Raw genomic sequence first — 57,671 nt, 5'->3', positions numbered from 1 at the left:
AAACAATATCTTTTCACAAAGTTATTTATTTGTTTTTTAAATAACCTGTCTTATGGATTCAACAGAATTTAAAAAGACTATGCCTAGCTTCTTAATAACGCATTTTATGGCCACTCAACCACTGCGCTTTTTATTACCGAGCACTAACTTGACTAAATTTTTCGAGATGATGCTCATCCTCTCTATTGCTTATTTTATATAAAAAATAAGGGAGTGGGCAAGAAGTAGAAAATTAAATAATTTTCGCTTCGTCTGTCCACCCCCGCACAGTTGAGTAGGCCTCGAACAAGTCGAAAGACGAAGTTCGAAGCCACTCAACCACTGCGCTTTTAATAAATAAGCACTAACTTGACTGAATTTTTCAAATTTATGTTCAATCTCGTTTAGACGCCATTTGAGACCACTCAACCACTGCGCTATTAATTAACGAACAATAATCTTAACTAAATTTTTCGAGTTTATGTCCAGCCTCTTTGATCCTTTAATCTCTTTCATTTTGACATTCCGGACAAATGCCAAACATCTCCATACTAACACTACTTACTTGATAACCTGTTGCTTCTTCAGCATCACCAATAAATGGTGTTAAATCACGGTATGGAAAATCTTCCACCCTGCCACATCTTTCACAAATGATATGAAAATGTTGATTACCAATAAAATCATAACGGCTAGTAATTCCTGCAAACTTCATTTCTTTAACATAGCCATGCTCAACTAAGGTACTTAAATTATTATAAACCGTAGCTAGAGACATGCCTGGATAGTTCGGTAATAAATCATCATAAATCTCTTCAACTGTTGGATGAGAATGACTTTCAACCATATAAGTTAATATCGCGCGTCGAGGCTCCGTAATCCGAACATGTTTTTCTTTTAATTCTGCTAAAATTCGTTCAACGGTCTTACGCGCATCATCACTATGTGTTCTTGATAAATAGCTATGATGATCATTTGCATGATGAGTCATCTTTATGCGCCTCCTATTTTGTCTATTTATTTTATTATAGCATTCTAACCCCTATCTATAAAGCTTTTTTACCTACTTGTAATAATTTCGTTAATTTTACACTTTAGTCATTGGAAGCGATACATTCATTATTGCTTTTGATTAGATAATCGTTCCAGTGCATCGTGAGTTAAACGATAATGTCGATGACATACCTCTTGATTAAAAAGACGATCATGCGAAACAACAATCAAACACCCTTCAAAATTCTGAAAGATTTGGCGAACCTCTCTTTGTGACAAAGGTGAAAAATTACGCGTCGGCTCATCCACAATCAATACATTCACTTGATCCAAATCCATCTTCAATAATAATAACTTAGCTTTTTGACCACCTGATAATTCACCTATCGCATGATGCATTTCATCATAAGTAAAACGAATACTACCTAAAAATGTGGTCACTAAGGTGATTTCATCTTTCTCGTCACTCCGTTTTAAAAATTCAATCGGCGTCTGATCATAAGGTAATACTTGACTATAATCTTGTGGCATATAACCGACTCTTAAATCCGTTCGTTTTTTTAAATCTTGATAGATTTTTTTCAACAAAGTTGTCTTCCCAATACCATTGGCACCGATAATACCAATTTTATCTTGTCCATGAATCACTAATCCTAATTGCGAAATGTTACACTGCTGATTATTAAAAGATTGATCCTGATAATTAAGGACTATTTTTGAAGCTGATAATGGTTGATAGCAACGGAGTTTAACTAAAATAGCCTCTTCTTTTACAGGGATTTCTTTAAAGAATTCGGTCGACTTGTGTAATCGATCTTGTGTGGCTAAAACATTTTTCATCTTTTTAGCAATTAATCTGCCTGCTGTTGCATCATGGGTATTGCGAACTTGATGCTCCACCGCTTGATGAATTTGATGTTGTCGTTGCATTTGCTTCTTATGCTCTTCTCTTTGCTTAGTAGCGATTTGCAAATCCTTATCAAATTGTCTTTCTCTATTTTGAATAAAGGTATCATAGTCAAGATTAACCAAGGTCGTTTTGGTCACTTTCTTATGATGTTGCGTCTCAAATAATATCAAACGATTAGCGGTTTGCGTTAATAAAGTTTCATCATGTGAAATGAAAATGATTGTTTTTTCTGTATTTTTAATAAAATAGGTCAACCATTCAAGCGTTTCAAAATCCAAATCATTAGACGGTTCATCGAGCAAAATAAGTTGTGGATCTTGTGCTAACATCTTAATTAATTGAAGTTTTATTTTTTCTCCACCGGATAAACTCCCTAATAACTGATGAGAATCAAAGCGCTCGCTATCAAAACCTAGTTGAGAAGCATATTGATAAAGTAAATTAAAATCCATTTGCTCTAATGTACTCATATCAAACAAATAATGATTAATACTGACATCATTTAAAGATTCAGGCATAGTTTGTGGTAAATATCCCATTAAAATCGTTGTATTTATCAATTGACCTGTCACTTCTGCATAATCTTCAATTAGTCTCATATCGTAAATAGCCTTTAACAATGTTGACTTGCCATTGCCTTCTTCACCAATCAATGCCAACTTATCTCCTGGATTGATTGTCACCGTTAAATTATCAATTAACACTCTAAAATCATAGCGATGCGTAACGGTAAATTTATTTAGTTGTAACATACAAATTCTCCTTTCAATTAACTGTCAATTACCAACTGAAAGACTAAGTAAGAAAAATTTGTACGCAAAAAGACACAATAATCCATCCAATAGTGCCTAAGTGCATACTAATCCCTGTCATTATTACAATCACAGTCTATTAGCTTACTTAGTTACTATTGAATCATCATTGTGTCGATCAACTCCTTAAATTATTACTTATAGTATAACATAAAGACTTATTAAAAAGCATTATTTTTTATATAAATCTTGCTTTTTCATCGTTGCTAACATATGCTTGACCACCGCATGATCATTAGCATCGCCTATTTGATTTTTAGCTACTTTTTTAGCTATCTCCTTCGCTGAAGATGGGGCATAAGAATGAATAAAATATTCTAGCATTTCCACGTCATTAGAATCATTACCATAAACAGCTACTCGATCAGGATGCACATTAATTTTTTTCAATAAAGCTAAAATCCCTTGACGTTTATTCACATTTTGAGCCGTAATCTCAAAGTGGACTTCATCATTATAGGCATAACTAAAATGATCTTGATTAGCTTCTAAATATTCTACCAATCGTTGATGTTCCTCAGCTGAATTCGTAATACATTCTAATTTTAAAATACTTTTTGTTTTTAAAAATTCATCATCCACACCATAGTGGAACTGTCCTACTAAAAGATTTAATAAAGCACGTCCAAAATTTTTAAAGGTTGGGGTGTTTTTAAACCCCTTTAAAAAATGCTTAAAACGATTGTGCTTTACATAAGCTTGTTGCGCGGTTAAAAATTCAAAACTAATTTCAGGAAACATATCTTGAATTTCAATGATTTTTTTCGGTTCGATAGCGATAGTATCAATTATTTTACCTTTATTATCGATTACGAGTGCTCCATTCATGGCAATAATATACTGCGTATGCTTTAAAAATCCTAAGCCAAAACGTTGGTGGTTACGCATATGACGACCAGTCGCAACCGCAAAGCGATAGCCACGTCGATCCGCTTCTTCAATCGCTTGATTAATGGTTTTATCAGCAATATGATATTTATTTAATAAAGTCCCATCTAAATCACTAATAAACATTCTAATCATTTGATAACCCCCTATTGATGCTTGCCTTTCCATTATACAAAATACCTCAGCACTTTACTATACGAAATCAACAAGTTATCTCAATTTCTTACCTAAGCCCTATATTTTTATACACATCGCCTTTCAGACAATCAAACTTAAAAACGAATTACCAAGAATGGGCAAGAAGTAGAAAATCGAACAAAATTTCACTTAGTTTATTCACCCCGAAAAGTTGAGAGTGGACCAGAAGTAGAAGATCGAGTGATGCTCGCTTCGTCTACCCACCCCGCTTGTAGCCTGATTAGATTCGTCCGAAGTTTCAAATCGACATAATCCTTAATCAGATACAGACAACAGCGATTGAACTTTCGTTATGACAGTGGCTCAATTTTAATTGCGAAGTGGCTCAATTTTTAATTTCGAAATGGCTCATTTTTCATTTGCGAAATGGCTCAATTTTTAATTTCGAAATGGCTCATTTTTCATTTGCGAAGTGGCTCATTTTTTAATTGCGTAATGGCTCGTTTTTCATTTGCGAAGTGGCTCACTTTTTAATTGCGAAATGGGTCACTTTTTAATTGCAAAGTGGCTCACTTTTTAATTGCGAAATACAACAAAAAGACGGTCTCATTGCTCTTTAATGGTAGTAAACTCACAAAAAGAAAATGGACCGTTACTTTTTAATGTTGTCTCATTGACATTAACCCTTTTGACATCACTCTTTTATAATCTTCGTCAATCTAATATTTTCTTTTACCAAGTCGAACGACTTCTTGACATAATTTTTAGAGCACGATTATAGGTTATCGCTTGTTTTTCATTGCGACTCGCTTGTGGTGCACCATCTAAGCGTGGTTCTTCAAGTTCTGGTATCACCTCAATGTTTCCATTCACATAATCCATCAAACGACTAGCGGTAGACTTAGCACGCATCATCATCCCACCAAAGCGATGTTCAATAATCTCGAAGCCTTGAGGATTCGCTTCTGCTAACCAAACTCTTCTACGAGCCTCACATAAAGCATCTAGCGCCCTCTCTAAAGCTGGAAGATCGTTTTGGGCAATGTTTGCCAAAGTCTCTTTATTATCTTGATGATAAGCTTGCCAAATTTTTAATGGTAAATCCCATTTAATCGCTAATGTTTCGGCTAATTGAGAATAGAAATGGTTAATTAAGACATCGCCTCTTAATAACGAACTAAATTGACTCGCTAATTCTGTCATTTTTGCTCCATAATCCACTTCCATCGTCTCAATTTGTTCCATAAACATTGGCATTAATAAATCTTGATAGAGGAAATATTTAGACGGTGTCACATCCAAGGCTTTCATTTCATCGAACTCAGGTAATAAATCAATTTCACCTTGCCATAACCATTGAGTTAAAGTTAAACCAGTATAATCAATTAACCATTGGTTGAATACTTCTTCGTCATACTCTTGACTATCTAATAAAGCATATAACACTAATCCAAATTCTACTACTTGGAATGGTGCCTCACTCCCATCATCGCCCCATGCAGTCGCCATCACTTTCGCTACTTGTTTTTCTTTACACGCAGATAAAGCAGCGATGGATGTATAAAGGGTCTTCTTATGATGTGGGACATAACCACACCAACGCCAACTTCCTCCTGCAAAGTGTAATTGCTCAGTGATTTGACTACGCGTTTCAATACGATCAATATAATGTTTTTTTGATTCATTATAATAATCCCAATACATTAACTCGATTCCTTCAGGAACCTTAAACTCAGTCACATCTTCTAATTGGTTATACCATGAAAAGAACATATCATCCCAAACCATCGGGTTCCAACCAATTTCTTGACATAATTCAATCATAAACTCTAAATGTTCTTGCATAATTTGTGTTTTTGATTTTAAGCCAAATTCCGTTAAATAACTACCTCGACCTAAGTTATAGGCTTCATCCATTCCCAAATGAATCGTTTGCGTCGTAAAGCAGGATCTTAATGACGTTAACATTTGACGAATTAAGGTTTTGGTGGATTCCCGTCCAACATTTAAAATATCGTCAATGTCAACATATTGACTGTTTTCATGCTCCCATTCAAAGAACTGATTCAAATGAGCCAGCGTTTGAATACATGGTACCAACTCAATCCCTAATGTGTCCGCATATTGATTTAATTCTTTTAAATCGGCTTGACTATAGCGACCACGAAAAGCACCAAAATAAGGTTGTTCAGGTATTTCATAAGTATCTTCCATATAAAGCATATACCAAGTATGGCCCATTAAAGCCATTTTACGTAACAAACGTTTAACCGTCGGCACATTCGCAACCGCATTACGCGAATTATCTAACATTAACCCGTTTCGCTCAAAATGGTACTCAATTGTTAAGGGTAATGCTTTACCATGACGCCATTGCCAAATCGCTTGTACTGCATGAGGAATATCTTTGGCTTCAATCACCAACGCTGCTTGTTCTTGATACATTTTTACGGATAACTCATTAATCCAATTAATTTTTAAAACTTGTCCTTGAGGATCCAGTTTTACCTTTAAATCATCTGCTAATAATTTGACGGCTGCTTGTAAGGCTGGATCTTGAATGTGTAATTCTATCATAATATCAACTCCCAGTTAATTAAATACGTTTGAATCTGATGATTTTTAATACGATAGCGCTTTGTTTCCTCGGTGGTTTCATAAGGTTGTTCTAATAAGTTTACGGGTTGTAGTTCGATATTATCTAGCGTCAACTGACGAATATCTACTAACTCCTCACCCAAATTAACTAAGCGTATCGCTAAGTGCTGCTGGTCACGGCTCATTTTCACTGCTGTGATGACCAAGTGTTTTGGTAATGGTTGGGTAAAAATACGATCTAAAAACGCAAATTTCTTTTCAAATGTCGTTTCATCTTGAACTCGACTGAAAGGGGCATTAGTTAACAATGGAACAAATTGATAGCGTCCCGCAATCAAACTGTCTGTTTCTGCTTCTTCTGAATCCCATAGCGTGATGCTTAAATCTGATTGATAATCGTGTAAACATTGTGCTTCTGGTGTTGGGAAATAGCCCCAATCGCCCATTTCACCGGTACAGCGTAAGATCGTAATGGCTAAAGTGGTTCCGGAATCATCCGCATTGACTTCATATTCATAGTTACCATTGGAAGCAACCGTCAAGCCAAAACGTTGATGATTCTCCTCATTATGAATACTAACCGCATGTCTTGAAACTTGAGGATTACTTGGATTACGCCATTCTGCACTTACTTGATTAGCACGAGTCACGATTTCATAGTGACTGTCTGCTAAATGATGAGTACTAGATTGAGGTAAATGCCAAACCATTCGAATCCGATGATCTTTGACATCATTTTGACCTACAATCTTAACTAGAATACTTTTATCTGTCGGCTTTAAGGTATAAATCACTTGAATAGTTTGTTGCTTCATTTCACTTGAACGTCCACTCGTACGATTCGTAATATCGATTACCCGTCTTTGCTCTTCAAATAACTTTTCATCAGCTGAGATTGGCAATGACCATTGATAAGTCACCATTAAACGTTCTTCGAATAGTGTGGATTCTTTTTCAATAGAAGTGAGATGATCCTTACTAAAGATCCGCTCTCCTAATGATTCTTTGAAAATATATTCATTTCCACTATCACCCGTGTCTTCTAAAATACATTGACCCGCATAGGTTCTTTGTTGACGTTTATCGCGTAATGTTAAGCTGCCATTCGGTTCAACCGTAACCGCTAAATACTCATTTTCAATCGTTCGGTCCTGATTTACTTGCTGAGATGGTGTTGGTTGCTTCATTTCCTTAGTCGGCACTAAAAATAATTGTTTAACTGACATTGGTGCTAAGTCTTCCATCAAAATTTTCACCTGTGCGTATCGCGCCATATAAGGCACTCTAAAGCGGTCTTTTGGTAAATCATAATGATACTCAACACCCAAATCAATGATTTCAGCCTCGTATTCATTCCCCTCGGCGTCGATCACTTGCCATTGGCCAAAGTCCCATTGTTCCATCTTTTCAAATGCATTACTTGGAGACGTTTCGCTAAATTGACATCGTGCCATTTCCACCTTAACCGTCGCTATATCTGATTTTTTAACGGTAGTCGTATTCCAAATTTGAATAGCATAGGCAGATGCTTCAGGTTGTGCTGAAAAATGATAGCCAGATAATTGACTTAAAAATTCTGCCTGTAAATAATCCAGTACTGCTTCACATTGATCAAAACGTGCTTCCATCCCATGGATGACTTCATCCACACTACAAGCACAGATACTATCATGAGGATAATTTTGTAATAAAAGTTTCCAAGCAAAATCAATCTTATCGTATGGATAAGCATAACCATATTTTTGACAAATGACCGCTAATGGTTCAATTACTTGTTCTAATCGTTGTGATAACTCATGACTCCGTTGTTTTAAGTGAATGCGATTAGAGGCTGTATTGGCTAAGGTATACCAACCATCCGTTTCTTGTGAACGCAATTCACCTTTTACCGTTGATAATGCGGGTAAGCCTTCCGCCTTAATTGCTTGATAATACTGAGTAAAATTAGAATGAATAAAATGATAATCTGGGAATAATTCATTAGCCAGTTCGATTGCTTGGCTAATATCCGTTTGCACCGGTTGATGATCACATCCATTCATCATCAATAAGTGGCCCGTAGCCGCATACAGCTCTGCATCCGCTAATTTTTGTGTCCAAAATTTTTGGGCTGCCTCGGGTGTTGTCGGGATTTCATTGCCATTACTATACCAATTAGCAAACAAGATACCTAAGATTTCGTCTTGATTTGGACTTTGCCAATACATTTCTGAAAAAGTCGATTGAAAATCTCCTTCATTAATGACCACATTATTAAAGCCCGTTGGTTTAACTCCACGACCAAAGGTGGCAAATTCCATTCCCGTTTCTTTCACAATCTGTGGTATTTGACCCGATAAGCCAAATGTATCAGGAAAATAACCTACTTTTTCGCCTTCCACGCCCCATTTTTCTAGTTCTTGACTTCCAATTAGCGCATTGCGAACATTGGCTTCTTCACTAATTAAAAAAGCATCTTGTAAAATGTAATACGGTCCGATTCTTAATTTACCGTCATCAATCGCCTGTTGCAAGCGTTGCTTTTGATTAGGACGCACCTCTAAATAGTCATCTAAAGGTAGCGTATGACCATCGACATGAAAATATTTAAACTGCGGATCTGTATCAAATAAATCCAAAACGGTATCCAATAATTCTACCACGCGCATTCGATGTGCTTCAAAAGGTAGATACCATTCACGGTCTAAATGACTATGTGAAATAATATGAACTGTTTTCTTCGACATGATACCCTCCTAAATTTTTACTTGATAATCGTAGTAATCTAATAATAATTCACAAAACATCATATTTGACCAAGAGAACCACTCACGAGTAAAGGCTTTAGGATTATCAACATCGAAGGATTCGTGCATACGATTGGTGCCTCCATCTGTGTTAACCAAAATATCTAAAATTTCTTTCTTTTCTGCCTTGGTTTGTGCGGTCAAACCTTGAATAGCTAAAGCCATTGGCCAAATGTAGTGTTCCCAAGTATGTGAACTTCCGATCCCTTCCGCATATTTTCCTTTATAAAAGTACGGATTTTCTGGACTTAAAATAGTTTTGCGTGTATTGAGATAAACAGCATCATCATTTTTTACATAACCTAAATAAGGAATCGACAATAAACTTGGAATATTCCCATCATCCATAATTTTATAATTGCCTAACCCATCTACTTCATAGGCATAAATTTCTTCGCCCACTTTATTTTTGACTTTGGCATATTTTTCAATACCCGCTTGAATTTCTTCTTTTAATGAAATAGCTTCAGCCACTAGCTCAACCGGTAGGTCAATGACAGAAGCTAATTTTTCGACATAACCTAATACCACGACCGCAAACATATTAGAGGGTACTAAATAATGATATTCACAACGGTCATCACTTGGTCTAAACCCACTCCAAGTCATCCCAGTGTAACCAACAGGTGTCCCCACACCATTGACTAAAGTATCTTCTTCACGATCCGTATCACGAATAAAATGGTACGGAGAGTTTTCATGGTTTTGCTCGGTACGCCATACATGTAAAATATCTTTTAATCCTGTGATAAATTCATCATCAAGATGTTCTGTACGACCGGTGTTTAAATAGAGTAAATAAGCTAACTGAATCGGATAACATAAGCTATCCACTTCATATTTGCGCTCCCAAATTAAATCTGTCATCTCTGTCTGATCATCCTGATGTCCTTTACCATTGGCCTCGCGGTTAAAGGCATTGGCATAGGGATCATGATGAATATTTCTAAATTGTAAAGTGACCAAACCTTTAATTAATTGATACACTTCTTCATCCATTTTGGCAAGTAACATATAAGGTCTTAATTGTGCACTTGAATCGCGTAACCACATCGCTGGGATATCACCTGTTAAAACAAATGAGGTACCATCTGGATTACGTTGAATCGTTGTTTCTAAAGTATTTAAAAAACATTCCTCAAACACTTTACCCCATTTTGGGTTTTCACTTTGTGTTTTCTTAATAATCTTCTCCATAAAAGATTGAATTGTTGGTGTTATTTGAAATGACATATTAAACCTCCTAAATATATTTAGTCAATTATATTATAAGGTAAAAACGCTATCATTATAATAGTTAAATAGAATATACATACTTTATTATAAAACACCACTAATTTATAGACTGAAAATTTACCAATCATCCCTCATATTCGGTTAAACATACCCATTAAAGGAGTTGGTAGAAAAATGAACAAAAAGGAATGGGCCAGAAGTCGCAAACTAGATGACTTTCGCTGCTTCTTCCCACTCCCAATTAAGTAGCTTTCAATTTTGTCTTTAAGACGCGGTTGGATATTATGCAACTGCGGCGGTTATAAAATAGCTGTTTGATACTATGTCACCGTTGCATTTATAAGATAGCGGTTGGATATTATGCAACTGCGGCGGTTATAAGATAGCGGTTTGATACTATGTTACTGCGGCGGTTATAAAATAACCATTTGATGTGAGGCCACCACTGCGTTCATAAAATAATCATTTGATGTGAGGCCACCACTGAATTTACAAAGTAACCAGGTTGAAACAAGATTTTTAAAATTTTGACCAATCCTATTTTATTCAATCAATCCCCATGTTAGCCTTTAAAGTCCGGTCTCAAATTCTGGTCCTAAATAAGCCGGTGCCCAGCACCATAGCTTTAGAACGCAGTCTCTACAGTAGTTCTTGCTCATCATCCCAGTAATGCTGACGGTATTCTTTAGGACTTAAGCCCTCGGCCTGTTTGAACATCCGATAAAAATAGCCTTGATTTTGATAACCAACTTCATTGCCAACTTCAGCAATCGTCAATTGCGTCTTAATTAACAATTGTTTAGATTTTTCAATCCGCAATTCATTCAAATATTTAGAAAAAGACTGATTCAACTCTTTTTTAATTAGTTGTCCCAAATACATGACATTCATATGCAAATGATCAGCTAAATGTTTCAAAGTCAGTTCTGACGCTAAATTTTCATTGATATAGATAATCGCCTCTTGAACGATTGGATGAAGGCGATCATATTCTACTTGCGCTTGATTCACTCTTAATAATTCAGCCGTTTGTTGAATCACTTGGTGAACCGTTTCAATTTCGGTCAATAATGGTTTTTCCACCGTTTGATAATTGATAAATGCTTGCATAATTTGTAATACTTCATCACGATTAACTGCTTGATAGGTCAATTCTCTTTCCAATTGGGTTAATAATTCGCCTACTTGTACCAATTGATTTTTATCTAAATGCTGATATATTGAAGCAATGAAAGAGGCAATAGTCTCGTCATTGGTCTTTGTTGGCACTTCAAATAAATAGTTGACGAATGATTGTTCTGAATCTTTTTGGATATAAAAGTCTAAATTGTCGATGCGGCGTCTAAACACCTGAAACCAATGATGTAAATCTGTTAAATTTAACGGTTCAAGTTGTTTTATCACTCTACCTTGTAATAACGCATTCTCTTGGATTTTAATGACAATGATATCGTGGTCAAACTTTTGAATGATTAACCAATTGGGTGAATGTTGATAGTGCTTTAGCCATTCGGCAAATGGTTGTTGAGCATTCGGTGTAATAAAGAAGACTTGGGTCGCTTCGTTAACGTCCTCTAATTCAACATTATTTTGAAGCGGATTTCTCAACCATTCAAATAATTTTTGTTTCTTCAAATTTACTTTTTGTGTTTGTAATTGATAATGAATATCCAAGCGATGCATTACTTTTTTCAATGCTTGATGCAATTCATCACGATCGATTGGTTTTAATAAATAATCAGAGGCACCTAATGATATTCCGCTTTTGACATATTCAAATTTTTCATAGCCTGAAATAAAAATGAATTCAATCCGATGTTCTTGATTTTTTACTTGTTCGATAAATTCAATGCCGGATAAACGTGGCATGTTAATATCCGTAATAATAATATCAATAGGCTGTTGATTGATCACCGCCATTGCTTCTTCACCATGACTAGCCGTTGCGGCTAATTGAAGGCCTAATCCTTCCCAATCAATCATCCGTTCCAAGCCCTTTAAAATCATAAACTCATCATCAACCATTAATACTCGATAGTTTCGGTGATGGGTAGTTTCAACCAAACTGTTACACCTCCTTTTGTATTAAGCAGATATTCCATTGTTATTCCCTTACCAAATGCTTGAGCCAGCCTTTGCGCCACCAACCCTATCCCAATGCTAGTCTGCGATGGTTGTATTTGATAGGGGTTTTTAATATATTGCTTAATTTGCGTATTCAGTAAATCCATTTGCTCACGGGTCATTCCCTTACCATTATCACTTAATTTTATCTCGATAGTATTCGCTACTCGTTGAATCTTTAAGCTTAAATAATTATCCTGTCGACTAAAATCCACACCATGGACCAAATAATTTTCGATTAAAGGTTGTAAAGTAAACTTCGGCAAAATAATTCGGTTCAAACTTTCATCCAGATCAATATCAAAAGATAATTTTTCCGGATAACGAGCCTGGTAGAGTCCGACGTATTTCTTGATGAAATAAACTTCTTGATAAATAGTCGCTTCTTTCTCATTATTGATATTATTACGGAGTAAAGATGAGAAATCATAGACAAATTCAGCTAAAGAATCTGCGCCTTCAACATAAGCACTCATCCGAATATATTCTAAAGTATTATATAAAAAGTGAGGGTTTATTTGTGCCTGCAAAGCCTTTAAGACAGCTTCATTATTTTGTAATTGCAAATGAAATACTTCGCGCATACTGGCTTGTTGACCATTTAACATCGCATTAATCGCCTTAGTTATCTGTTCAAGTTCTGCTACTTTATTATTTTCATTAATCCGATAATAAACTTGTCCTTGTTCAATTTTGCGGGTTGTGACTAGAATATCATTTACCTGATCGGCATAACGTCTAATTTGCTTGAAAATAAAAATTAAAATGATTCCGGCAGTAAACATCACAAATAGAAAGATTCCAAGAATAATCCCAATAATCCGTTGCCATAAAATTCTTTTTGGCATTAAATAAATGACACTATGACCCGTAGTCGTCATCTCTTCACTCACGAAATGATCTTGTCGCCACTGATCGATTTTAGCTGGGATCTCCGATAAAGTTAGTGTCTCTCCAGGTTTTGAAGCGAAGTTTCCCCGTCCTACTAATTGGTTGACAACGGGATCAAAAATTAACAATTCCCCTTCTTTTTCGGTAAAAATTTCCTTAGATAAATCATCATAAGAATAAGTAAAATATAATTGGCCCAAATCCTGCAGAGTAAATCGGCTTCTTAACGGCATCGATAAATGAACGCCAGCTTTAAAATTTAATTGGTCTACTTTACGCCCTTTAGGATTTTCCGCTAGTGACTCATAAAAATACTCACTATTAGCTAGACTCATTTGAATCGCCGTTAAATGTCGATTGTAATCATACTGACGCAATGTTTCATTCGGTAAAAACTCACCACGAGCGCCATTTAATAAATAATACGTATGGTGGTCAGAATAACTTTCATTAAAATAACGATTCAACTCTTTTTCCCAACGATTAGACGAGGTCAACACTTGAGCAAAACGATTCATCCCATTGGTAGCATTCGTTAATGTAAAAGCCATTGTTTTAGCAATACGATCCATCTCCATCAGCATGGCATCACGCCTTTGAATATAGATGACCCCCGTGACCAAGGTAGGTAAGGCTAACATTAAGATTAACGTTGTTAAAGTATAATATTTTAAAATCAGATTCAGTTGATTCTCTTTTACTTTCATATTATCTCCAACCTTGTCCATTCTTTATAATAAATTGACGTCATAAAACTAATCCAAATCGCCCATCCTGTTAAAAAGACAATTGCGGGAAATTGCATACTCACTAAGCCTAAAATAAATCCTAATAACAAGGTACCAATATTCGCTTTGGGAGACATAAACAACTGCATCCACGATAATTTAGTAATTTGCCAAGCAGCACCGTCGTAATATTGTCTAAGTTGCGCTTCTGCCAACATCGTTAAGACACATCCAATCAACAGAGCCACTTGCACAAACCATGACATTAAAAAGATAATCCCTTTCAATTGACTGGTCACAAATAATGCCCACAATAACAAAATGATACACAGATTATAGAGCCATGAAATAATAGCCGTCTGCTTATATTCGATTTTAACCTTGTGCCACCATTGTTTAAAAGTTAATAATGCAGCATTATTTTTTGCTTCTAAATGCAGACTAATGCCTACGGTTAAAGATGACAATAGACACCCTCCCAATAGAAACCCTAAGACTAGCATTAAATTTAATTTTAAAAAATAGTATATGCGATGAATCGCCTCATTAAAACGTGATTCCATTGTTCATGACTCCTGACTTTATATTTTGTTACGATTGATTGGATAGGGTTGCCTTTAAATAGACATTTAGATAAAAGTAATAAATGTTTAAGACACTCTTCTTTAGAGCACTCAAGTTTACTGATCAGCATGAGCAACATCCATTGAGAATGGCCGTAAAGCGGGTGCTACTTTTTCAATACTTGGGACGGCTCCTAGTGATTGTTCTAAATGAACCCCTTTCATTAAATCTTGATGACTTAAATATTGCGGTAAATAAGGTTTCCCATTTAGCCAACGCTTGGTAACCACTTGTAAATACGGTGTCTGATAATTTCGTGAAATTAACTCAATCTTTTGACCACTTTCTAAATGAATAGTGGCTTCATCCCAAATCATCATCCCTAAGGTCCATTGACTTGCACCAGGTGTCATTGGATATAGACCGAGACTACTCAACACATACCAACTGGATAAACTACCATTATCTTCATCACCAATATAGCCATCAAATGCGTCACTAAATAATTGAGTGATTAATTGTTTAATCAGTAAATGAGAAAATTGAGGATACCCCGCATAAATGAATAAATAAGGCATATGAAAGCTAGGTTGGTTCGACAAGGCTAATTGACCGAATTGCACACGAGCCATTTCTGTCATTTCATGAATTTCATATCCATAACCATTGACATCATAAATAGGTTCCTGATTAATTAAATGATTGAGATGATTAAAAAATTCTTCATCGCCACCGTGTAAGGCAATTAAATCGGCAATATTATGATAGACAGCCAAACTATTTTGCCAAGCACTTCCTTCAGTATAGTGTTCGCCCCAACGATGAGCGTCGATTGTCTCCAACCACTCGCCACTATCGGTACGTGGTACCATTTGCTTATCCTTCACATTGAATAAATGACGATAGGAACGGGCACGCACTCGATATTCCTCAGCTAATTCTTTTTTCCCTAAATAAGCTGCCACTTGACTAATACAAAAATCACTATAAGCAAAATCCAAAGTCTTATTGACCGATTCATGGAAATTTGTCGACAAATAGCCTAATGATAAATATTCTGCTACTCCTTCACGACCTTCTGTAGCATGCTCACCGGCATGATTAGCTGAATCAATCATCGCCTCTAATAATGAAGATGCCGTCTCCTTATCAATTAACCCCTTCGTTACCGCATCAGCAATTACCCCATCTGCTAAAGTACCCGGCATTAATCCGCGCTCATCAGGCGATAACCATTTAGGTAAATAACGATCTGCTCTCACAACTGATAAAATACCATCGATAAATTCCGGTATTTTAGACGGTATGATTAAGCTATACAATGGATAATTCGTTCTAAACGTATCCCAGTATCCATTATTAGTGAAGAAATGGCCCACTTCTACTTTACCGGTATAAGGCGAAAAATGAACCGTTTTATTAGTCGAATCCACTTCATGTCCCATTTGGGGAAAAGTGGCTGTACGCCATAAGCAATGATAAAATAATTTTACTTGGTCAAAATCACGATGTTTAACATCAATACGCTCTAAATAATTAAGCCATTTATTGGCTGAATGATGTATGCCATCTAAAAATGTCCCTTTAAAAAAATCATCTTGTAGTCGATTGAATTTTGCCTGCTCATAAGAAATGTAGGACGTGGTCAACGACATCTCAATTGTTTCTTGTTCAACCTCTACCTGAAATAGATACATTACATGATCATGTTGATTCAAATTCAATGGTATTTTGATTAGAGGCGTCAAGCGACACTGCGACTTTAGAATTGAATATTGTTGAAATTGATTATATTTTGAACCCGCCAATTGGGCAGTTTCTAGTTGAATGGAATGACCATCCGATTGTAAATTAACCGTACTATCCGCATCAAGAGTAATGGTTAATAAATGATACGGAAAAGTCCGCGTGGCTTGTACTTGCCATCTAGCACCACGCTCACCTACCGTCCAACTTTGTTTTAATCCATCTCTCAATCTTTTATAAGATAAATAATGAGGTTGAAAAATTGCCTCATCAGGACGATAACTACTCATTGAAATATTCAGTGCCATATTTTCAGTCGGGTTAGCCATTAATTGTCGATACTCTTCCTGTGTTAATCGTAATTGATTAAATAATACCTGGCAAAAATCCCCCATCCATGGACTCGGTTGATGAGTTAACCTTACACCATATTGAGTATAATCATCAGGATGGAAAAAACGACTTTCATTTAAACGCGTTTGCATTACAAAATGGTTCATCCCAAAAGGGACACCAGTATATGGCAATGTATTACCATGCCCGATAGAATGTTGATTACGAGTACCCATCCTCGTATCAATAAATTGTAAATGATTCATCCAATCACCTCGTAAACTATTATACGCTATTACTAAAGCGCACTCAAAAAATTTAAAAGAAGAGGCGGCACCATCGTACCTGCCTCTTAGGGGGTTCAATATTAGTTAAATTTAGCAATGGCTCTATAGAATTTATAAAGTTGATGCCCAGCCTCCAGTGCTGAACACCTTTCATCGCACTTTGGTAATTCGGCTCAAAGTTGCAGAAATGGCCTCCACTTCGAACATACCCCTTGAGTGTTCAGCACTCTGCAGGTTATGTTCTCCAGTGTTCCATTTCTGAACGCAACTTTTCGCACTTTGTTAATCCGGCTCCAAATAGCTGAAAAGACCTCCACTTCGTAATTCCCCCTTGAGTGTTTGCACTCTTCAGGGGAAATGCTCCAGTGATTCTTTTCAAAGCGCTATTTGTCGCACTTTTTCAATCCGGCTCAAAGTTGCAGAAATGGCCTCCACTTCGAACATTGCCTTTGAGTGTGTTCCACTCTGCAGGCTATGTTCTCCAGTGTTCCATTTCTGAACGCAACTTTTCGCACTTTATTTTACTCTTTTGTTTTTAGGTATTCGTCGAATTGTTTTTGCATTTCTTCTTGGATTTTATCTAATCCTGCTGCTTTTAATTCTTCATTAAATGTTGGTAAAACATCATCTGGGTTAACGGTACCTGTATGTAAGCTTGAAATGTATTGAGCGACTACTGTTTGAACGTTCGCAATTTCAGTTTTTACATTGTCTGTTACAAAGTTGAATCCTAATAATGGTGATTCTTCAGCATTTTGTAATCCTTCTTCTGATGCTGCGATTTGTTCATCAGTAATTTTTTCATCTTTATATAAGATATCCGCATTACCTGTATTCCATGCTGACATATGGCTTGCACCTTCATTATATGCTGGTAATAATTTAATCGTACCATCTTCATTCATTTCCCAGTTTTCGCCTTCTGGTCCATAAACTAAAGTATTTAAAATTTCAGGATTTGTATTGACTTCGTTTAATACTTTGACTGCTGCTTCTTTATTATCTGAATTTTGTGACACAACAAAGTTAGCCATACGCGCTTGAGCGACTGATTTCAATGGAACTTGTGTATAAGCTTGAATTTGTAATTCTTTGCCTGAAACTGTTTGTAATAAGTAGTTACCATAGTCACGTGGTCCCACAGTCTCACGACGGACTGCCCATGTGTCTGCTTCTAATGGATAACCTTGATCACTTGTTGCTGCATCTGCAGGTAAGTAACCTTTATTATAGAAATCATGCATTACTTTTAAATCAGGAATTAAAGAATCGCCTTCTTCATAAGGGTTAATAATTTTAGTCTTATCGCCTAACATATCAATTCCTAGAGGAACGGTATCGCCTAATACAAAGTCGAAGTCATGACCGACACGCCATCCTTGACCTGCTGCTAATCCCGCAACACCACTTTCGCCTTCTTTAACAGCTTTTAATAATGGTTCCAAATCGGTCATACTTTTTACAGAAGTATAGTCAAAGTCATATTTTTCTAAAAATGTTGGGTTAAATGCCCAATATTGCTCAGCATACACATTACCATTAACAGGGAATGCATATAATTTTCCATTTACTGTACTACCTTTAATATAGGCTTCATCTAACATTTCTAATGATTCTGGAGCATATTCTTCCATCAATTCTGTTAGATCTGCATAAGCACCTTTTTGAGCATTGTCTAAAAAGTTAACCGCAAAAGCAATATCATATTTTTCACCTGCATTGGTCATAACTGTCATTTTTTGATCGTACTCACCCCAACCGATGTATTCCATATCGATTTTAGCATTGACTTTTTCGACTAATTTCTCATTAACGATTTCCAATAGCTTATCCAAATTATCTGGAGCCGTTCCAATTTGATACCATTTAACCGTTGTAGGTTCTTCGGCAAATACATTGGTTACAGGTGATGTTGCTAAAACACTTGATAATGCCAAGGCACCGACAGCCGCTGATTTTACAATTTTTTTGAACATATTTTTCTCTCCTTTAAATCTCTCTTGATTCTCCAACGCCTACCAACTTCATTTTGCTACTCCTTCACCCCTCCAATCGTTAAACCACTAATAAAGTATTTTTGGAAGAATGGATAACTCACCGCAATTGGTAATGTCGCAATTACAACGAGGGCCATTCGAGTTGCTTCCTTCGGAATATTGAGTTGAGATATATTGATACCTAAACCCGCATTATCTAACATATAGTCAATATTACTTTGAATATTCATCAATACATATTGCAGTGGATACAAATTAGTTTTCGTAATATAAAGTAACGCATTGAACCAATCATTCCAATAACCAATCGCTGCGAACAATCCAATCGTCGCTAATCCTGGTACTGATAATGGCAAGACAATTTGTAAAAAGACTCTCAATTCACTCGCACCATCAATACGAGCTGATTCGATAATAGAATTCGGAACACTCTTCTTGAAAAAGGTACGCATAATAATAATATTAAACGGACTAAAAGCTGCCGGTAATATTAAGGCCCAAATCGTGTTCTTTAATTTTAATAAATTGGTTACCACAATATAACCCGGTACTAACCCAGCCCCAATCAACATCGGGATAATAATCAACACTAAGAAAAATTTCTTAAAAGGTAAATTTGGCCGAGATAGAGCATATGCATAGGTACTCGTAAAGGTGACATTAATGATAGTTCCTAAAACGGTCACCAAAATAGAAACCATTAAGGCATTAAAAATTTGACCTGACATTGTGGATAAATAACGATAACCTTCTATACTCCATTCAGACGGGAATAATTTATAACCATTTTGAATAATCGAAGTTTCACTCGTTAACGATACAATGATAATAAAGATGAATGGAAAAACGCCTAAAAATCCTACTATACTCATTAAAATACTAAAAATAAAATTGGTTTTTTTACCGAAGCGATCCACTTGGACTCTTTCGATTTTTTTCTTCACCATGTGTGTCACTCCTTCATTAAATAACTGCTGATTCTGGATCTATTTTTCTAACAATCAAATTCGATACTGACAGTAAAATAAATCCTACAAATGATTGATAGAGACCTGCTGCTGTTGCCATCGAAATATCACCGGACGCTGTTAATGCATTATAGATATGTGTATCTAATACAGCCGTTACATTGTATAACAGACCTGAATTTCGCGGTATTTGATAGAATAAACCGAAGTCTGCTCTAAAAATACCTCCTAAAGCTAAGATTGTTAAAACAATCATCATCGGAACAATCTGTGGAATCATTACATGACGAATTTGTTGCCACTTAGTGGCCCCATCCACTTCCGCAGCTTCATAATATGTCTTATCAATACCAACGATGGCTGCAAAATAAATAATCGAACTATAACCGATACCTTTCCAAATACCTAAAAAGATTAATAGCGGTGGCCAAATACCAGGCGTTACATACCAGTTTTTGGCGACGCCACCTGATTCTCGAATAAGATTAGGAATTAATCCTTTGTCCACACTGATAAAGGATGATACAAAGAAACTCACAATTACCCATGATAAGAAATAAGGTAACAGCATTGATGTCTGAATTGTTTTAACTAAAAAACGATTACGCATCTGACTTAAAATAATTGCAAAACTTACCGCAATAATCAGTCCTACAAAAATAAAGAACAAATTATATAAGACGGTGTTTCTAGTAATAATATAAGCATTACGTGAACTGAATAAGAACTCGAAGTTTTTGAATCCTACCCATTGACTATTAAAAATACTGGAAAAAAAGCCACCATCATCTGAGAATTGAAATTTTTTAAATGCTACCACATTTCCGAATACAGGAATGTAATAAAAAATAATTAACCAGATAAAACCAGGTAAAGCAAAAAACAATAATGGCCAACTACTCTTCAAGCGTTTCATTTTTTGTTTCCGCAATTTTTGTTTTTCCGTTAGTTCCATTTTTACCCCTCCGTTTTTAACCGCTTACAAGTATATTGTAACGAAAACGCTTAAATTCAGCCATTGACTAAATATAGTTAAATTAGGACAAAATATAGAAATGTTGGAATTTTTAAAACGAATTCACTTATCGTGGATAAAATCCATATAATTGTGTAAAAAGAAAGGTCATTAATCCCTCCTAACGAGTACAATATTTTAAGAACCTGTCAAGGTTCGCTACGCTTTCCCCTTTGGTAGAACCTTGCTAGCAATTAGTCAGTAACTAAGACAAAACTAATTAATGTGCTATTTAATTTTACACGATATTATGGACTTGACTGAAAAAGGATTTTATTAAATTTTAATGGTACTATTAATTTTAATAACTTTACTTGAATTTTATTATCACAGATAAAATTAGTAAATTTAATATTTGTTTCCTTTTCTAAAAGGTATAAATCGGAGTATTATAAATACAATATATGGGAATAAAATATTTCCAATAGTTAAATTTCTGAATTTAAAAAATAGAAAATCAAGGGTATCAATAATAGCAACAATTAAAAAAAAGTAAGCAATTTTATTTTTCATAGTCTAAGTATCCTCCTTTTTTAATAAAATAATTATACCAAAAAGTAAACGCTTGTAAAAATTATGGGAGTGGGCAAGAAGTAGAAAATTAAATAATTTTCGCTTCGTCGGCCCACCCCGCGCAGGTGAGTAGGTCTCAAACAAGTCCTTAAGACGCAGGTTGAGACCACTCAACCACTGCGCTATTAATTAAGGGACAATAATGTTAACTAAATGTATCAAGTTAATGCCCAGCCTCTAGAGATTTAGCTAACAGTTTCTACTGCAAAGCCTTGCTGAAACTGTTTGACTTTAGTCATTATAGTTTCACATGTGTTAGATGTAGCGGGTTTCAGCCGCCGAGTTAACGCCCATGCTGGGCGCACACAAAAAAGCCTGGCTAGAAATTCATTCTTTCTAACCAGACCTTTTCACTTTTATTTTTGTCCCATATCCTTAATCTTCATCATACGCGTTACTTGCGCACGCTCAGCCTCTTCTAATTTCATTTCAATGAAATAGATTGTCTCTTCTAATTGAGGAATGGTACGGAATTCTAATGCATTCACACGACGACGGGTCTTTTCAATCTCATCCGCCATCAACTGACAGCCTTTTTCAATCTCGGCCAATCTTAACATATCCGTTAAGCTTTCGTTAACTGACTCAATCGCTTGGTCCATATCAGAAGTTGTGGCCAAATAACTATATGGGAACTCACTATCTAACGATTGGTCTTTTATCTCGTAGTTAAATTTGGGTACCTTCACACTCATTACAGAGTCATAGCGCACCTGTAAACTCACTTCTTTGGCTGGTAGTGAAAAGATTTCTTGCACCATTTGATCACTCTTCATTGATTTCGCTAAAACAAAATCTTGCATCGCTGAAGTCAGTTGTCCTTCAACTTTTTTTCGTAATTCATTATTTTCTTTAATTTTCATAATGAACTGACGCATCAATTCGTCTTGCTTATCTTTCAATAATTTATGACCACGGGTGGCCGTCTTTAAACGCTCTTTTAGAATGCTTAACTCCATCCGAGTGGGATTGACATTCAATCTAGCCATGAATTATTCCCCCTTTTTAGGTAAGAATTCATCAATCATATCATCTTTAATACGTTTTAACTCTTCACGCGGCAAGATAGATAATAAGTCCCAACCTAAATCCAAGGTTTCTTGAATAGAACGGTTAGTCGTAAATCCTTGATTAATATATTCTTGCTCAAAGCGTGTCGTAAACTCAACATATAATTTATCTGTTTCCGATAACGCAGACTCACCTAGGATAGCTGCTAATTCTTTAGCTTGCTTACCTTCAGCATAAGCCGCAAATAATTGGTTCATGGTTGGGGCATGGTCTTTACGTGTTTTACCTTCACCTGAACCTTTATCTTTCAATCGGGATAATGATGGTAATACGTTAATCGGTGGTTTATAGCCCATGTTATCCAATTCACGCGATAGAATGATTTGTCCTTCGGTAATATAACCTGTTAAGTCAGGAATTGGATGGGTAATATCATCTTCTGGCATCGATAAAATTGGAATTTGAGTGACCGAACCAGGTTTACCAACTAAACGTCCTGCGCGTTCATATAATGTTGATAAATTCGTATATAAGTAACCTGGATAACCACGACGACCCGGAACTTCACGACGCGCTGCCGAAACTTCGCGTAATGCCTCACAATAGTTCGTCATGTCCGTCATAATGACTAATACATGCATCCCTTTTTCATAAGCTAAATACTCAGCTGTTGTTAAGGCGATTTTTGGCGTCGCAATACGTTCAATCGCAGGGTCATTCGCTAAGTTAACGAATAATACGGAACGATCAATCGCACCTGTTTCGCGTAAGTCATTCATAAAGAATTCAGCTTCTTCGAACGTAATCCCCATTGCGGCAAATACAACAGCAAACTTATCATCAGAATTCAAAACGGTTGCTTGACGAGCAATTTGGGCCGCTAATTCTTTATGTGGTAAACCAGAACCAGAGAATACTGGTAATTTTTGTCCACGAACTAAAGTATTTAAGTGGTCAATCGCTGAAATTCCTGTTTGAATAAACTCGTCCGGATAATCTCGAGCCACTGGATTAATGGCTTGTCCATCAATATCTAATGATTTTTCTGGAATAATTGCCGGTCCACCATCAATCGGTTCACCCATTCCATTGAAAATACGACCAATCATATCTTCAGAAACAGGTAAATGGAGTGGCTTACCACTAAAACGTACTTTAGTATTCTTTAAATTGATACCTGAAGAGCCTTCAAATAATTGCACAACGGCACGACATTCTTGGACTTCAAGTACTTGTCCACGGCGAACTTCACCGTTTTGCATTTCAACTTCTACTAATTCATTGTATTTAACGCCATCGACACCATCGACAATCATCAGTGGGCCAACGACTTCTTCAACCGAACGGTATTCTTTAATTACTGCCATTATGCCTCACCTCCATGTTCTAAAATATGACGCATTGTCTTATCAATTTCGTCATATAAAGCTTTAATTTTGTCAATATCTTCCTCAGAAATAAATTTACTTCTAGCGATACGGTCACGTAATTGGACAGTATTGGACATAATATCAGTGAAATAAGCGCCTAAACCTAAAGTCTCATGTGCTTTTTCATCGAAGTGTAAAATATTTGTTAACATGGTATCTTGCTTTTCAAATGAAGTATAAGTATCCACATCATCAAACGCGTTTTGTTGTAAGTAGTCTTCACGAATCATTCGTGCGGTATTCATGGTAATACGGTCACGTTCAGATAAGGACTCTAACCCAACTAAACGAACGATTTCTTCTAATTCACTTTCCTTTTGTAATAAATTCATTGCTTTAGTGACTTTCTTAGACCAGCCTTCTTGACCATGTTCTTCGAAATATTGTCCGATTTCAGATAAATATAATGAATAAGAACTTAACCAGTTAATAGATGGGAAGTGACGTTTACGCGCTAAGGTTGCATCTAATCCCCAGAAAACTTTCACGATACGTAAAGTGTTTTGGGTTACGGGCTCAGAAGTATCTCCACCTGGTGGTGATACTGCACCGATGGCTGTGATCGTTCCTTCAATGCCTTCGCTTCCTAATACACGAACACGTCCTGCACGCTCATAATATTCCGCAATACGTGAACCTAAATATGCTGGATATCCTTCGTCCCCTGGCATTTCTTCTAAACGACCTGACATTTCACGTAGAGCTTCCGCCCAACGAGAAGTAGAGTCCGCCATGATTGCCACTGAGTAACCCATATCACGGAAATATTCTGCAATCGTAATCCCAGTATAAATGGATGCTTCACGCGCTGCAACCGGCATATTAGAAGTATTTGCAATTAGGATGGTTCTTTCCATAATCGATTCGCCTGTATTAGGATCAATCAATTCTGGGAATTCGTTTAATACGTCCGTCATTTCGTTACCACGTTCACCACATCCAACGTAAACAACAATATCTACGTTCGCATATTTCGCGATTTGGTGTTGTACAACTGTCTTACCTGCTCCGAAAGGTCCTGGAACCGCTGCGGCTCCCCCTTTCGTTACCGGGAAGAATGTATCGACCACACGTTGTCCTGTAATCATGGGTTCTTCTGGAATTAATTTTTGGGCAAATGGACGTCCTTTACGCACTGGCCAGCGTTGAATCATCGTGCCTTCAAACTCGCCACCATTTGCTTTGTCAACTTTATAAATAACCTCTTCTACCGTAAACTCGCCTGATTCTACTGACGTTAATGTTCCTTCTACGCCGACTGGTACCATAATACGATGTTCTACTGCTTTGGTTTCTTGGACAACGCCAATCACATCACCAGCCGAAACAAAATCGCCTACGGATTTTTTAGGTTCAAAAGCCCATTTTTTATTACGATCTAAGATGGGTACTTGAACCCCACGAATTAAATAATCACTCTTAGTCTCTTCCATAAAAGTATCCAATGGACGTTGAATGCCATCAAACATTTGTGACATAATACCAGGGCCTAATTCGACGGATAAAGCTTCCCCGGTTGTCACTACAGGTTCACCTGGTGCAAGTCCACTTGTTTCTTCATATACTTGAATAGAGGCTTTATCTTGTCGCATTTCAATGATTTCACCAATTAATCCAAGATGTCCTACATGACAAATATCTTGGATATTGGCTTCAGACATTCCAGAAGCGACAACTAATGGTCCAGATACTTTAATAATTTTACCTTGACTCAATCTATTTCCTCCTTTATAAATTTTAAATTGTTAAGTAGCCGCTTATAGAATATTCATTCCGACTGCTTTTTCGACATTATCTTGAATTTTTTGTGCACCAATGCCAAAGTTACCACGATGGGTTGGAATTAAAATGACAGCGGGTGTCACGACTGTATCATAATATTGAATGACATCCGGGATTTCTTGAGCGAAATCTTCCGTTAAATAGACAATCCCGTATTGGTCATTTTCTAATTGGCGCAAAGTCTTTTTCGTTTCATCAGCAGTATTGACTGGAAAAGTTTCAAATCCAATCATTTTAAATGGTAGAATGGCATCACGATTTCCAACGACCGCTACTTTATATTGTTTCGCCATAAATCGCACCCATCCTTTCTTGAATCTTTTCTTTGGCTATGCCATTGGCATGACCAGTTAATACGAGTCTTAAATTATTAATTTCATTTTCTTTACCGAAAATATATTTCAGCACTAATAAAGGCCCTTGAGCATCTAGACGATTTTCAAAGAAATATTGATGAATATAGGCATCGCGTAAATGTTCCAATTGATTGGCGGTAATCGTCCCATTATTCATATCTTCAATATAAGGTTTAAAGACCCCACCAAAATAAATATGCGTTTGTTCTTCAAACCATTGGGCTAATTGACCTTGTTCGACGCGTTCAATTAACTCTTTCTTCTCAATTGATCCTTTACTGGTCATCATGGTATACATGAAACCATGACCGCGATCCAATTCAATTGCGCGTTTAATCGCAATGACATTATAAAAATCAATTAATGCATTAATAATCGGTGTAACTTTAGGATCATTGATTTTCTCATCAAGATGTCTTAAATGAGCAAAATAGGCACCATCAAACCCGACGTCAAACGCTTCTGGTACCTGATAAGCTTGATAATCTTGCCAAGTACGATTGACTTCTTCCACCACATTGGGATATAAAATACTCGATTCAAACGTTTGAGTAACATGTCTTAAAGCATCTAATGGAAATTTGCCAATATCGATCAATAGATTCTCGAAATCCTGACCAGTTACCTTCATTTTCATTAATACTTTTAAATTATGATATAAGTATTGTGCTGAAAAAATTTCGACTATTTCAGACTGAGGTGACTCCTCAAACACAAACCGATAAGCATTACGCAATTCTCTCATTAATACGTCTTCAATCTTATCTGGGTCAGACAACTGTTCAACTGACATCACATAAGGTGAATTTTGTAAAATGATGGATAATGTCTCGGTATCTTTGGCATCAAGTAATTGTTGCCATTCTTCTCGGCTAAGGAAATCTTGTTCCTTTACACTGATAGTCGTATTAACACCTGAAAAAACGTGGGTCGTCATAAAATCCCCCCTTATTTGGTATTAAAAACTTGTTGAGCTAAATCTGCACTTAAATCATTGCGAACAGAATCTACTAATTGATCAAACATGAAATTATAATCCACACGTTGATCTTTTACTACAAAACCACTTTGATCTGAAACAGACTCTTCAGCAATGGTTAATTTTGGAAATTGTTCCAATAATGATTGTAACTCTGGTGAAGATAATCGATTACGTGTCTTTTCACCAAAAACTACTTGTAATTCTCTATCTTTAAATTGATTTAAAATTGAAGTGGTAAATTCCAAGAAAGTTTGATTATCCCAAGCTTCCATTTTTTGCACGGCGCCGGCAAATAATTGGTCCATTAAGGCTTGGCGACTATTTAAACTACCTTGTCTTTCTTGATTTAACACTTGATGTTCCAAACGCGATAACCGTTGTTTTTCTCGATTCAATTGCACATTACGCATACTTTCTTTTTCATGTAATTGTGCTTTTAATTTAGTTTGAAACTCATATTCAAGTTCTTCATTTGCTTTGTCGAATTGCGCTTGTCCTTCTTGGTGCGCCTTTTGCAAGATGGACTCACGTAAATTTTGTAAGTCGCTCATATTATCGACCTCACTAGACATTTAAGAATAAGATAAATGATACTACGAAGGCTAAGATAGCGTAGGTTTCAACCATCGCTGATAAGATGATACCTTTTGTATTTTCTTCAGGACGTTTCGCTAAAATTTGCATTGCTGAAACAACCACATTTCCTTGGTGTAATGCTGAGAAGTATCCTACAATCCCAATTGGTAAAGCAGCAAATAAATAGCCTAAACCTTGTTGAACAGTTAAACCATTACCTATTTGTAAAGCCGTTAAAAATCCGATAACGAATCCGTATAAACCTTGAGTACCCGGTAATAATTGTAAAATTAATGCTTGTGCGAATTTTTCAGGCTCTTCTTTTAATAAAGCCGCTGCTGCAGAACCAGCCGAACCAACTGCACGAGCAGAACCCATACCAGAAAAAACAACCGCAACTACAATTCCTAAACTAGCAAAAAATGCGCCACCATTTTGTGTAAAATATCCTACAAATTGTTCCATATTAAAAATTCCTCCAATTTTATTGATTCTTTTCATCATTGATTGAGACATAATCTTCCGAAATGGTTAACGGATTAAATTCTTGACCGCCACCATTGTAAAACTTAGCGAAAAACTCAACGAATATTAAACGAGCACCATGCACATAAGCACTTAAAAGTGATAAGAATAAACTTAAGGCATGTAAGGCAACAAATAATAATATGCCGACGGTAAACTTCATTGCACCAGGCATAAAGTCAATAATCATATTGAATGCTAAAGCAATACTACCACCTGATAACCCTAAAGCCATCAAACGTGTATAAGAGACTAAATCCCCAATATAACTCGTCGTGCCATATAAATCATAAAGTCCCCAACCTAAACCACCAATACCGCCTGCTTTAATACAAGATGCGACGACGATGCCAATAGCATTCAATATCGCTAACCATTTACCAATTAGAGCTAAGACCGCATAGCTTTCACCTAACATGCCTACTCCAATTAAAATAAAACCTGTTAACAGTAAAATCCATGCCACTCCTGTTGAATAAGCTTCAACTATATTTCTTTCTTTTAGTTTTAAATAAGTATTAATTGCTAATGCAGCAAAAATATGAATTAAACCTAAAGCAACAGAAATACCTAGAATCAGCATGACATCCTCATTCGGATTAATTAATTGAAATGGTAAACTAAAACCAAAGAAGGAACCGTAAAGACTACCCCAAATCATAATTGAAACACTTAAAATAGCGCCAAATCTTAAGGCATTTTGCATTCCTTCTGATAAATTGAATACTTTAAGTGCCAACAGACTTAAAATAAAAATTAATAAGCCATAACCCGCATCGGCCACCATCATGCCAAAGAAGACAAAATAAAATGGCATTAAAAATGGCGTTGGGTCCAATTCATCATATTTTGGTAAAGCGTACATGCGTGTAATTAATTCAAATGGTTTAACTAAGAAATTGTTTTTTAATTTAATTGGGACTTCGTCCACTTCGTCAGCTTGAACATCCGCTGTTCTAATAACTACTTTGTTACCGAACTCTTCTAGTATCGCTTGTTTGAAGACAGCAAATTCACTTTGTTCAATCCAACCTTCAATCGCCATTAAATGTTGTGTAATACCAACTTTTTTCTTAGTTAATTCACGTTCATAAGCCGTTTTTAGAAAATCTGCTTGAACCTTTAAGCCCGCTAATTCACGTTTCGTTGATTTCATTTTTTGAATAATGGAACGACGTTCCTCTTTCAACTGTTGAATTTCCGCATCCCAACCTTCAATCTTCTTACCTGGTAAAGTACGATAAGGATATTCAATCGGATTGAAATTGGCTTCCGCTAATAAAGTTTCTAACGCATTCGTTTCATCTTCTTGATAGAAAATGACTAAACCATATTCATAATCATTTAAGAAAATAACTTTATGAACGATAGTTGGATGTTGTTTTATTTTTTGAATATATTGATTATTTTCAACATTCGGTACCGTTCCGATAACTGCTTTAATATACTGGAACTGCTCTATAGCAGTTGGTGTAATATCTAGCTCTCGCCATTTACGATATTTATCAATTTGATCATTGCGTTTTTCCAACAACTCATCAATTTCCTTAATACGAGCTGTTAATTCATTCGTTTCGGTAATGACTTGTTGCTCAGCAAATTGTTGATTATGTTGTTGAAATTCTGCGAATGATAAACGTGGTTTTTCAGTCTGCAATTGCTTGAACCAATTGTCTTTTACTTCATAGTCTTCCAATTGTTCAATCGCATGATTTATTCGTTTAAGTCGATTAGTAATCGCATGTAAGGCTTCATCATCATAGACGATTTGTTGCTGTTCCTCATCATACTCTTCAATTAATGGTACTAACTCTGAACTATTCTGATTGTCTTGTTGTAAATCCACCACTTGAATTCGTCGTAATCGTTGGACCGATGAAAGAATCGCTTCTAAATGTTCGCGTGACGAAATGAGCGTCACCTTTTGCATTGGGCTAATTGCCATATTCTTTCACCACCCTTTCTACTATTTGATTAATTAAATACTCCCTTTTATCACCAAGAGCTTCTTGAAGTTGTGCTTCATTTTCTTGAACACGCTGAGCTAATTTTTCCTTTGCTTGTTGTTCTTGATCATCGAAGTGTTGGCGCGCTTCGGCTATCATTTGCTTTGTTTCGACGTCAAACGCTTCATTTGCTTCTTTTAATTTTTGTTCCATTTTTACACGAGCGTCTTCAATCTTTTCCTGATACTTTGTTTGGACTGCTTGAGCTTCCATTTCAACGGCGTTCATTTCTTCCAATGTTGAATGTGGCATCCTTTCACACCTCCTCTTAACACTAACATTTAATATTATAGCAAATTTTTACCAAAAATTTAAGTAAAGAACTTGCTTCATTCTCATCTAAATAATAAAAAGCGTTTCCATTTTTTGATATATGAAAGTTTCCTTCATATTTATATAATATAATGGGACTATTGTTTCTTAAGAAAAATTTAATAATTAAGTTATGATGATTTTCTCTCTATTTGACTAAAAAAGGAAAACAGTCATAAAATACGTCTATCAATAAATGCAGCCAGTGTGCTCGATATTTTGAAAGTTTTTTGATGGGTTTTGACTTGAAGAAATACTTACTCGTTATCAATTGCAACCAAACATCATAAAGGATTAATTGAAAGCAATACTCCTAGGTTAAGTGTTGTAAAAATTACTAGCTGATTCGTTAAAAGCAATTCTCACACGTTATCAAACTAACTTAACCTGCCGAAACTAAAAAAACGATAAGCAAGTCAAAGTTACTAATGAACTACACCTACTTATCGTCTCAAACGATTATTGAACTATTTTTTCAACCGCTTCTCCTATGATACGCACTTCTGGTTCAAGACGCACTTGATTGTTACGCCAAATGACTTCTTGAATATATTCAATTAAGCGCACATAATCTGTTGCGGTGGCATTGTCAATATTAACAATGAAACCTGCATGTTTTTTAGAGACTTCAGCACCACCAATACGGTAGCCTTGTAGCCCTGCTTCTTGAATTAATTTACCGGTAAAATAACCAGTTGGACGTTTAAAAACACTGCCGCAAGATGGATATTCCAACGGTTGCTTACTTTCTCGTAAGTGGGTTAATTCAGCCATTTTAGCATGAATCGCCTCTCTATCACCTTGAGCTAGTACAAATTTAACCCCGATTACAATATCCTCATTTGTTTGGAAAACACTGTGTCGGTAACTGAATTCACACTCTTTACATTGAATGGTTTTAAATTCACCCTCACGCGTTAAAATATCAACAGACTCAATGACATCGACCACTTCACCACCATAAGCCCCTGCATTCATATAAACAGCACCGCCGATGCTTCCAGGGATACCACAAGCAAATTCTAGACCTGTTAAATTACTAGCGCCTGCTTTGCGACTGACCTCAATGAGTGGTACGCCGCTTTGCGCATAAACTTCATTGCCATTAATCGACATTTCTTTCATCGCCGTCAAAATAATAACGAGTCCACGAATTCCACCGTCACGAACAATTAAATTACTAGCATTTCCTAAGATGGTTAAGGGAATTTGGTTGTCCTTTACCCAATTGATTAAAGTTTTTAAATCTTCTTTCGTTTCAGGAAAAGCAACTGCATCAGCAGGACCACCTGTTTTAGTATATGTATATTTAGATAATGGCTCATCAAATTCTATTTTCATAGATAAATTTAAATCCATTAAGTTTGATAATGTCATTCATTTCATTCCTTCGCTTTTCAATACGTCTTATTTTAACATAATCTTTTTACTTAATCGAGTACTTTTTCCATTACAAAAGAATCTAAATAACAACCCTCTACTTTTAATCGTTTACGCAAATTTCCCACTATCTCGAAACCGAATTTTTCGTATAACTTAATTGCGGCTTCATTTCTTTGGGCCACTTCGAGAGTAATGACTTTCAAATCTGAATTTTCTGCAAATTCAATCATCATTTCCATCATCATCGAAGCAATACCGTAACCCCAATATTCTTCCACTAAACAAATGCCAATCTCAGCAATATGACGTTGCTTAGCGGCATTAAATTGCGTAATATTCGACATCCCAATAATTTGATCATCGACCTCACTCACTAATAAAATACTGTTTTGTGCCTTGTTATAATTATTGATGATGGCCACTTCTTCTTGAACCGTCAGGTTCAAACCTTCTTCACCGAAAGTTAAATAGGGAGTTTCACTACCGACTTGTTCACATAAACCTAAAATTGCCCGGGCATCTTGTGGTTTCGCCACCCTAACATCGATTTCTAACTCCTCTGTCAATTAAATCTCCTCCATTTTTTCTAACAGCTCTTGATATTGCACGGTTGACTCTCCTTCAACTGTTAAAATTATTTCTCTTTGATTAGGATCTGTTTGGGGAACAAATTTAATACGAAGACGATTTAATGGTAAATAGTCGTCTAAATATTCTGACCATTCAATAAAAATGATGGACGGTTCATTCAGATAACTATCAAAATCAATCGTATCCGCGCCCCCTTCTTCTAAACGATAGGCATCAATATGAATCAATTTAAATTCAGGTAAGGGATATTCTTTGACAATCGTGTAAGTTGGACTTTTAATGGCTCTTTTCACGCCTAGCTCCTTACCAACCTTTTGGGTAAAAGTGGTTTTGCCACTACCGAGTGGTCCATCTAATAAAATAACCATTCCTGGCTTTAACCATTGAGCCATCTTAGACGCTAACGCTTGTGTCTCTTCAATTGAATCAATATAAAAATGCATGCTTCTACCTCTCAAACTTAATTAATTTTATTATATTTAAACTATGATAATATTGCGAATAATTTGACTTTACTAGCATTTCTTGATAAATTTAATAATAACAAAGACAAACTATAGGAGGTCGTTGACCATGAAGAAATATGTAAAATTATTATCTCTACCGATTTTAACATTAATGCTTGTGGCATGTGGTAACCAAAACAAACCAGCTGAACAAACAACAACAGCTGCACCAGAAGCAACAACCGTTGCTGAAACGACTGGTTCACAAGTAAGCACACCAAATGATACTACAACCGTTGCTGATGAATCAACTGAAGAAGGTGAAACAACAGCTGAAGGTGAAGAAACTCAAGAAGGCGAAACAACCGTTGAAGGTGAAGAAACTCAAGAAGGCGACGAAACAGAAGATGCTGATGTCGCTGCAACTGACGTTAAATTCACATTATATGTAGATGGTGAAGAAACAGCTAAATTCGTAGCTAAAGATGCTGTAGAAGGTTCTGTTATCGATGCCATGAGTTCCATTGAAGAGTTAGAATTCAACTTCAATGAAGATGAAGGAATCATTGATGTTATCGATGGTATTGAAAATGACTATGAAACAGGTAAAACTTGGGTTTACTTATTAAATGGTGAGTACGCAGAATTTGGTGTTGTCTCACAAACACTTTCTGAAGGCGACACCGTTGAATGGTATTATGGATTCCCTGACGACTTACCAGTTAACATCATTCCTGAATAATAATTATAAATGCTTATGACTCTTGAGTATTTCACTCAAGAGTTTTTTTATTATTCCCCATGACTGGTCGCCGATCATGTTAGATTTGATAAGATATTTTAATACTCCATTTACTCAATTTTTAAATGCGCAAAACTGGTTAGATCATGATAGGTATATTTTAGATGAAAAGTAGGTGTTGGTATCTCTTTCACTCGCATTTAGAATGACAACTATAATATCGATAGATGCTGCTCTCTATTTTTCAATGTCCCTCCATATATTGATGGACGTTTCACTCAACTTTTCGATTTTCCTCCAATATATTAATGGACGTTTCACTCAACTTTTCAATGTCCCCTGTATTAAGCATCACTTCACGGTCGTCCTTTTGACACCTTTCTTAAAAAGCTAATCACATACTATTCATATCAACATTTTCGCTTTTTCAAAACAAAAGCCCGCCAACCTTTTCAATAGGTTAACGGGTTTTATAATTTAAAGTATTTCATTACTCCTCAGGTTTTAATACACCTTCGATGACTTCTTCTAAAGCTTTACCAACAGGTTTTTCTGATTGATATTCTTCTAAAATATAATCATTGTTATTACGCATATCATGTGCGCGCTTGCTCGCTAAAATAATTAAACCATATTTAGACGGCACTTTTTTAATCAATTTATCAATGGATGGGTATAACATCATAATTATCGTTCTCCTTCTTGTTGAAAATAATTTTTAATATCAGCACGAATACGATCCACTATGCGCTCTACTTTTAAATGTTCACTTTGAATAATCGCATTCACTTTATCAACGGCATGTTCTACCGTATCATTGACGACAACATAATCATAATGTTGCATCATATCAATTTCTTCTTTAGCCATTTGCATTCTTTCTAAAATGACATCTTCACGGTCAGTGCCACGTCCAGTAATCCGTGATTTTAATTCATCTAAACTTGGCGGAGCAAGAAAAATAAAAATCCCCTCGGGCATGCGCTCACGTACTTTTAGCGCACCTTGAACTTCAATTTCTAAAAACACATCATTACCAGCTGCTAAGTTTTCTTCAATTTTTTGGATTGGTGTCCCATAATAATTGCCTACATATTCAGCATACTCTAATAATGCATCTTCTTCAATATATTGTTTAAACTGCTCTTTTGAAACAAAATAATAATCGACACCATCTACTTCACCAGGTCTACTTGGACGGGTGGTTGCCGAGACTGAATAAACATAATTAAATTTATTATCTTTAAAAATTGCTGCTCGAACTGTTCCTTTCCCTACCCCTGATGGTCCTGATAAAATTATGAGTAGTCCTCTTTGTTGTGCCATTCAATACCTCCGCCTATCTATTCTGTCAATAATTTATAACTGTAATTGTATCACACTACATATTTTCATGAAAGGTATATTCTAACTTTTCATTAAAATGTAAAATTTTCTATATTAATGTTAATATAGCGAAAATAGAGCATGAATGCAAACCATTCTGTCCAAATATTTAAATCTATTAAAGAATGCTGAAAATCTGTTGGAATGATTCACTTTATAAAATCACTCTTAATCAACTTTACTTTGATTGGGACATGCTTTTTGTTTTTAAAAACGATTGATACACTGCCTCCATCGCGGCATGACGAAAGCCATTTTGCTCTAGCGAAGCAACCCCTGCAATCGTACTTCCTCCTGGTGAAGTCACTGCATCTTTTAAAGCACCAGGATGTTGGCCGGTTTCAATAACCATTTGTGCAGAACCCTGTACCATTTGAGCGGCTAAACGTTGAGCCATCTCTCGTGGCAAACCGGCTCTAACGCCACCATCAGCTAAGGCTTCAATCAATTGATAAATAAATGCCGGACCACAACCAGCGACAGCACTTGCGGCATTCATTTGCGATTCTGCTATCTTCATTAACTGCCCTGTTTGACTCATTAACTGTTTAAATAGTTGATGTTCATCATCAGTAATAAGGTCCGATAAAATATAGGTGGTCATTCCTTGACCAATCGCAACTGGTGTATTGGGCATAATGCGAATTACTTTTTGCTCATCAGAAATGACACTCTCCATTTGTTCGATACTCACACCGGTCGCCATTGATACCCAGATTGTCCCTGGTTTTGCTAATTTACTAAGTTGATGAAGCTCATTCACAATCATGGATGGTTTTAATCCTAAAAAAATCATCGTAGCAGATGAAGCAATGGTTTCATTATCGAGAATTTCCACTGTTTGCGATATTTGCTGACTTAAGGAATTTGCTTTTTCTTGATTGTGATTACTTAATAAAAATTGGGTATGTTGATCTACCGCTTTACTAACACCTACAGCGACGGCACTCCCCATATTTCCAATCCCAATAAAACCTATTTTCATTTTAAATCCCTCCATCTTATTTCATTTAGTATCGTACAAAAAATAGCAAAGTTCAATTGTTTAAAAGTCTTTCATCAATGAAGCGATTAGATAGTCGAATGCTCTGTTTCAAGACTATCAAACAAATTTGCTAACACCTGACATCATGTGCAAATATATAAAGATTGTTCTAATGATTGGATGACCCGTTATTAACAGAATTCTCCCTGTCTTAGAACAATCTTTATGGTTTACCACATTCTTTTCAATGATAGCGAGTTTCAAATTTCCTAGAAACTTGAATCATCAATAAATTTTACTGAGCTAAATACTTAAAGCCTCAATAAATTACACTTAGCTAAATACTTTCATTAAAAGCTAACCTGTTGATTGATTGGCTCTGATAATAACTTAAACCGCTACACGTCGTAGAAAGTCAAAAGCAGACTAACATGGTAATTTTAGTCGGAATGATGCATAATATCTTCCTTCTCAATGAACCTCAATAGACCTCAATAGACCTCAATTAACCTCAATTAACCATTGAATAAGTCCCACCATCCATTTTTAAATGCTCTTCAAAAACGATTAAGTATTAAAGCTCACTAATCATAGCGTAATGATAGCCATTATAGTCTTCAAAATAAGCCATTAATCGACCTTCGTATTCGAATGGCTCTTTTAAAATTTCTCCTCCACTTAACATTGCAATATGAAGTAAGTTGCGTAATGAAGTCGCGTCTTGCATCATAATATGAATTACCGCTGCATATTCACTCGGTTCTTTCCATGCGATACCTGTATTTTCTGTAAATTGTTCTCTTTGGGTAAACACTATTTTCATACCATCATGAAAAGTGACTGTACAAGTCTGTTGTTCTGTTGAATAATCAACTCTCATATCTAAACCTTCAAAAAAGGTGCCAGTATTACGAATACTTTCAACTGGTAAATTAAGCCAATAGGCATTCATAACTTCTCCTCCTCTTCAATCAAAGTCATTATACCATTTTATCGAAGTTAAAAAAAGCAGTGAGAGTAGTCATTAATTGAAAATTCTTTCATTTCCAATTCTAATACTTACTCCCACTGAGACTGTTAGCTTCAATCAGCTTAACTATTTATAAGAAAATAATGAGAAGTCTTAAATAACGCCATGAATCATCATCAATTCAGCTACTTGTTCAAATGATGCAATGTCAGCTGCTGCACCATAATCAACACCTAAATCATATGTGTCACGTGCCTTAACACATTGTGCGAAAATATTTTTCATAATTTGTTGTAACTCTTGATCGACTCGTTCACTCGTCCATTTTAATCGCATTGAATTTTGACTCATTTCTAAAGCAGAAACTGCCACTCCTCCAGCATTAGCCGCTTTACCCGGTCCATAATGAATTTGGTTTTCACGATAGACTTCAATCGCATCAGAGTCACTTGGCATATTGGCGCCTTCAGCCACCATTTTTATCGCATTTTTAACTAAGCGTTCGGCCTGAGCTTGATTGATTTCGTTTTGCGTTGCACAAGGTAAAGCAATATCCGCTTTGATGTCTAAATCCCAAACAGATCCTTCTACTATTTCAGCTTCAGCATCAAATTCTTGGTAACGACTAATACGTTCACGCCCCTTTACTTTTAATTCTTCAACGGCGTCTAAATTAATACCATTAGGATTGAAAATGGCATGGTTTGAGTCACTCATTGTAACCACAATGCCCCCTAATTCAGTTACTTTTTTCGCTGCAAAAAAGGCTACATTCCCTGAACCAGAAATCATTACTTTTTTACCTGTCATCGTTTGTCCGGCTTCCTTTAACATCTCATTTAAGAAATAAACCAAACCATAGCCGGTGGCTTCAGTACGACCTTTAGAACCGTTAGCAGCAACGGGTTTTCCAGTTAATACGCCTGCCATTGGTCCCTGTAGTCGTTTGTATTGGCCTAATAAATAACCAATCTCACGACCACCCACACCGATATCTCCAGCAGGAACGTCAACATCTGGCCCGACATGTTTACTTAATTCTGTCATAAATGATTGACAAAAACGCATCACTTCTACATCTGATTTACCTTTGGGATCAAAGTCAGCGCCACCTTTACCTCCACCGATTGGCAGACCGGTTAACATATTTTTGAAAATTTGTTCAAAACCTAAAAACTTCAAAATACTTTGATTCACGGTCGGATGGAAACGAATTCCCCCTTTATAAGGGCCATTTAATGAACTAAATTGCACACGATATCCACGGTTGACTTGTACTTGACCTTGGTCATCTACCCATGGGACTCTAAAACTAATAATCCGCTCCGGTTCTACGATCCGTTCTAAAATTGCTAATTGTTCATATTCTGGATGAGCCTCAACTACCGGTGCAATTGCATGAAAAAATTCTTTTACTGCTTGTAAATATTCTTTTTCATGTGGATATTTTGCTGTAAGATTTTCATATACTTTTGTTATATAAGATTGAGTCATTGTCATTTCCCCTTTATTTTGAATAGTCCTAGTATAGCACAACTCTCATTATATTCACATAAATTCTACGAATAATTAATGGTTTTTTAATGAATTAACTATCCTAAATGTTCTACATCTAGTGCTTTAAATTGATAATATAGAATATACGATATAATACCTAAAATAATATTTATCATAACATTTACATATAGCAAATTGAATGCAATCAGAGTACTCAAAATGCCAGCTAATAAACTTCCACTCAAGAAAGCTAGAAAGTTTACCGTTAAAAAGATAAATTTCATCTTATAATGATGGTTTTGGCTACGTAACCAGCGTCCAAAGGTTAGACCGATGTCCGTTAACGTTCCCGAAACATGAGAAGTACGAACAATCATGCCCCGATAAGATAAAAACATCCCATTTTGTAATGCGATCATAAAACTCAAATAATACAATAATATCGAATGGAGGGCTGAAATTTGTAATAATATCAATAACACACCATTTAATATAATTAAAATCCCACCATAGCGTTTTTGAGGTGTGAAGATTTCTTTTGGAAAAAGCATTCCCGCAATCACTCCACCAAAAATATAAGCCATAATTAACCCGAAATATAATTTTATCAAAGGCCAATTATTTTCAGCCACAACTAATCCCATCTGTGTAACCGTCCCTGTATGATGCGTTACCACATAAGAATATTGCAGAAAACTACTGGCATTCAAAAATCCTGCTGAAAATGTTAAGGAAAACATCCAGCAAAATAACAATCGCCTTAATCGTCTAAGCATAGCATCCCTCTTTATATAATATTAATAATTAAAATGAAATGAGCCATTATTTATTTTCATTCAAATGCAATTATACCGTGTGTTTAGATATGTGTACAGTATCGATTGATTTTATTTTCAAGGAAATAAATTATAAGTTATTTGGAAATCGTAATGATAAAAGTCTTGCAAAAGGATTTCGACTAGCTTTTCAATCATGATTTAATTGCTTTTGATTATTTATGAAAACGAGTTCATATTTTAGTTTTTAGTCATTTCGAATGTCCCTTTGTCATATTAGTTGTTTACTAATTTATAATAAGGGGTTGACCCTAATAAAGAAATAACGTATACTATAGTAGTTGATTAATTATGTCATTGTAGCTCAGCTGGATAGAGCATTCGCCTTCTAAGCGAACGGTCGCAGGTTCGAATCCTGCCAGTGACGTACTTAATATAAACACCTGTTAGGTTTATTACAACTTAACAGGTGTTTTTTTATTTTTTAGATAAAAAAGTAGGGAGTGGGCAAAAAGTAGAAAATTAAATAATTTTCGCTTCGTTGGCCTACCCCCGCACAGTTGGGAGTGGACCAGAAGTAGAAAATCGAATGATTTTCGTTTCGTTTGTCCACCCCCGCACAGTTGGGTAGGTCTCAAACAAGTCGCAAGACGCAGATTGAGGCCACTCAACCACTGCGCTTTTAATTACCGAGCACACACTTGATTGATTTTTCAAGTTTATTTTCAGCTACATTAAGACGCAGGTTGAGGCCACTCAACCACTGCGCTTTTAATTACCGAGCACACACTTGATTGATTTTTCAAGTTTATTTTCAGCTACATTAAGACGCAGATTGAGGCCACTCAACCACTGCGCTTTTAATTACCGAGCACACACTTGATTGATTTTTCAAGTTTATTTTCAGCTACATTAAGACGCAGATTGAGGCCACTCAACCACTGCGCTTTTAATTACCGAGCACACACTTGATTGATTTTTCAAGTTTATTTTCAGCTACATTAAGACGCAGATTGAGGCCACTCAACCACTGCGCTTTGAATTAAATAGACATGCCTGAAAAGAATTTAAAAAGTTTTTGCCCACTCCCTAAAAAACGTCGCATCATCAATTCTCATGAAGCAGTACACAACTGAAGTAATTTTCCTAGACTCTTCCATTTATTGAATTTTCGATAAAACCATCCATTTTTCTAAAATACAAAACTTTACTAATCGGATATAAAAAATACTCATCAACCATTACGATAAAATACTCAAGTTGTAAACGAAAACAATAATCAAGAGAATAAAAAAACAAGCAATTGTAATATCACAAGGCCCTGTCAGCCTTTATGAAAAGCTCCCATCAAATATTGGCTCTATACTTTTTGGTGTGAGTAAACAGAGTCATTTCTGTTCACCCACACCATTTGACAAAGAGCCCAAATGTTAACCATTTGCTGGAATCCATTACAATTACTTGTTTTTGTCTATTATTTAACCGTTATCCAATGCTGAATTATAATAATTCTAAGTTATTGTCTTGAGCAAATGGATTTTCTTCATTGATATGATCGTAAAAGAAGATGCCTTTTAAATGATCTAATTCATGTTGCGTTACAATTGCTTCGTAATCACGCAATTTTAAGGTATGTTCATTGCCGTCAATGTCTTGGTAAGTAAATTTCACACGTTTAGGACGCGGTACATAACCTTTAACTTCACGATTAACCGATAAACAACCTTCCCCTTCTTTCAAGGCAACTTGTTGAACTGAATGACTAATCACTTTAGGATTAAAGATGATTTCGCTCAAAATGGGTCCTACTTCATTGCCCTCTTCATCATATTCCATAATATGAACAGCAAAAATTTGTTTATTGACATTAATTTGTGGAGCAGCTAAACCTACTCCAGGTCTAAGATCATATTTTTCAGCAATCTCTTCATTTTGGCTATTGACCAAAAATTCATGCATTTCTAAAGCTGTCTTTCTTAGTTCATCTGATAATGGAAATTCCACTGGTTCGGCTACCGATCTTAATGTGGGATGTCCTTCTTCAATAATATCTTTCATGGTTATCATATTTTTTTAGCGCTCCTTATCTAATTCTTTATCACTACGTCTAAAACCTTTTAAAATATATACTTGATTTTCTTCATCAAATTCCAAGGATTCAATTAAGGTTTTCTGACGATATAATGCTAATAAATCCGCTTCTTGAGGATCCACTTCTACTTCAAATTTTTCACTCGTTCGCACAATTTCTTCCCAGATTTTTTGTTTTAGAGCTTCTACTCCATCCTTTTCTAAAGCTGAAATTGTGACATAGGGGAATAAAGTAGGTTCAAAATTGCCTTCAATTTTATCTTTTTTATTATAAACGGTCAAAATTGGTAAATGATCCATCTCTAATTCTTTGATTAAGTTATAAACGGTTTGTTCATGCATCATACGATCAGCACTGGATGCATCGACGACATGTAAGAGTAAATCAACATAACACATTTCTTCTAAAGTTGATTTAAAAGCTTGAATCAAAGTAGTTGGCAATTCTTCAATAAAGCCAACGGTATCAGTCAAAGTAAAGCCATCATGACCATTAATCGTTAATTTACGAGTTAAAGGGTCTAACGTAGCAAATAATTGATCTTCAACATAAGTATCACTGTCAGTCAATTCTCTTAAAATCGTTGATTTACCAGCATTCGTATAGCCAACTAGTCCAATATTAAACTCAGAACCACTACGTCTTCTTGAACGTGTTAATTCACGGTGATCTGATAATTTAGCTAGTTCTTTTTTTATTTGCGACATCATGGTACGAATATGGCGACGGTCTGTTTCAAGTTTGGTTTCCCCAGGACCACGCGTTCCGATTCCCCCACCTAAACGTGATAAATAATCTCGACGACCTTGAAGTCGTGGTAATAAATAATCGTATTGGGCTAATTCAACTTGTAATTTACCTTCGCGGCTTTTAGCTCGCATCGCAAAGATATCTAAAATTAATTGAATTCGATCGATAACTCTGACACCTAATTGATCTTCGATATAACGATTGGTGCTGGGTGTTAAAGCATTCATCGAAATAACCAAATCAATATCCTCTTTATTAACGGCATCTTTAATTTCACTTAATTTACCACTGCCAACGGCTGAACGAGAATTCAGTCTCGGGAGTTTTTGCGTCATTTCAACAGTCGGAATACCTCCGGCAGTTTCCGTTAATGACTTCATTTCTTTCATCAACACCTGAAATTTTTCATCACTATAATTTTCAGTTTGCACCCCGAAAATTAAGACCTTCTCAGGTCGTTGTTCTATCTCAATCATTGAGTATCCCTTTCCTTTTTTAAATGCGCTGCGATAAGCGGTTGTGCTGCTGGCCAACCTTGCCTTGCATCAATCCAATGAGCGTCTTTTAGTCGATTTCTAAACCATGTCAACTGACGCTTTGCATAACGTCTTGAATTTTGCTTGATTTGATTGATGACTGTCTCTTGGGATAGATGGCCTTCGAAATACGGCCACCACTCTTTATAGCCAATCCCCTTCATACCATTGACTAATTCTCCATCAAATTGTTGGTACATTTGTTTAACTTCTGTTTCTAAACCTTGTTCAATCATTAAATCGACACGTTGGTTAATACGCTCATATAACTGCTCACGAGGCATATCCAGTACTAATAAACAAGAATCAAATACTTTCGCTTGTACTTGATGCTCCTCTTGCTCAGAAAATAATTTACCCGTCGTCGCAATCACTTCGAGTGCACGGATGATCCGTCGTGTGTTTTGCGATGGAATCTTTTGAGCAGCCGCAGGATCTTTTTGGTTTAATAATTCCCAAAAGTCGTTTGCTGACATGGTGGCTGCTTGATTTTCTAAAGCTTTGCGAATTTGATCATCTTCACTTTTATTGCCACCAAAACCAAGTCCGTATAATAAACCTTCTAAATATAATCCGGTACCCCCTACTATGATAGGTAACTTGCCCCGTTGATGAATATCCAAGATAGCTTTCGTCGCAAGTTCTTTAAATTTGGACGCATCAAATGATTCGTCTGGGTTTAAAATATCAAGTAAATGATGAGGTATGCCCTCCATTTCATCGCGAGTTACTTTACCCGTCCCAATATTTAACTTACGGTAAACTTGTAAACTATCTCCATTAATAATTTCCCCATTAAAAGCCTTCGCCATTTCGATGCTTAGGGCTGTTTTACCAACTGCTGTTGGCCCGCCAATGACGACAATGGGAATTTTATTTAATTCACTGGACATTTTACCCCTCCTATCATCAAAGTATAACATTATTATAGCTCATTGAAACATTGAGTCAAACCTTTAATTTCATCAGAAAAAGGCTAAGTAAAGGTTGTTAACCACTTGTATGACCTTACTTAACCTAAATTATTTGTTTTTGATAAATGTTAGTGCTGATTTCATATCAAACTAACGATTACTATCCCAGTCGTTCCATTTAGTCATCACGACTCATCTTAGACTTACCGATAGGTCTCATCTCAAACCGAGTATCTGAGTACTCATCATCTGACGCTAAGCATTGGGATTACTTTAGTCTTTCAGCACTCAGAAACAATCTCACACTAATTGTTGGCGCCTTGACCCAATCAAGCACTTACTCATCATCTAATTCATCTTTAAAGACAACATCATTCGCTTTCAAAATCTCAATTGTTTTAGGACCCACACCCTTGATGGCTAAGACCTCTGCTTCCGTTACCGATAAGAAATCTTCAAATGTTACTAATCCAGCTTTTCTTAACAAGTCGCGTTCTCGAGTGCCAACTTCATTTAAAACAAACCGCCCCTCTTGACGATCTTTTTCAAGTGAACGGGTGGTAACACGATTGAACATTTCTTCGCTGCGTCCTTCAATGACTTGATCAATACGAGTTCGAATATAATCAATTAAAACCATCCCTTTCAAGCCAAATTGCATCAAAATAATGAGATGATTAACAAATTCTTCGTAAGCCGGTGTTGGAAATGGTGCTGGGCCATATTCTTCTATGTCTTCGTCATCATAAAATGAATCATCAAATGATGGGTAAATCGAAAAATCAATATCCATCTCACTTTCAACATGACTTTCAATTAAACCATTATATAAAACGGCATCAATATAATCAGGATTTAATTCGTCAAGCTGTTTAAGCTCCTCATCCATTTCAAGGTATTCTTCATTAATATAATGAGCATATAATTTCGCTAATCGGAAGATTAACAGCTGATCCACCATTGGATACACACTCGCAAAGCGGTCAAATTCTTCTACTAACCCTAGATGAGCTGCTGAGACTACATAAGGGGTTAATGTTTCTGGTAATTCAAAATCTAATTCAGCTTCTAAGTCATCAAAATTATACAGTAAAACATGAAAATAGCGTAAAGCCACTTCATAACGACCAATTGCAAAATTATCAAAAGCTGCAAAAAATACGAGTTGAATCACCGCTTGAAAGTCGCGTTTCTTTTTAACTAATTGAAGATTCTGACTACTTAAATCATCAAAGTAATGCGAAAAAGCTTGTTCTAAATAATTAATTTGTAATAATCTTCTAGGACTATTATGTTGATCTAAGTATGCGATATAACTATGGAGGGTTTTATAATTACTTGCCCTTGGAAATAACCATTCTTTTTTAAAAAATTGACTTTGAACGTTATGATTGTCATTTTTATTATTGACTACTAATTTTAAGTTTCTTTTCTTTTTACTCATAGCATAACTCCTATCCTGGTTATTGATTTTATTATATCAAAATTTAAGCTTCATTACATTATGAAATGCGCTATCTCATTTTAAAATATCCAAGATTCTATCATGAGTACCATCCCATGAGATGCGTTATCTCTCTTTAAAATATTTCCTATTTAATGAAGATGACGCGTGTGAGATTAAAAAATCTCACATTTTACAATGAAATGTGTTAACATGAAACTGTACTTATTATTGTCACATTGGAGGTTCATGATGCAAACAAAATATAAAAAATTTGCTGATGTGGCTGCCCTAGCTGGTCGAATCATGTTAGAAAGCCATGCCGAAAGTTATCGTGTCGAGGATACAGTGCGTCGCATTTTGCAGTTAAGTGGTGCCAATATTACAGAAGTAGTATCCACCACTACCGGTCTTTATATGACTTTAGATGATAGTGACCCTCGTATTACGCCGATTACTCAAGTCCGTCGTATTACTGAACGTGGCAATCATTTAAGAAAAATTTATCATGTCAATAATATTTCTAGAGATCTGGCTAGCGGTGCTATCACTATTGAACAAGCCAAAGAACGTTTGGAATTTATTGATGACTCTGAGTACACTGCCTATAGTAAAGATTTGGCAATTATTTTGATGGTAATTGCCTTTGTTATCTTATTAGGTGGCAATTGGATGGAGGCTCTTATTTCCGTTATTGCCGGCTTAATTGTCGCTTTTTCACGGATTGGTCGCGATTGGTCCGGTATGAATCAATTTATGTATGGTATTTTTTCAACCTCAATCACCGCTTTTATTATTCCGATAGTGGTGTCGTATAGTAAAATCCCGGTTTCAAGTGACATCATTATTATTTCGGCATTAATGCCTCTATACCCTGGAACAGCTTTTATGAACGGTATACGTGATGCCTTAAAAGGCGACTATAACTCCGGCTTAGCTCGGATTGCTGATGCGCTTGTAATTGCGGTTAGTTTAGCAATTGGCGTTGCGATTGGCTTATTCTTATCAAAAGGAGTGATGGGTTAAATGCAATTTTTATTTCAAATTATAGCAGCTTATGTGATTACCATTACGGCATCAATTTTAGTTGAAGCACCAAAAGCGCTTTTATTTAAAACTGGATTTTGCGGTACCATCGGCTATGCCGTTTATTTACTATTACTCGAATCTTTATCTGCACCGCTCGCTACTTTACTGGCTTGTATGACGATGTCGGCGATTGGACAAATCTTTGCCCGTTGGTTTAAAGCACCGGTGACGATTTTTTATATTCCTAGCTTTTTCACTTTAGTCCCAGGGGCTGCAATTTATCAAACAGCTTTCCACTTCATCCAAGGGGATAATGAAGTGATGGCACATTATTTTATTCAAGCTTTATTAATTGCCGGTGCGATTGCTTTAGGTGTTTATCTGGTAGATTCACTATTGGAAATCTATTTTAATATAAAAAGAAAAGTAGGACGAAATGCTCATGAATAATATCATTAATTTAGATCAAACCGTAAAAGATATTTGTACCAATTATCCTGAAGTAAAAGATATTTTAATAGAACTCGGTTTTAAACCATTAGCCAATCCACTCATGTTCAATGCATTAGCTAGTAAAACGACTTTACGAAATGGTGCTCGCATTGCCCGTATTCCGTTGCAGTTAATCATCCAAACACTCCAATGGAATGGCTATGAAATAAAAGGAGCTGATAACAATGACTAAACGTATTGAAATATTAAAAGACATTCTACTACAACTACATCACGGAGCATCTCCCGAATCGGTTCAAGCATTATTTAATGAGCATTTTACCGGTGTCAGTGCTATTGAAATTTCCTTAATGGAACATGAACTCATGAATGGTGACCATGGCATCGGCTTTGAAGATGTGATGAAACTTTGTAATGTTCATGCCAATCTATTTAAGGAAGCGATTCATGAAGTAGCGATTAGCGATACTGAGCAGCCCGGACACCCGGTTCATACCTTTAAATTAGAAAATGTCGCCTTACGAGCTGCTCTGATTCGTGTTAAACGTTTATTAACGGCTATTAAAGAAAGTGATACGGCCGTTGAAGATGGCCTGCTACAAGGTCTTGACCGTCAATTCCAATTATTAGGTCAATTTAAACGTCACTACGACCGCAAAGAAGCTGTTATCTTCCCAATTATGGAGCGATATGGTCATGAAGCACCTCCAAAAGTAATGTGGGGGGTGGACGATGAAATACGTGAATTATTTGATCGCGCTTATCAATCCTTTCAACACTATCCAACGGTTCCAATTGAGACGACTATCGAACAATTTGATATTTTTGAAACTGAATTTTTAGAAATGATTTTTAAAGAAGAGTCTATTTTATTGATGATTTTACTGGAAACGTTTAGTCAAGATGACTGGTTACAAGTTGAGGCTGAAAGTGATGCCTATGGTTATGCCATTATTAAGCCTGAAGCAAAATGGCAACCTGAACGAGTAGACTTTCAAAATCAAGACACAGCAAAGGATGAAAATACCACTGATAACGACATTCAAAATGCTGCGCCAACAGAAGCCGTTTATAACCAAGCTCATGATAATCAGAGTGAAGCTACTACCTCTGAACAAAGTGAAGCCGCTACGCATAAGCAAAATGAAGAAGGTCGCCACCAACAAAGTGCTGGAGTCACTCCGTCGCAAAATGAAGCAACGACACGCACGATCGAAACAGAAGACGGTACCTTTACCATAACCTTTGAACCTAACCAAAAATCAAAGGATACTATCTCTCGCGACCAATTGCTTCCATTTGGCAATGGCCATCTCAGTGTCGAACAAGCTAATTTAATTTTAAATCATTTACCGATCGAACTCACTTTTGTTAATAAAGAAGATATTTTTCAATATTACAATGACCATGTCCCATTTGAAGAGATGTTATTCAAACGTAATCCCGGACAAATCGGACGCAATGTTGAACTCTGCCATCCACCGAAATTAATTGAACGCGTAAAACAAGTCGTTGAAGTGTTACGCAGTGGCCAACAAGATGAGGTTAAAATGTGGTTTAAACGTGATGACCAATTTATCCACGTTACCTATATGGCTGTTCGCAATTCACAAGGCGCATTTGAAGGGGTCTTAGAATTAGTCCAAGATATCCAACCCTATTTTGATTTAGAAACGGACATGTGGCGTGGTATTGAACCACCCAAACCTAAAGCATAAATAACTAAATAATCGGCGTGTTCGCAATTATAGCTCTATGTCAAGTAATGTTGTAAATAGTAATATTTGAGGCTGGGCAAAAAGTCTAGTCCATAAAAAGACAAGGCCATTATCGTAATCGTGATAATGACCTTTTTTATATTTTCTTAAAATTAGTAAAAACCGAGAAACATCTCATCTTTTTGAAATGTTTCTCGGTTATTTTTGAGACTTTTTGCCCAACCAATCTAAAAATTCCGTGACCCACACCATTTGACAAAGAGCCACAATTATTTGCAAACACGCCTACTTTATTATAAAAAGATAATTATTCTGGTACCGTTAAATCTAATTCAAAGGCCGCTAACATATCTTCGGTTGCTTCATTAATGGGGACAGATCTAGTCATTGTCGCTTGTACAATGACCCGTTCCACCAGATCATAATCACATGTAATTAAAGTGATAATCGGTGTTTCCGTTGGATTTAATACTTCCAAAGCAGTCGGGTCTACCCTTTGGATATTATCAATTTGATATTCATAAATATTTTCTAAGTCAGTTAAATAAACCGTCGCACCATACTCAACATTCATTAAAGGTTGGAATAATAAGCCTTCATGAATCGAATGATGACTAGCCAGCGGATAATTTGAAACGCCCATTTCTTGGTCTTCAAATAATGTCCCTGCTCCTAAATACATACCCGCTTCTGAGGTTCCTTTATAGATAGGTAAATTCATTTTAACAGATGGAATCGCAATCGCTCCAATTGTTGGTAAGTCATCCGGATTGACATTTTGCAGAATGACGTCATAAGCATTTAACGCTTGAATATTATCCCAATCAAATGATACATCCGCTAATTTATTTTTTTGAATTTGTTCTGCGGTAATATTACCAATCGCATTTTGAGTTTGCCCTCGTTTAATCATATAATTCTTAATCGGATCCATTGCTAATAACGCAATCGCAAATAAGATTAGCATGACACCCAAAAATGTACGAAAGCCGCCACCTCGTCTTTTACGCCCTTTTTGGTTTTGATATTCTCGCCTAGTTGGTTTAGCCATGATAAGCCTCCTCATTTCACTCTGTCTCTATTTTACACATTATTTTTAAAATTGACATCTTTTATGATTAAGTTTTAATCATTTTAATTGAATCTCTCCATTGATAGTTATTATTTTATCAGATTAAATTGAAAAATCAGCTATCAATGAATGAAAGTTTTATGAAGATAGTGATAAGTTATCGATAACAAAAGACCTGATGGCAAGCAAACTACTTACTATCAGGTCTTTATTTTAGCGGATAAGCATGTTTAAAAGAATCTTATCTGCTCTTCACTTAATTCCAATTCGTATAATGGTATCGGCAATTAATCATGTTATCATACCTTGTGTAATGGCACATCATTATGCCACTTAATATTTTAAAACGCTGGGTAAAAGCATTTTTATTTAGCTATCTACCAGTTATTATTTAATCGAGGGAGTGATTTTTATAATGATTATGCGTTAATTGCTTCAATAACCGCTGCTACTTGAGCATCAAATTGTGCTTGTGCTTCATCCGTTAATACTAATTGTCCGTCAACCCATGCAGAGTCATTGATTTTAACTTCAGTAAACTCATCAATCACTTGTGTACGAACGAATGGTAATAAGAATTTGTAGTTTTCAAACATATTCTCAAAGCCACCTGCACCTGCTGCAGAAACGGTTGTGAATTTATTGTGAATAGCTGATTCACCAGCTGGATTAGCTGGATCTAATGAACGAGATAACCAGTCGATTAAGTTCTTGATAGTTCCAGGAATAGAGAAGTTATATACTGGTGAGAAGAACCAAATAGCATCGGCTGCTGCTGCTTCGTCTCTAATTGCTTGAACTTCCGGTAAAACTGGATTTTCGACGTCTTGATTCATTAAAGGTAATTTTGTGAAGTCTAAATAAGATACTTCTGCTTTTCCTGCTAATGCTTTTTCAGCCATAACTGCTAATTGTTTGTTAAATGAACCTTCACGTAATGAACCTACTACAAATAATACTTTTTTCATAATAAAAAAATCTCCTTCTTCTAATTGAATTGTTTAAATTTCTTCAAGAGTCTAATTAACTCTTGTCTTTCAGCTTCAGTATAAATACTAAATACTTCATCTATAATTTGACGATGTTTAGGTAAAACTTCTTCAAATTTCTGACGCCCTAATTCCGTAATTGAAAATTCAAAACTGCGTTTATCATTCGGACAAACTTTGCGCGTAATATAACCATCACGTTCCATATTTTTAAGAACAACGGTCATATTACCAGAAGTTGCTAAAGTCTTTTCTTTAATTCGATTAATCGTCATATCCCCTAGGACATATAAAACATCTAGTATTCCAAACTGCGTCTGAGTCAGGCCTGCTTCACGAATCGCATCGCCTGTATTCAATTCAACTGTTCGTGCTGCTTGTCTAAAGACAATATTTGCATGAATTGTAGAATTCTTTTTGACTGAAATATCCATTACACATAGCCTCCTTGATGCTATTTATTATTACTAACTAGCAACAAAAACAATATTATACCCATTTGAATGTTCTGTCAATAGTTTGTTTATATTTATTTTTTATTCGAAATATTAGATAAATTTTTTATGTTTGTTAGTTGATTATCATTGAAGAGTAATATTTGATTTTAATCCTTCGTTAGTGGATTGTTATTAAAGAGCAATGGCACCGTCTTTCTGTTCACTTCGTGGAACATACAGACTTAAATTCTTGAGGTTTTCTAATTCACTAAAGTGAAAAGAAAACTCATGCAGAATTTATGCTTAACATTGCTAATAACAATCCACTAACATATTATTTTGCTGAACGTTACTAATAAAGACTAATAAACTAACGTTTAATCATTCCTCCTAATGGAATAATTATATCAAAAAAGATTACCTCAATTGTTTTTGTAACTGGGGAAAGTTACGTGCAACAAATTGGGTAATCTTATTGTAACTTTTATAGCTACTTCGTTAAGGTTCTGTAGCGCTAGCCAAATAACAAAAAAATATCCCTACGGCTGTTAATATTAACAGTCAGTAAGGATAATGAATTCTTTATACATTAATTGTGTTCGCGTTCTGATTTTAACAATTGATAAGAACGTTTTAAGGTCGCGAATAAACCTTTATCACTCGTTACCAAGACATTACTCTTATAGAACATTGCCGATACCCATAAACAAATCACCATAAAGACAATCGTAATGACAATCGATAAGAGGATTTCGGTACTGGTAACCGTTTCGGCCGCTACTCTAAATGGCATGACAAACGGTGTAAAGAACGGTACTAATGAACCAATTTTAACGATGGCATTATTCGTTGAAGCTAAGGCATACATACCGATATAAAAGCCAACAAATCCTAATAAGATTAAGGGTGCTGAAACTTTGTTGACATCTTCAACTTTCGATACTAAAGAGCCTAAGAAACCAGCTAATGATGAATAAGTTAAGATACCAATTAAAGCAAACAGTCCACCGAGTAATAAGTCATTCATCGCTTTAGAAAGCATATCAGAAAGTGAAAACGGTAAGCTTAAAAATGATAAGTCAAAATTCATTTGGTTAAAGACAAATCTTCCAACAAAGAATAACACGACATAGATTGCTAATTGAGTTAAGATAACTAAGCCAATCCCAATCATCTTACCAAAGAAATGTTGTGTTGCTGAAATACTAGACAAGACGATTTCCATGATACGTGAGCCTTTTTCAGTTGCTATTTCTTGAGAAATAATTCCGATATAAATCATGATGAACATATAAACTACAAAACATACAGCATAAGCTAGACCGGTTCTGACGCTTTTTAAATCTTGATCCGCGGTATCAGCTTGTATTTCACCTGACTCGGAGAAATTTAAATTAACTGTTTCAAAGCTGACTTGTTGAGCTTCAATTTCAGCTATTTTCGCTGGATCAATCCCTAAATTTTCAATACTGGTCTGCGTTTGATAGGCTTGTAATACTAATTGAATTTGATTCACATCAATGTCTTTACCTACTTTTTCGCGGTAATATTTACCACTAATAGGTGCTTCCACAGAATCAAAGGTAATAAAACCGTTAATAGCACCCTCATCCAAAGCTGTTTCTGCTTCTTTTTGTGCTTCATAATAAGTGTATTCATTACCTAAGTCCGATTGATTTAAGACGGTTTGAATCTCTTGAGTCGCACCCACAATCCCAATATTACCAACACTTTCGGACTCTTTACTTGAACCGATAAAAAATCCGATTAATCCAATAACGCCAATCATCAAGATAGGACCTAATACCATTGACACAAAAGCCCAAGAAAATACGTTTTTACGATACACTTCACGAATCACAATGCCCATTTTATTCATGACTTTCACCTGCTTTCATTTTGAAAATCTCTTCTAATGTTGGTGCTTGTTGATAAAATACTGGTACATAATTGCCTTTTGTGACTTGATCAAAAATCGCTTTTCCATAAGTTTCATCCGCTATTTCTAATAAATATTGATCAGTATAATGATGTTTAACAGCATTCACACCTTCAAGAGTGGCTAATTGTTCCTCCGTCCAATCTGGGGTTTCAATTAATAGTTTAGTGCGTCCAAATGATTGACGTACTTCTTCAATCCCACCATATAAAACTTGTTTTCCATTATGAATCATGACCAATTTATCACAAATCTCTTCAACATTATTCATATTATGGCTGGAGAAAATAACACAGCTACCTTTATCTTTTAAGGCAACAATCCCTTTTTTCAAGAAGTCAGCATTGACAGGGTCTAACCCACTAAATGGTTCGTCTAAAATAACCAATTTAGGTTCGTGAATTAAGGTCGCAATTAATTGCACTTTTTGTTGATTCCCTTTGGATAGTGATTTTATTTTATCAGTTCTTTTCCCTTTGACATTGAACCGCACCATCCATTCATCGATTTTGTCAATAATATCTGCTTTTTTCATTCCTCTTAATTCAGCAAAATAGACGATTTGTTGTTCAATGGTCATCTTTTCATATAATCCACGTTCTTCTGGTAAATAACCAACCGTATTGTATACTTTATCGGTTAGTGTGACGCCATTCCACAACACTTCTCCATTGCCTTCAGGGGTTAAAAAATCTAAAATCATCCGAAAGATGGTCGTTTTACCTGATCCATTTTGCCCGATGATTCCCATGATAGTGCCAGGTTCAATCGTAAATGAAACATCATCGACAGCAACTAAATCGCCAAATGTCTTTCTAAGATGTTTAACTTCTAACATAAATCTCCCTCCATGACCATTTTGATAGTATAAACATATCACTAATTAAAGGCTGTTTCAATCGATTTCCATTTATAAATTGTAAAATATTGTAAAGTTTTATTAAATATACTAATAGTTATTCACACGGATATTTGATTGATAAAACCGTACAAGACAAGATAAACTTTCGTTGGCAGTTTTATTACATAGCATTTACCTTTTACGCTCATTTTTAGATTACGATAGGTGCTTTGATTTAGAGAATAGCCTAACAAAAAAGACTAAGCTTCACCCTAAAAGGTTTCACTTAGTCGTATTGATTTATTTTAATGGAATACTAGTACCGGTGTACCATACGTAATATTTGCATAGATAATCGCGACTTGATCCAATGGTGTATTAATACAGCCGAGAGAACCATTATTCACGTAGGTATCGCCTCCAAATGACCATTGCCAACTAGCATCATGAATTCCTTGCGCTTGATAGTCAAAACGAATCCAATAATCTACCGGCACTTTATAATCAACTTTTAAAGTCGGATTATAACCAACTAAATTGGTGTCATATAACATTTCAATCACCGCATTAGCGCCAGGAATTGTCTCGGTACCATATTTACCAGATACAATATTAGTGGCAACCAGAACTTCGCCATCTACATAATAATACATCATTTGGTTCGTTAAGTCGATCTCAACATAAGTATTACCAATGTCATCTTTTTCACCTAAACGATTCCCTACTCCATAAAAGGCCATTTTACGAGTGACGTCTTGCCCATTATGAATATCAGCAATGATTTGTTGTACTTCTGTATCCACATCGATTGACCACCCTAAAATACCTGCTGGCACTGTTACTGTTCCTTGCAAAGTACTTTCAAATTGACGGTCCTTACCTTCTGTTGAATACTTATCATTTAAGGCATTAACGTAAGCATAAACCATTTCCTCATCAACATATAAATCATTGTTGGCATCGAAATGAATCCACTTTTGTAACTCTTCACGAGGTATCGTAATATCATCACCAGCCACCTGTAGGGTAATCTTCGTATCTAGAATCCGATTAATATAGTCCATAGTTTTAGTTACTTGTTCGCTATCTTCACCGATATTAGGGTCTGCATAAACCGATTCTAATTCAATCTTGCCAGTATCTTGCTCTAAAGAATCAACAATCGCTGCTGATAATTTATCATAATCTATCTCAGTCCCCTTTTGTCCAGGTTCAACGAAATAGCCTTTATCATCCGAATAATCAATCCCTGCGTCGACAGCTTTTTCTCGATCATCATTCGTAATATTTAATTTATCCAATGCACCTTTGACTTGTTCCGAATCAACCGTTACATTATGTCCTAAAACATTTTTAACTTCAGTGCCGTCAAATAGATTTACTACCCATTGACTTGGATCTTGTGATTCATAGGTTGCTTTTAAAATTTCATCAGGTGCAACTTCTACTCCTAAATCACCTAGCGTAATTTTACCTAATTCTTTACCCTTTTCAGTTAATGTAATTGTTTCCTTATTAATGGCCTCATTGATTTGTTTTTCAGCTTCCGCTAATGTTAAATTACCAATGTTGACCGAGCCATAACTTGTGTTAGGGGTGAATTTTTCGGCATAATAGCCTACTCCACCTAGATAACCTAGACCTAAAGTAATTAGTGAAACAACCCCTGAAATGACTACTTTTTTCAAATTTTTCTCCCCCATCCAATTTATCTCTCATTTACCTTATCACAAAACTCCGAAAAAAGGGAGTAATAAATTGTGAAATATTTATGAATTTCCATGAGGATTGGTTAATGATTACTCATACTCAATCTTAAACAATTCATGAAAAGCTGGATTATCAAGTAAACTTGCATCCTTAATTAAAATGACATGATATAATTGCACATCCATAACTTTCATATAAACTCCCGCTATATCAAATGATTCAAATAAATACCAGTCTTCATTTAATAGCGTACTATCAAAATCCATCAAACGAAAATCCAATGTTAATTGTTCAGGTTCAGCTGCCGTAATATTAGGTAAACTGATAAAATTGACACTGCCATCAATTGCTTGACCAATTCGCTGTGTGCTCTCGAATTCAAGATAATCAAAGGAAGTTCCTTCTATCGATTGCACATTGGTTTGATATTTTTTCTCGAATCGTGTTTTCGTATCGAATGCAGAGTCGAAATAGATGAACGGTAAATACGATTCTTGACTACAAGCGACCAACAATAAAACGGCTGTGAGCAGAATCCAAAATTTCTTCATGGCTAACTCCTTGTATAATGAACACATAGTAAATAGTGTTCTTTTTTTTTACTATATGATAATCATAGGCTTGTGGATTGGTTCTTACTCCTATAGCTTAGACTATTTTATTAAGGCTCCAACCACATTTCTATGTTTATTTGTTTATGAGTTAGATAACGCTAGACGTTTTATCTCGTGCAAGGATACGATACATAGTTTTTGTGGATAACCACAGCCAATTTATTTTAAAGGATGTGTTTTTATGTTGCTTATTGGTATCGATGTTGCTAAGGATAAGCATGATTGTTTTATTTGTGATTCTGATGGGAATGTGATTAGAGATGTCTTTACCTTTTCCAATGATAGGGAAGGCTTTAATCTTCTTTTATCTTTTATGCCAACATCTTCTGAAAATGTAAAAGTGGGGCTTGAAGCTACTGGTCATTACAGCTTAAACTTAATCAATTTTTTGATTGATAATGGCTACTCCCCAGTAGTTTTCAATCCTTTGCAAATTAATCTTTTCAGAAAAGCTCATACGCTTAGAAAGACTAAAACTGATAAAATTGATGCTAAGTTAATTGCTCTTATGCTTTCTTCCAGTGATGCTAAACCCCACTTGGATTTATCTTACCATGTTACGGAGCTTAAGTCACTGACTAGATATCGTTCTAGACTTAAAGATCAATTAGCTAGGCTCAAAATCTCGCTTGCTAGAATCATTGAGATTGTGTTTCCAGAGCTTGAGGATTGCGTTTACTCGATTAATCAAAAATCTACTATGGCTCTTCTTTATGAGTTCCCTTCAAAGGAATTAATCGCAAATGCTCATCTTACTAGGCTTACTAATCTCCTTAAAGATAATTCTAAAGGTAGATATTCTAAGGACAAGGCGTTAGAAATTAGAAATGTTGCGAGCAATTCTATTGGAACTAGTTCTGATGCAAGTAGTTTTGAGCTTGTTCAAACGATTGATATGATTAATTTCTATTCTTCTAAAATGGATGAACTAGATGCTAAGATAGAAGATATTATGATTGAATTAAACTCTCCTATTCTATCTATCCCTGGTATTTCTTACAATCTTGGTTCTATTATTTTAGCTGAGATTGTTGATATCAATCGATTTGATACTCCTGCTCAGTTACAAGCTTTTGCTGGCCTTGATCCAACCACTCATCAGTCTGGAAAATTTATCGCTACGGGTGTTTCTATGGTTAAACGTGGCTCTCCTTATCTTAGATGGGCTATCCTCAATGCTTCTAGGTTAATAGCTATGAGAGATCCTTGCTTTAAAGATTATTATCAGGGAAAGAGAAAGGAAGGTAAACACCACTACGTTGCTCTTACACACGTTGCTAAAAAGCTAATCAGAGTTATATTTAAATTACTTAAAACAAACACTCAGTTTGTTCCTCAAACATAACTTCATTTTTAAAATTGCCTTTTTTCAAGGCTTATTTGCCATGCTCATTTTTATTAGATTGTCTTTTGCTATCTTTCATAAAATTCTTTTGTTTTCTACTTGACTTCATATAGTTAGTCTTTAAAATACGATTAGTAACGATATTATTATATCGGTTTGATTATTAAAACTCAAATAAAAGTCGACATCTTAATAAATTATTTAGACATTTAGGCAAAAATGACAGTATACTATAGTTATTATCAACAACTGAAAGAAAGGAGTATCAAATGAAACAGTATTTATTAACGATTAGTCAATTAGGTAAAATATCACAAACCCATGTTAAAGCTTTGCGTTATTATCAATCCATCGGTATCCTAAAACCGGTATATGTCAATCCGGATAATAACTATCACTATTATAGTTTAGCTCAAGTCACCTTAGTTCAAATTATTAAATTATCACCGAAAATGACGTACCTCTC

At 35.7% G+C, this 57,671-nt stretch carries 50 protein-coding genes and 1 tRNA gene (1 of these 51 cut by a window edge); 8 read left to right on the top strand and 43 right to left on the bottom strand.

Going from position 1 to position 57,671, the window contains the following annotated elements:
- Positions 1-481: 481 nt before the first annotated feature.
- The 26 genes from CYJ72_RS10695 to tsaE form a co-directional block, all read right to left on the bottom strand.
- Positions 482-970: a Fur family transcriptional regulator gene (locus CYJ72_RS10695; RefSeq protein WP_101813655.1), complete on the bottom strand. Its 489-nt coding sequence runs from the start codon at positions 968-970 to the stop codon at positions 482-484.
- 128 nt (positions 971-1,098) lie between these two features.
- The gene (locus CYJ72_RS10690; protein WP_284629808.1) at positions 1,099-2,634 is read right to left on the bottom strand and encodes an ATP-binding cassette domain-containing protein; all 1,536 of its coding nucleotides are present in this window, start codon (positions 2,632-2,634) and stop codon (positions 1,099-1,101) included.
- A 231-nt stretch (positions 2,635-2,865) separates the two neighbouring features.
- On the bottom strand, positions 2,866-3,717 hold the full coding sequence (locus CYJ72_RS10685; RefSeq protein ID WP_180764822.1) for a Cof-type HAD-IIB family hydrolase: 852 nt from the start codon (positions 3,715-3,717) through the stop codon (positions 2,866-2,868).
- Positions 3,718-4,452: 735 nt separating this feature from the next.
- Positions 4,453-6,297, bottom strand: a complete 1,845-nt coding sequence (locus tag CYJ72_RS10680; RefSeq protein ID WP_101813658.1) for a beta-N-acetylhexosaminidase — start codon at positions 6,295-6,297, stop codon at positions 4,453-4,455.
- Entirely contained in the window at positions 6,294-9,044 is a 2,751-nt protein-coding gene (locus CYJ72_RS10675) for an alpha-mannosidase (RefSeq protein WP_284629807.1), read from the bottom strand. The genes CYJ72_RS10680 and CYJ72_RS10675 overlap by 4 nt, the downstream gene beginning before the upstream one ends.
- A 9-nt stretch (positions 9,045-9,053) precedes the next feature.
- A complete protein-coding gene (locus CYJ72_RS10670) occupies positions 9,054-10,337 on the bottom strand; it encodes a glycoside hydrolase family 125 protein (RefSeq protein ID WP_284629806.1) in 1,284 nt (427 codons plus the stop codon).
- A 642-nt stretch (positions 10,338-10,979) separates the two neighbouring features.
- On the bottom strand, positions 10,980-12,404 hold the full coding sequence (locus tag CYJ72_RS10665; RefSeq protein ID WP_284629805.1) for a response regulator transcription factor: 1,425 nt from the start codon (positions 12,402-12,404) through the stop codon (positions 10,980-10,982).
- The gene (locus CYJ72_RS10660; RefSeq protein WP_284629804.1) at positions 12,365-14,062 is read right to left on the bottom strand and encodes a sensor histidine kinase; all 1,698 of its coding nucleotides are present in this window, start codon (positions 14,060-14,062) and stop codon (positions 12,365-12,367) included. Before CYJ72_RS10660 ends, CYJ72_RS10665 begins: the two co-directional genes overlap by 40 nt.
- Positions 14,059-14,646, bottom strand: coding sequence for a YesL family protein (locus CYJ72_RS10655; protein WP_066125611.1), 588 nt, complete (start codon positions 14,644-14,646; stop codon positions 14,059-14,061). The genes CYJ72_RS10660 and CYJ72_RS10655 overlap by 4 nt, the downstream gene beginning before the upstream one ends.
- 117 nt (positions 14,647-14,763) lie before the next feature.
- The gene (locus CYJ72_RS10650) at positions 14,764-16,992 is read right to left on the bottom strand and encodes a GH92 family glycosyl hydrolase (RefSeq protein WP_284629803.1); all 2,229 of its coding nucleotides are present in this window, start codon (positions 16,990-16,992) and stop codon (positions 14,764-14,766) included.
- A gap of 542 nt (positions 16,993-17,534) precedes the next feature.
- Entirely contained in the window at positions 17,535-18,989 is a 1,455-nt protein-coding gene (locus tag CYJ72_RS10645; protein ID WP_071409333.1) for an ABC transporter substrate-binding protein, read from the bottom strand.
- Between the two features lie 56 nt (positions 18,990-19,045).
- Entirely contained in the window at positions 19,046-19,957 is a 912-nt protein-coding gene (locus CYJ72_RS10640) for a carbohydrate ABC transporter permease (protein WP_284629802.1), read from the bottom strand.
- 16 nt (positions 19,958-19,973) lie between these two features.
- On the bottom strand, positions 19,974-20,933 hold the full coding sequence (locus CYJ72_RS10635; RefSeq protein WP_431606496.1) for an ABC transporter permease: 960 nt from the start codon (positions 20,931-20,933) through the stop codon (positions 19,974-19,976).
- A gap of 408 nt (positions 20,934-21,341) precedes the next feature.
- Positions 21,342-21,506, bottom strand: coding sequence for a hypothetical protein (locus tag CYJ72_RS10630; RefSeq protein ID WP_284629801.1), 165 nt, complete (start codon positions 21,504-21,506; stop codon positions 21,342-21,344).
- Between the two features lie 416 nt (positions 21,507-21,922).
- Positions 21,923-22,555, bottom strand: coding sequence for a V-type ATP synthase subunit D (locus tag CYJ72_RS10625; protein ID WP_066125589.1), 633 nt, complete (start codon positions 22,553-22,555; stop codon positions 21,923-21,925).
- Positions 22,556-22,558: 3 nt separating this feature from the next.
- Entirely contained in the window at positions 22,559-23,944 is a 1,386-nt protein-coding gene (locus CYJ72_RS10620; RefSeq protein ID WP_284629800.1) for a V-type ATP synthase subunit B, read from the bottom strand.
- The gene (locus CYJ72_RS10615) at positions 23,944-25,722 is read right to left on the bottom strand and encodes a V-type ATP synthase subunit A (protein ID WP_284629799.1); all 1,779 of its coding nucleotides are present in this window, start codon (positions 25,720-25,722) and stop codon (positions 23,944-23,946) included. Before CYJ72_RS10615 ends, CYJ72_RS10620 begins: the two co-directional genes overlap by 1 nt.
- A 42-nt stretch (positions 25,723-25,764) precedes the next feature.
- A complete protein-coding gene (locus CYJ72_RS10610) occupies positions 25,765-26,082 on the bottom strand; it encodes a V-type ATP synthase subunit F (RefSeq protein ID WP_071409328.1) in 318 nt (105 codons plus the stop codon).
- Positions 26,066-27,082 (bottom strand): V-type ATPase subunit, encoded by a 1,017-nt coding sequence (locus CYJ72_RS10605; protein ID WP_284629798.1) that lies wholly within the window; start codon positions 27,080-27,082, stop codon positions 26,066-26,068. The genes CYJ72_RS10610 and CYJ72_RS10605 overlap by 17 nt, the downstream gene beginning before the upstream one ends.
- 11 nt (positions 27,083-27,093) lie before the next feature.
- Positions 27,094-27,678, bottom strand: a complete 585-nt coding sequence (locus tag CYJ72_RS10600; RefSeq protein ID WP_284629797.1) for a V-type ATP synthase subunit E family protein — start codon at positions 27,676-27,678, stop codon at positions 27,094-27,096.
- Positions 27,679-27,691: 13 nt separating this feature from the next.
- A complete protein-coding gene (locus tag CYJ72_RS10595) occupies positions 27,692-28,168 on the bottom strand; it encodes a V-type ATP synthase subunit K (protein WP_066125576.1) in 477 nt (158 codons plus the stop codon).
- 19 nt (positions 28,169-28,187) lie between these two features.
- The gene (locus tag CYJ72_RS10590; protein WP_284629796.1) at positions 28,188-30,173 is read right to left on the bottom strand and encodes a V-type ATP synthase subunit I; all 1,986 of its coding nucleotides are present in this window, start codon (positions 30,171-30,173) and stop codon (positions 28,188-28,190) included.
- Positions 30,163-30,486 (bottom strand): ATP synthase subunit B family protein, encoded by a 324-nt coding sequence (locus tag CYJ72_RS10585; RefSeq protein ID WP_284629795.1) that lies wholly within the window; start codon positions 30,484-30,486, stop codon positions 30,163-30,165. Before CYJ72_RS10585 ends, CYJ72_RS10590 begins: the two co-directional genes overlap by 11 nt.
- Positions 30,487-31,005: 519 nt before the next feature.
- Positions 31,006-31,923 carry a UDP-N-acetylmuramate dehydrogenase gene (murB, locus tag CYJ72_RS10580; protein ID WP_066125569.1) on the bottom strand — a complete coding sequence of 306 codons (918 nt, stop codon included), beginning with the start codon at positions 31,921-31,923 and terminating at the stop codon, positions 31,006-31,008.
- A 53-nt stretch (positions 31,924-31,976) separates the two neighbouring features.
- Complete coding sequence (locus CYJ72_RS10575) at positions 31,977-32,495, bottom strand: GNAT family N-acetyltransferase (RefSeq protein ID WP_284629794.1); 519 nt, start codon at positions 32,493-32,495, stop codon at positions 31,977-31,979.
- Entirely contained in the window at positions 32,496-32,963 is a 468-nt protein-coding gene (gene tsaE, locus CYJ72_RS10570; protein ID WP_066125565.1) for a tRNA (adenosine(37)-N6)-threonylcarbamoyltransferase complex ATPase subunit type 1 TsaE, read from the bottom strand.
- 130 nt (positions 32,964-33,093) lie between these two features.
- Between tsaE and CYJ72_RS10565 the strand changes: the two genes are divergently transcribed.
- On the top strand, positions 33,094-33,708 hold the full coding sequence (locus CYJ72_RS10565) for a DUF4430 domain-containing protein (RefSeq protein WP_066125563.1): 615 nt from the start codon (positions 33,094-33,096) through the stop codon (positions 33,706-33,708).
- 490 nt (positions 33,709-34,198) lie between these two features.
- Here CYJ72_RS10565 and rpoZ read toward each other — a convergent pair whose 3' ends face one another.
- The 6 genes from rpoZ to CYJ72_RS10535 all read right to left on the bottom strand — a co-directional run bounded on the left by rpoZ (position 34,199) and on the right by CYJ72_RS10535 (position 39,322).
- A complete protein-coding gene (gene rpoZ / locus CYJ72_RS10560; protein ID WP_066125561.1) occupies positions 34,199-34,393 on the bottom strand; it encodes a DNA-directed RNA polymerase subunit omega in 195 nt (64 codons plus the stop codon).
- A gap of 2 nt (positions 34,394-34,395) precedes the next feature.
- Complete coding sequence (gmk, locus tag CYJ72_RS10555; RefSeq protein ID WP_066125559.1) at positions 34,396-35,034, bottom strand: guanylate kinase; 639 nt, start codon at positions 35,032-35,034, stop codon at positions 34,396-34,398.
- 238 nt (positions 35,035-35,272) lie between these two features.
- Positions 35,273-36,079 (bottom strand): pyrroline-5-carboxylate reductase, encoded by an 807-nt coding sequence (gene proC, locus CYJ72_RS10550; RefSeq protein ID WP_284629793.1) that lies wholly within the window; start codon positions 36,077-36,079, stop codon positions 35,273-35,275.
- 574 nt (positions 36,080-36,653) lie between these two features.
- Positions 36,654-37,031 carry a hypothetical protein gene (locus tag CYJ72_RS10545; RefSeq protein WP_284629792.1) on the bottom strand — a complete coding sequence of 126 codons (378 nt, stop codon included), beginning with the start codon at positions 37,029-37,031 and terminating at the stop codon, positions 36,654-36,656.
- A 171-nt stretch (positions 37,032-37,202) separates the two neighbouring features.
- Positions 37,203-38,549, bottom strand: a complete 1,347-nt coding sequence (gdhA, locus tag CYJ72_RS10540) for an NADP-specific glutamate dehydrogenase (RefSeq protein WP_284629791.1) — start codon at positions 38,547-38,549, stop codon at positions 37,203-37,205.
- Positions 38,550-38,641: 92 nt separating this feature from the next.
- Entirely contained in the window at positions 38,642-39,322 is a 681-nt protein-coding gene (locus CYJ72_RS10535; protein WP_284629790.1) for a YoaK family protein, read from the bottom strand.
- Positions 39,323-39,675: 353 nt separating this feature from the next.
- On the opposite strand from CYJ72_RS10535, the gene CYJ72_RS10530 reads away from it, so the two are divergent.
- Positions 39,676-39,749 (top strand) — tRNA-Arg (locus CYJ72_RS10530).
- A 1,073-nt stretch (positions 39,750-40,822) separates the two neighbouring features.
- Here CYJ72_RS10530 and def read toward each other — a convergent pair.
- From def to CYJ72_RS10510, 4 genes are all read right to left on the bottom strand, one after another.
- Positions 40,823-41,389, bottom strand: coding sequence for a peptide deformylase (gene def / locus CYJ72_RS10525; RefSeq protein ID WP_284629789.1), 567 nt, complete (start codon positions 41,387-41,389; stop codon positions 40,823-40,825).
- A 6-nt stretch (positions 41,390-41,395) separates the two neighbouring features.
- Entirely contained in the window at positions 41,396-42,640 is a 1,245-nt protein-coding gene (gene hflX / locus CYJ72_RS10520; protein ID WP_284629788.1) for a GTPase HflX, read from the bottom strand.
- Positions 42,637-43,593 carry a tRNA (adenosine(37)-N6)-dimethylallyltransferase MiaA gene (gene miaA, locus CYJ72_RS10515; RefSeq protein ID WP_284629787.1) on the bottom strand — a complete coding sequence of 319 codons (957 nt, stop codon included), beginning with the start codon at positions 43,591-43,593 and terminating at the stop codon, positions 42,637-42,639. The genes hflX and miaA overlap by 4 nt, the downstream gene beginning before the upstream one ends.
- Positions 43,594-43,951: 358 nt before the next feature.
- Positions 43,952-45,058 carry a helix-hairpin-helix domain-containing protein gene (locus CYJ72_RS10510; RefSeq protein ID WP_066126566.1) on the bottom strand — a complete coding sequence of 369 codons (1,107 nt, stop codon included), beginning with the start codon at positions 45,056-45,058 and terminating at the stop codon, positions 43,952-43,954.
- A 252-nt stretch (positions 45,059-45,310) separates the two neighbouring features.
- Between CYJ72_RS10510 and CYJ72_RS10505 the strand changes: the two genes are divergently transcribed.
- Genes CYJ72_RS10505 through CYJ72_RS10490 form a run of 4 tightly spaced genes read left to right on the top strand, consistent with a single transcriptional unit; the run spans position 45,311 to position 48,258 of the window.
- Positions 45,311-46,084 carry a threonine/serine exporter family protein gene (locus CYJ72_RS10505; RefSeq protein WP_284629786.1) on the top strand — a complete coding sequence of 258 codons (774 nt, stop codon included), beginning with the start codon at positions 45,311-45,313 and terminating at the stop codon, positions 46,082-46,084.
- On the top strand, positions 46,085-46,537 hold the full coding sequence (locus CYJ72_RS10500; protein ID WP_066126571.1) for a threonine/serine exporter family protein: 453 nt from the start codon (positions 46,085-46,087) through the stop codon (positions 46,535-46,537). It abuts the gene before it with no gap.
- A complete protein-coding gene (locus CYJ72_RS10495; protein WP_284629785.1) occupies positions 46,530-46,772 on the top strand; it encodes a DUF1858 domain-containing protein in 243 nt (80 codons plus the stop codon). The genes CYJ72_RS10500 and CYJ72_RS10495 overlap by 8 nt, the downstream gene beginning before the upstream one ends.
- Positions 46,765-48,258, top strand: a complete 1,494-nt coding sequence (locus CYJ72_RS10490; protein ID WP_284629784.1) for a DUF438 domain-containing protein — start codon at positions 46,765-46,767, stop codon at positions 48,256-48,258. Before CYJ72_RS10495 ends, CYJ72_RS10490 begins: the two co-directional genes overlap by 8 nt.
- 307 nt (positions 48,259-48,565) lie before the next feature.
- On the opposite strand, the gene CYJ72_RS10485 is transcribed toward CYJ72_RS10490, so the two are convergent.
- The 7 genes from CYJ72_RS10485 to CYJ72_RS10455 form a co-directional block, all read right to left on the bottom strand.
- Entirely contained in the window at positions 48,566-49,309 is a 744-nt protein-coding gene (locus CYJ72_RS10485) for a class A sortase (protein WP_284629783.1), read from the bottom strand.
- A gap of 440 nt (positions 49,310-49,749) precedes the next feature.
- Positions 49,750-50,298: an NADPH-dependent FMN reductase gene (locus CYJ72_RS10480; RefSeq protein ID WP_284629782.1), complete on the bottom strand. Its 549-nt coding sequence runs from the start codon at positions 50,296-50,298 to the stop codon at positions 49,750-49,752.
- Between the two features lie 20 nt (positions 50,299-50,318).
- Positions 50,319-50,753 (bottom strand): MarR family winged helix-turn-helix transcriptional regulator, encoded by a 435-nt coding sequence (locus CYJ72_RS10475; RefSeq protein ID WP_284629781.1) that lies wholly within the window; start codon positions 50,751-50,753, stop codon positions 50,319-50,321.
- A gap of 592 nt (positions 50,754-51,345) precedes the next feature.
- The gene (locus CYJ72_RS10470) at positions 51,346-52,635 is read right to left on the bottom strand and encodes an ABC transporter permease (protein ID WP_284629780.1); all 1,290 of its coding nucleotides are present in this window, start codon (positions 52,633-52,635) and stop codon (positions 51,346-51,348) included.
- Positions 52,628-53,533, bottom strand: a complete 906-nt coding sequence (locus CYJ72_RS10465) for an ABC transporter ATP-binding protein (RefSeq protein ID WP_101813504.1) — start codon at positions 53,531-53,533, stop codon at positions 52,628-52,630. Before CYJ72_RS10465 ends, CYJ72_RS10470 begins: the two co-directional genes overlap by 8 nt.
- Before the next feature lie 308 nt (positions 53,534-53,841).
- Positions 53,842-55,224, bottom strand: a complete 1,383-nt coding sequence (locus CYJ72_RS10460) for a L,D-transpeptidase family protein (protein WP_284629779.1) — start codon at positions 55,222-55,224, stop codon at positions 53,842-53,844.
- A gap of 111 nt (positions 55,225-55,335) precedes the next feature.
- Positions 55,336-55,797, bottom strand: a complete 462-nt coding sequence (locus CYJ72_RS10455) for a hypothetical protein (RefSeq protein WP_284629778.1) — start codon at positions 55,795-55,797, stop codon at positions 55,336-55,338.
- A gap of 244 nt (positions 55,798-56,041) precedes the next feature.
- Here CYJ72_RS10455 and CYJ72_RS10450 point away from each other — a divergent pair, with 244 nt between their 5' ends.
- Positions 56,042-57,205 carry an IS110 family RNA-guided transposase gene (locus tag CYJ72_RS10450; protein ID WP_071407955.1) on the top strand — a complete coding sequence of 388 codons (1,164 nt, stop codon included), beginning with the start codon at positions 56,042-56,044 and terminating at the stop codon, positions 57,203-57,205.
- A gap of 269 nt (positions 57,206-57,474) precedes the next feature.
- A protein-coding gene (locus tag CYJ72_RS10445) for a MerR family DNA-binding transcriptional regulator (protein ID WP_101813501.1) crosses the window boundary here: on the top strand, positions 57,475-57,671 show its 5' portion. Its footprint extends 10 nt past the window's final position; the window shows 197 of its 207 coding nt (coding positions 1-197); its start codon is at positions 57,475-57,477; the stop codon falls past the right edge of the window.

The sequence above is a fragment of the Globicatella sanguinis genome (genome assembly GCF_002847845.2).
GTDB classification, from domain to species: Bacteria; Bacillota; Bacilli; order Lactobacillales; family Aerococcaceae; genus Globicatella; species Globicatella sanguinis.
This window is presented reverse-complemented; position numbering and strand designations above follow the sequence as displayed.

Coding starts and splice junctions, on each gene's coding strand:
- CYJ72_RS10695 (WP_101813655.1), bottom strand. CDS start 970: ATGACTCATCATGCAAATGATCATCATAGCTATTTATCAAGAACACAT.
- CYJ72_RS10690 (WP_284629808.1), bottom strand. CDS start 2,634: ATGTTACAACTAAATAAATTTACCGTTACGCATCGCTATGATTTTAGA.
- CYJ72_RS10685 (WP_180764822.1), bottom strand. CDS start 3,717: ATGATTAGAATGTTTATTAGTGATTTAGATGGGACTTTATTAAATAAA.
- CYJ72_RS10680 (WP_101813658.1), bottom strand. CDS start 6,297: ATGATAGAATTACACATTCAAGATCCAGCCTTACAAGCAGCCGTCAAA.
- CYJ72_RS10675 (WP_284629807.1), bottom strand. CDS start 9,044: ATGTCGAAGAAAACAGTTCATATTATTTCACATAGTCATTTAGACCGT.
- CYJ72_RS10670 (WP_284629806.1), bottom strand. CDS start 10,337: ATGTCATTTCAAATAACACCAACAATTCAATCTTTTATGGAGAAGATT.
- CYJ72_RS10660 (WP_284629804.1), bottom strand. CDS start 14,062: ATGAAAGTAAAAGAGAATCAACTGAATCTGATTTTAAAATATTATACT.
- CYJ72_RS10655 (WP_066125611.1), bottom strand. CDS start 14,646: ATGGAATCACGTTTTAATGAGGCGATTCATCGCATATACTATTTTTTA.
- CYJ72_RS10650 (WP_284629803.1), bottom strand. CDS start 16,992: ATGAATCATTTACAATTTATTGATACGAGGATGGGTACTCGTAATCAA.
- CYJ72_RS10645 (WP_071409333.1), bottom strand. CDS start 18,989: ATGTTCAAAAAAATTGTAAAATCAGCGGCTGTCGGTGCCTTGGCATTA.
- CYJ72_RS10640 (WP_284629802.1), bottom strand. CDS start 19,957: ATGGTGAAGAAAAAAATCGAAAGAGTCCAAGTGGATCGCTTCGGTAAA.
- CYJ72_RS10635 (WP_431606496.1), bottom strand. CDS start 20,933: ATGGAACTAACGGAAAAACAAAAATTGCGGAAACAAAAAATGAAACGC.
- CYJ72_RS10630 (WP_284629801.1), bottom strand. CDS start 21,506: ATGAAAAATAAAATTGCTTACTTTTTTTTAATTGTTGCTATTATTGAT.
- CYJ72_RS10625 (WP_066125589.1), bottom strand. CDS start 22,555: ATGGCTAGATTGAATGTCAATCCCACTCGGATGGAGTTAAGCATTCTA.
- CYJ72_RS10620 (WP_284629800.1), bottom strand. CDS start 23,944: ATGGCAGTAATTAAAGAATACCGTTCGGTTGAAGAAGTCGTTGGCCCA.
- CYJ72_RS10610 (WP_071409328.1), bottom strand. CDS start 26,082: ATGGCGAAACAATATAAAGTAGCGGTCGTTGGAAATCGTGATGCCATT.
- CYJ72_RS10605 (WP_284629798.1), bottom strand. CDS start 27,082: ATGACGACCCACGTTTTTTCAGGTGTTAATACGACTATCAGTGTAAAG.
- CYJ72_RS10600 (WP_284629797.1), bottom strand. CDS start 27,678: ATGAGCGACTTACAAAATTTACGTGAGTCCATCTTGCAAAAGGCGCAC.
- CYJ72_RS10595 (WP_066125576.1), bottom strand. CDS start 28,168: ATGGAACAATTTGTAGGATATTTTACACAAAATGGTGGCGCATTTTTT.
- CYJ72_RS10590 (WP_284629796.1), bottom strand. CDS start 30,173: ATGGCAATTAGCCCAATGCAAAAGGTGACGCTCATTTCGTCACGCGAA.
- CYJ72_RS10585 (WP_284629795.1), bottom strand. CDS start 30,486: ATGCCACATTCAACATTGGAAGAAATGAACGCCGTTGAAATGGAAGCT.
- murB (WP_066125569.1), bottom strand. CDS start 31,923: ATGACATTATCAAACTTAATGGATTTAAATTTATCTATGAAAATAGAA.
- tsaE (WP_066125565.1), bottom strand. CDS start 32,963: ATGCATTTTTATATTGATTCAATTGAAGAGACACAAGCGTTAGCGTCT.
- CYJ72_RS10565 (WP_066125563.1), top strand. CDS start 33,094: ATGAAGAAATATGTAAAATTATTATCTCTACCGATTTTAACATTAATG.
- rpoZ (WP_066125561.1), bottom strand. CDS start 34,393: ATGATGTTATACCCATCCATTGATAAATTGATTAAAAAAGTGCCGTCT.
- gmk (WP_066125559.1), bottom strand. CDS start 35,034: ATGGCACAACAAAGAGGACTACTCATAATTTTATCAGGACCATCAGGG.
- proC (WP_284629793.1), bottom strand. CDS start 36,079: ATGAAAATAGGTTTTATTGGGATTGGAAATATGGGGAGTGCCGTCGCT.
- CYJ72_RS10545 (WP_284629792.1), bottom strand. CDS start 37,031: ATGAATGCCTATTGGCTTAATTTACCAGTTGAAAGTATTCGTAATACT.
- gdhA (WP_284629791.1), bottom strand. CDS start 38,549: ATGACAATGACTCAATCTTATATAACAAAAGTATATGAAAATCTTACA.
- CYJ72_RS10535 (WP_284629790.1), bottom strand. CDS start 39,322: ATGCTTAGACGATTAAGGCGATTGTTATTTTGCTGGATGTTTTCCTTA.
- def (WP_284629789.1), bottom strand. CDS start 41,389: ATGATAACCATGAAAGATATTATTGAAGAAGGACATCCCACATTAAGA.
- hflX (WP_284629788.1), bottom strand. CDS start 42,640: ATGATTGAGATAGAACAACGACCTGAGAAGGTCTTAATTTTCGGGGTG.
- miaA (WP_284629787.1), bottom strand. CDS start 43,593: ATGTCCAGTGAATTAAATAAAATTCCCATTGTCGTCATTGGCGGGCCA.
- CYJ72_RS10510 (WP_066126566.1), bottom strand. CDS start 45,058: ATGAGTAAAAAGAAAAGAAACTTAAAATTAGTAGTCAATAATAAAAAT.
- CYJ72_RS10505 (WP_284629786.1), top strand. CDS start 45,311: ATGCAAACAAAATATAAAAAATTTGCTGATGTGGCTGCCCTAGCTGGT.
- CYJ72_RS10500 (WP_066126571.1), top strand. CDS start 46,085: ATGCAATTTTTATTTCAAATTATAGCAGCTTATGTGATTACCATTACG.
- CYJ72_RS10495 (WP_284629785.1), top strand. CDS start 46,530: ATGAATAATATCATTAATTTAGATCAAACCGTAAAAGATATTTGTACC.
- CYJ72_RS10490 (WP_284629784.1), top strand. CDS start 46,765: ATGACTAAACGTATTGAAATATTAAAAGACATTCTACTACAACTACAT.
- CYJ72_RS10485 (WP_284629783.1), bottom strand. CDS start 49,309: ATGGCTAAACCAACTAGGCGAGAATATCAAAACCAAAAAGGGCGTAAA.
- CYJ72_RS10480 (WP_284629782.1), bottom strand. CDS start 50,298: ATGAAAAAAGTATTATTTGTAGTAGGTTCATTACGTGAAGGTTCATTT.
- CYJ72_RS10475 (WP_284629781.1), bottom strand. CDS start 50,753: ATGGATATTTCAGTCAAAAAGAATTCTACAATTCATGCAAATATTGTC.
- CYJ72_RS10470 (WP_284629780.1), bottom strand. CDS start 52,635: ATGAATAAAATGGGCATTGTGATTCGTGAAGTGTATCGTAAAAACGTA.
- CYJ72_RS10465 (WP_101813504.1), bottom strand. CDS start 53,533: ATGTTAGAAGTTAAACATCTTAGAAAGACATTTGGCGATTTAGTTGCT.
- CYJ72_RS10455 (WP_284629778.1), bottom strand. CDS start 55,797: ATGAAGAAATTTTGGATTCTGCTCACAGCCGTTTTATTGTTGGTCGCT.
- CYJ72_RS10450 (WP_071407955.1), top strand. CDS start 56,042: ATGTTGCTTATTGGTATCGATGTTGCTAAGGATAAGCATGATTGTTTT.